Origin of the sequence: Burkholderia sp. 22088, from assembly GCF_052045915.1 — a bacterium.
Classification (GTDB): Bacteria; Pseudomonadota; Gammaproteobacteria; order Burkholderiales; family Burkholderiaceae; genus Burkholderia; species Burkholderia cepacia.
Genome location: NZ_JBQEPY010000002.1, coordinates 283199 through 339527 on the forward strand (window position 1 = coordinate 283199; position 56329 = coordinate 339527).

General features: G+C 67.2%; 54 protein-coding genes and 1 pseudogene (2 of these 55 cut by a window edge). 24 read left to right on the forward strand and 31 right to left on the reverse strand.

What is annotated here, in order from left to right; genetic code table 11:
- From ACTJLD_RS04395 to ACTJLD_RS04410, 4 genes are all read right to left on the reverse strand, one after another.
- Nucleotides 1-127, reverse strand: partial view of a GNAT family N-acetyltransferase gene (locus tag ACTJLD_RS04395; RefSeq protein WP_027789881.1) — the beginning only. It extends 308 nt beyond the left edge of the window; 127 of the gene's 435 nt are visible here — the first part of the coding sequence; the start codon lies at nt 125-127; its stop codon lies beyond the left edge, outside the window.
- 368 nt (nt 128-495) lie between these two features.
- Complete coding sequence (locus ACTJLD_RS04400) at nt 496-1335, reverse strand: ABC transporter permease subunit (RefSeq protein WP_440658118.1); 840 nt, start codon at nt 1333-1335, stop codon at nt 496-498.
- Nucleotides 1332-2318 carry an ABC transporter permease subunit gene (locus ACTJLD_RS04405; RefSeq protein ID WP_069253847.1) on the reverse strand — a complete coding sequence of 329 codons (987 nt, stop codon included), beginning with the start codon at nt 2316-2318 and terminating at the stop codon, nt 1332-1334. The genes ACTJLD_RS04400 and ACTJLD_RS04405 overlap by 4 nt, the downstream gene beginning before the upstream one ends.
- 10 nt (nt 2319-2328) lie before the next feature.
- Nucleotides 2329-3450 (reverse strand): ABC transporter ATP-binding protein, encoded by a 1122-nt coding sequence (locus ACTJLD_RS04410; protein ID WP_240440053.1) that lies wholly within the window; start codon nt 3448-3450, stop codon nt 2329-2331.
- On the opposite strand from ACTJLD_RS04410, the gene ACTJLD_RS04415 reads away from it, so the two are divergent.
- Nucleotides 3398-3787, forward strand: coding sequence for a hypothetical protein (locus tag ACTJLD_RS04415; RefSeq protein ID WP_160313244.1), 390 nt, complete (start codon nt 3398-3400; stop codon nt 3785-3787). The two genes, ACTJLD_RS04410 and ACTJLD_RS04415, sit on opposite strands and share 53 nt — an antisense overlap.
- A gap of 174 nt (nt 3788-3961) precedes the next feature.
- On the opposite strand, the gene ACTJLD_RS04420 is transcribed toward ACTJLD_RS04415, so the two are convergent.
- From ACTJLD_RS04420 to ACTJLD_RS04430, 3 genes are all read right to left on the reverse strand, one after another.
- On the reverse strand, nt 3962-4429 hold the full coding sequence (locus tag ACTJLD_RS04420; RefSeq protein WP_119338695.1) for a nucleoside deaminase: 468 nt from the start codon (nt 4427-4429) through the stop codon (nt 3962-3964).
- Between the two features lie 112 nt (nt 4430-4541).
- Nucleotides 4542-5012, reverse strand: coding sequence for a cyanase (cynS, locus tag ACTJLD_RS04425; protein ID WP_021160503.1), 471 nt, complete (start codon nt 5010-5012; stop codon nt 4542-4544).
- A 30-nt stretch (nt 5013-5042) separates the two neighbouring features.
- Complete coding sequence (locus ACTJLD_RS04430) at nt 5043-5702, reverse strand: carbonic anhydrase (RefSeq protein WP_027789886.1); 660 nt, start codon at nt 5700-5702, stop codon at nt 5043-5045.
- 113 nt (nt 5703-5815) lie between these two features.
- Between ACTJLD_RS04430 and cynR the strand changes: the two genes are divergently transcribed.
- Together cynR and ACTJLD_RS04440 are read left to right on the forward strand one after the other, a co-directional pair.
- Nucleotides 5816-6712 carry a transcriptional regulator CynR gene (gene cynR / locus ACTJLD_RS04435; RefSeq protein ID WP_440658122.1) on the forward strand — a complete coding sequence of 299 codons (897 nt, stop codon included), beginning with the start codon at nt 5816-5818 and terminating at the stop codon, nt 6710-6712.
- An 84-nt stretch (nt 6713-6796) separates the two neighbouring features.
- Complete coding sequence (locus tag ACTJLD_RS04440) at nt 6797-7252, forward strand: DUF3304 domain-containing protein (protein WP_060086111.1); 456 nt, start codon at nt 6797-6799, stop codon at nt 7250-7252.
- Between the two features lie 39 nt (nt 7253-7291).
- On the opposite strand, the gene ACTJLD_RS04445 is transcribed toward ACTJLD_RS04440, so the two are convergent.
- Both ACTJLD_RS04445 and ACTJLD_RS04450 read right to left on the reverse strand, forming a co-directional pair.
- Nucleotides 7292-7495, reverse strand: coding sequence for a hypothetical protein (locus ACTJLD_RS04445; protein ID WP_060373268.1), 204 nt, complete (start codon nt 7493-7495; stop codon nt 7292-7294).
- Nucleotides 7496-7529: 34 nt separating this feature from the next.
- Nucleotides 7530-8849 carry a DUF3422 family protein gene (locus ACTJLD_RS04450; protein WP_060373269.1) on the reverse strand — a complete coding sequence of 440 codons (1320 nt, stop codon included), beginning with the start codon at nt 8847-8849 and terminating at the stop codon, nt 7530-7532.
- Between the two features lie 161 nt (nt 8850-9010).
- On the opposite strand from ACTJLD_RS04450, the gene ACTJLD_RS04455 reads away from it, so the two are divergent.
- The gene (locus ACTJLD_RS04455; protein ID WP_021160509.1) at nt 9011-9886 is read left to right on the forward strand and encodes a LysR family transcriptional regulator; all 876 of its coding nucleotides are present in this window, start codon (nt 9011-9013) and stop codon (nt 9884-9886) included.
- Here the strand turns inward: ACTJLD_RS04455 and ACTJLD_RS04460 are convergent, their stop codons facing one another.
- From ACTJLD_RS04460 to ACTJLD_RS04470, 3 genes are all read right to left on the reverse strand, one after another.
- A complete protein-coding gene (locus ACTJLD_RS04460) occupies nt 9887-10447 on the reverse strand; it encodes a hypothetical protein (RefSeq protein WP_440658124.1) in 561 nt (186 codons plus the stop codon).
- A 155-nt stretch (nt 10448-10602) separates the two neighbouring features.
- Nucleotides 10603-10953, reverse strand: a complete 351-nt coding sequence (locus ACTJLD_RS04465) for a hypothetical protein (protein WP_322036713.1) — start codon at nt 10951-10953, stop codon at nt 10603-10605.
- Between the two features lie 226 nt (nt 10954-11179).
- Nucleotides 11180-12097: a LysR family transcriptional regulator gene (locus ACTJLD_RS04470; RefSeq protein ID WP_027789893.1), complete on the reverse strand. Its 918-nt coding sequence runs from the start codon at nt 12095-12097 to the stop codon at nt 11180-11182.
- 326 nt (nt 12098-12423) lie between these two features.
- Between ACTJLD_RS04470 and fae the strand changes: the two genes are divergently transcribed.
- The 4 genes from fae (at nt 12424) to ACTJLD_RS04490 (ending at nt 16979) form a co-directional block, all read left to right on the forward strand.
- Nucleotides 12424-12948: a formaldehyde-activating enzyme gene (gene fae / locus ACTJLD_RS04475; RefSeq protein WP_027789894.1), complete on the forward strand. Its 525-nt coding sequence runs from the start codon at nt 12424-12426 to the stop codon at nt 12946-12948.
- Nucleotides 12949-12989: 41 nt separating this feature from the next.
- Nucleotides 12990-14012, forward strand: a complete 1023-nt coding sequence (locus ACTJLD_RS04480) for an aldo/keto reductase (RefSeq protein ID WP_060316157.1) — start codon at nt 12990-12992, stop codon at nt 14010-14012.
- Between the two features lie 22 nt (nt 14013-14034).
- Nucleotides 14035-15486, forward strand: coding sequence for an NAD-dependent succinate-semialdehyde dehydrogenase (locus ACTJLD_RS04485; protein WP_440658126.1), 1452 nt, complete (start codon nt 14035-14037; stop codon nt 15484-15486).
- Nucleotides 15487-15644: 158 nt separating this feature from the next.
- Nucleotides 15645-16979: an MFS transporter gene (locus tag ACTJLD_RS04490; protein WP_440658270.1), complete on the forward strand. Its 1335-nt coding sequence runs from the start codon at nt 15645-15647 to the stop codon at nt 16977-16979.
- Between the two features lie 157 nt (nt 16980-17136).
- On the opposite strand, the gene ACTJLD_RS04495 is transcribed toward ACTJLD_RS04490, so the two are convergent.
- Nucleotides 17137-17436: a type II toxin-antitoxin system RelE/ParE family toxin gene (locus ACTJLD_RS04495; RefSeq protein ID WP_440658271.1), complete on the reverse strand. Its 300-nt coding sequence runs from the start codon at nt 17434-17436 to the stop codon at nt 17137-17139.
- Nucleotides 17433-17690: a type II toxin-antitoxin system ParD family antitoxin gene (locus ACTJLD_RS04500; RefSeq protein WP_048021519.1), complete on the reverse strand. Its 258-nt coding sequence runs from the start codon at nt 17688-17690 to the stop codon at nt 17433-17435. The genes ACTJLD_RS04495 and ACTJLD_RS04500 overlap by 4 nt, the downstream gene beginning before the upstream one ends.
- A 210-nt stretch (nt 17691-17900) precedes the next feature.
- On the opposite strand from ACTJLD_RS04500, the gene ACTJLD_RS04505 reads away from it, so the two are divergent.
- The 3 genes from ACTJLD_RS04505 to ACTJLD_RS04515 all read left to right on the forward strand — a co-directional run bounded on the left by ACTJLD_RS04505 (nt 17901) and on the right by ACTJLD_RS04515 (nt 19829).
- Complete coding sequence (locus ACTJLD_RS04505) at nt 17901-18635, forward strand: hypothetical protein (protein ID WP_440658128.1); 735 nt, start codon at nt 17901-17903, stop codon at nt 18633-18635.
- Between the two features lie 106 nt (nt 18636-18741).
- Nucleotides 18742-19467 carry a hypothetical protein gene (locus tag ACTJLD_RS04510; RefSeq protein ID WP_124819117.1) on the forward strand — a complete coding sequence of 242 codons (726 nt, stop codon included), beginning with the start codon at nt 18742-18744 and terminating at the stop codon, nt 19465-19467.
- A 98-nt stretch (nt 19468-19565) separates the two neighbouring features.
- A complete protein-coding gene (locus tag ACTJLD_RS04515; RefSeq protein ID WP_060194302.1) occupies nt 19566-19829 on the forward strand; it encodes a hypothetical protein in 264 nt (87 codons plus the stop codon).
- Between the two features lie 67 nt (nt 19830-19896).
- On the opposite strand, the gene ACTJLD_RS04520 is transcribed toward ACTJLD_RS04515, so the two are convergent.
- Entirely contained in the window at nt 19897-20772 is an 876-nt protein-coding gene (locus ACTJLD_RS04520; protein ID WP_059696072.1) for a LysR substrate-binding domain-containing protein, read from the reverse strand.
- A gap of 249 nt (nt 20773-21021) precedes the next feature.
- Here ACTJLD_RS04520 and ACTJLD_RS04525 point away from each other — a divergent pair, with 249 nt between their 5' ends.
- From ACTJLD_RS04525 to ACTJLD_RS04545, 5 genes are all read left to right on the forward strand, one after another.
- Entirely contained in the window at nt 21022-21960 is a 939-nt protein-coding gene (locus ACTJLD_RS04525) for a LysR substrate-binding domain-containing protein (RefSeq protein WP_011356424.1), read from the forward strand.
- 333 nt (nt 21961-22293) lie between these two features.
- Entirely contained in the window at nt 22294-23718 is a 1425-nt protein-coding gene (aldA, locus tag ACTJLD_RS04530) for an aldehyde dehydrogenase (RefSeq protein WP_440658131.1), read from the forward strand.
- Nucleotides 23719-23847: 129 nt separating this feature from the next.
- Nucleotides 23848-25194, forward strand: coding sequence for an MFS transporter (locus tag ACTJLD_RS04535; protein WP_440658132.1), 1347 nt, complete (start codon nt 23848-23850; stop codon nt 25192-25194).
- Entirely contained in the window at nt 25191-26408 is a 1218-nt protein-coding gene (locus tag ACTJLD_RS04540) for a mandelate racemase/muconate lactonizing enzyme family protein (protein WP_021160525.1), read from the forward strand. Before ACTJLD_RS04535 ends, ACTJLD_RS04540 begins: the two co-directional genes overlap by 4 nt.
- A gap of 15 nt (nt 26409-26423) precedes the next feature.
- Complete coding sequence (locus tag ACTJLD_RS04545; protein ID WP_440658135.1) at nt 26424-28091, forward strand: GMC family oxidoreductase; 1668 nt, start codon at nt 26424-26426, stop codon at nt 28089-28091.
- A 255-nt stretch (nt 28092-28346) separates the two neighbouring features.
- Here ACTJLD_RS04545 and ACTJLD_RS04550 read toward each other — a convergent pair whose 3' ends face one another.
- Nucleotides 28347-29240, reverse strand: a complete 894-nt coding sequence (locus ACTJLD_RS04550) for a LysR family transcriptional regulator (RefSeq protein ID WP_124533826.1) — start codon at nt 29238-29240, stop codon at nt 28347-28349.
- A gap of 121 nt (nt 29241-29361) precedes the next feature.
- Between ACTJLD_RS04550 and ACTJLD_RS04555 the strand changes: the two genes are divergently transcribed.
- A complete protein-coding gene (locus tag ACTJLD_RS04555) occupies nt 29362-30393 on the forward strand; it encodes an NAD(P)H-quinone oxidoreductase (RefSeq protein WP_060180718.1) in 1032 nt (343 codons plus the stop codon).
- 14 nt (nt 30394-30407) lie between these two features.
- Here the strand turns inward: ACTJLD_RS04555 and ACTJLD_RS04560 are convergent, their stop codons facing one another.
- The 3 genes from ACTJLD_RS04560 to ACTJLD_RS04570 form a co-directional block, all read right to left on the reverse strand.
- On the reverse strand, nt 30408-31229 hold the full coding sequence (locus ACTJLD_RS04560) for a quaternary amine ABC transporter ATP-binding protein (protein WP_051363309.1): 822 nt from the start codon (nt 31227-31229) through the stop codon (nt 30408-30410).
- Nucleotides 31230-31243: 14 nt separating this feature from the next.
- Entirely contained in the window at nt 31244-32209 is a 966-nt protein-coding gene (locus tag ACTJLD_RS04565; RefSeq protein WP_321881371.1) for an ABC transporter permease, read from the reverse strand.
- 70 nt (nt 32210-32279) lie between these two features.
- Entirely contained in the window at nt 32280-33317 is a 1038-nt protein-coding gene (locus ACTJLD_RS04570; RefSeq protein ID WP_027789912.1) for an ABC transporter substrate-binding protein, read from the reverse strand.
- A gap of 575 nt (nt 33318-33892) precedes the next feature.
- Here ACTJLD_RS04570 and ACTJLD_RS04575 point away from each other — a divergent pair.
- The 5 genes from ACTJLD_RS04575 (at nt 33893) to ACTJLD_RS04595 (ending at nt 39078) form a co-directional block, all read left to right on the forward strand.
- Nucleotides 33893-35044 carry a porin gene (locus ACTJLD_RS04575; protein WP_027789913.1) on the forward strand — a complete coding sequence of 384 codons (1152 nt, stop codon included), beginning with the start codon at nt 33893-33895 and terminating at the stop codon, nt 35042-35044.
- Between the two features lie 503 nt (nt 35045-35547).
- The gene (locus ACTJLD_RS04580) at nt 35548-36537 is read left to right on the forward strand and encodes an RDD family protein (RefSeq protein ID WP_124533819.1); all 990 of its coding nucleotides are present in this window, start codon (nt 35548-35550) and stop codon (nt 36535-36537) included.
- Between the two features lie 222 nt (nt 36538-36759).
- Entirely contained in the window at nt 36760-36972 is a 213-nt protein-coding gene (locus ACTJLD_RS04585; RefSeq protein ID WP_440658137.1) for a hypothetical protein, read from the forward strand.
- A gap of 160 nt (nt 36973-37132) precedes the next feature.
- Nucleotides 37133-37942 carry an OXA-1043 family class D beta-lactamase gene (gene blaOXA / locus ACTJLD_RS04590; protein WP_440658138.1) on the forward strand — a complete coding sequence of 270 codons (810 nt, stop codon included), beginning with the start codon at nt 37133-37135 and terminating at the stop codon, nt 37940-37942.
- The gene (locus ACTJLD_RS04595; RefSeq protein WP_060194295.1) at nt 37939-39078 is read left to right on the forward strand and encodes an acyltransferase family protein; all 1140 of its coding nucleotides are present in this window, start codon (nt 37939-37941) and stop codon (nt 39076-39078) included. The genes blaOXA and ACTJLD_RS04595 overlap by 4 nt, the downstream gene beginning before the upstream one ends.
- Before the next feature lie 180 nt (nt 39079-39258).
- Here the strand turns inward: ACTJLD_RS04595 and ACTJLD_RS04600 are convergent, their stop codons facing one another.
- From ACTJLD_RS04600 to ACTJLD_RS04625, 6 genes are all read right to left on the reverse strand, one after another.
- The gene (locus ACTJLD_RS04600; RefSeq protein ID WP_321844753.1) at nt 39259-40002 is read right to left on the reverse strand and encodes a hypothetical protein; all 744 of its coding nucleotides are present in this window, start codon (nt 40000-40002) and stop codon (nt 39259-39261) included.
- Between the two features lie 33 nt (nt 40003-40035).
- On the reverse strand, nt 40036-41427 hold the full coding sequence (locus tag ACTJLD_RS04605; RefSeq protein WP_334035042.1) for an alkaline phosphatase: 1392 nt from the start codon (nt 41425-41427) through the stop codon (nt 40036-40038).
- A 32-nt stretch (nt 41428-41459) separates the two neighbouring features.
- The gene (locus tag ACTJLD_RS04610) at nt 41460-42899 is read right to left on the reverse strand and encodes an alkaline phosphatase (RefSeq protein WP_124919101.1); all 1440 of its coding nucleotides are present in this window, start codon (nt 42897-42899) and stop codon (nt 41460-41462) included.
- Between the two features lie 154 nt (nt 42900-43053).
- Entirely contained in the window at nt 43054-43644 is a 591-nt protein-coding gene (locus ACTJLD_RS04615) for a class I SAM-dependent methyltransferase (RefSeq protein ID WP_440658140.1), read from the reverse strand.
- A 243-nt stretch (nt 43645-43887) separates the two neighbouring features.
- Nucleotides 43888-45609, reverse strand: coding sequence for a ubiquinone-dependent pyruvate dehydrogenase (poxB, locus tag ACTJLD_RS04620; protein WP_059488708.1), 1722 nt, complete (start codon nt 45607-45609; stop codon nt 43888-43890).
- A gap of 250 nt (nt 45610-45859) precedes the next feature.
- Nucleotides 45860-46387, reverse strand: coding sequence for an Lrp/AsnC family transcriptional regulator (locus ACTJLD_RS04625; protein WP_027789923.1), 528 nt, complete (start codon nt 46385-46387; stop codon nt 45860-45862).
- Nucleotides 46388-46550: 163 nt separating this feature from the next.
- On the opposite strand from ACTJLD_RS04625, the gene mdeB reads away from it, so the two are divergent.
- Entirely contained in the window at nt 46551-49277 is a 2727-nt protein-coding gene (mdeB, locus tag ACTJLD_RS04630) for an alpha-ketoglutarate dehydrogenase (RefSeq protein WP_440658142.1), read from the forward strand.
- A gap of 59 nt (nt 49278-49336) precedes the next feature.
- Here mdeB and ACTJLD_RS04635 read toward each other — a convergent pair.
- Both ACTJLD_RS04635 and ACTJLD_RS04640 read right to left on the reverse strand, forming a co-directional pair.
- Nucleotides 49337-49450: pseudogene (locus ACTJLD_RS04635) on the reverse strand (RES family NAD+ phosphorylase); the annotation flags it as partial.
- A 126-nt stretch (nt 49451-49576) separates the two neighbouring features.
- Nucleotides 49577-50077: an Lrp/AsnC family transcriptional regulator gene (locus ACTJLD_RS04640; protein WP_027789925.1), complete on the reverse strand. Its 501-nt coding sequence runs from the start codon at nt 50075-50077 to the stop codon at nt 49577-49579.
- A gap of 191 nt (nt 50078-50268) precedes the next feature.
- Between ACTJLD_RS04640 and ACTJLD_RS04645 the strand changes: the two genes are divergently transcribed.
- Nucleotides 50269-51285, forward strand: coding sequence for a 1-aminocyclopropane-1-carboxylate deaminase (locus tag ACTJLD_RS04645; RefSeq protein ID WP_060373294.1), 1017 nt, complete (start codon nt 50269-50271; stop codon nt 51283-51285).
- A 368-nt stretch (nt 51286-51653) separates the two neighbouring features.
- Here the strand turns inward: ACTJLD_RS04645 and ACTJLD_RS04650 are convergent, their stop codons facing one another.
- From ACTJLD_RS04650 to ACTJLD_RS04665, 4 genes are all read right to left on the reverse strand, one after another.
- The gene (locus tag ACTJLD_RS04650) at nt 51654-54659 is read right to left on the reverse strand and encodes an ATP-binding protein (RefSeq protein ID WP_440658145.1); all 3006 of its coding nucleotides are present in this window, start codon (nt 54657-54659) and stop codon (nt 51654-51656) included.
- An 80-nt stretch (nt 54660-54739) separates the two neighbouring features.
- Nucleotides 54740-55399 carry a response regulator gene (locus ACTJLD_RS04655; RefSeq protein WP_059696104.1) on the reverse strand — a complete coding sequence of 220 codons (660 nt, stop codon included), beginning with the start codon at nt 55397-55399 and terminating at the stop codon, nt 54740-54742.
- Between the two features lie 338 nt (nt 55400-55737).
- Entirely contained in the window at nt 55738-55926 is a 189-nt protein-coding gene (locus ACTJLD_RS04660; RefSeq protein ID WP_081066157.1) for a hypothetical protein, read from the reverse strand.
- Between the two features lie 119 nt (nt 55927-56045).
- Nucleotides 56046-56329 carry the 3' end of an ATP-binding protein gene (locus ACTJLD_RS04665; RefSeq protein WP_440658147.1) on the reverse strand. It continues 2794 nt past the right edge of the window, so the window shows 284 of its 3078 coding nt (coding positions 2795-3078); its start codon lies off the right edge, out of view — the gene reads right to left on this strand; it ends in the stop codon at nt 56046-56048.

Consider the following 56329-nt stretch of genomic DNA (forward strand, 5'->3'; position numbering starts at 1 on the left):
GCGTGGCCGCGTCGGCGCGCCCCGTCATCGCGTGATTGAATTCGCCGAGCTTGCGGCTGATGAAATCGTGTGCGGCCGGCTGCTCGATGTCGGTCAGTCGCAGGGTAACGTCGGGAAGGGCTGTCATCGGGAGAGCGCGTCAGTGAAAGGGCCGCCGGGTGTATCGCACCGTCAGCGGGCGTCGCACGACTATAGCGCGTCGCCCGCCGCGTGGCGACCGCGCTACTCGCGTGCGATGTGGCATTCCCACGCGTCGTTCGGCCACATCGGGAACCCGAAACCCGGCGCCGAAGGCACCGTTGCGAAACACGACGGCTGCGCCGCTTTGCACGTGGCATCGCCACAGTCACCGTAGCCGACCCGCTCGGTCATGAGCGAGCGCACCGCACACGATCGCCCCGTTTCCCTCCCCCGAGCAAGCGACCACCGTAAACGACGGGCCCGTCATGCGCCCGCCGTCGCTTTCGTCATGCCGTCACACCATCATGCCCGCGCTCACGCCACCGCGAACGCCGCCTTCATGTCGGCCACGCGGCGCCGCTCGCGCGCGATCATCATCCGGTTCACGACGATCACGCCGATCGTCACCGCCGTGATGAACAGCGTCGCCAGCGCGTTCATCTCCGGGTTCAGCCCCAGCCGCACGCGCGAGAACACCACCAGCGGCAGCGTCGTCGACCCCGGCCCCGACAGGAACGCCGACAGCACCAGGTCGTCGATCGACAGCGTGAACGACAGCAGCCAACCCGACAGCAGCGCCTGCGAGATCAGCGGCAGCGTCACCACGAAGAACACCTTCAGCGGCGTCGCGCCCAGATCGAGCGCCGCCTCCTCCAGCGACTTGTTCATCTCCTTCACGCGCGACTGCACGATGATCGCCACGTACGACACGCACAGCATCACGTGGCCGATCCAGATCGTCACCATCCCGCGCCCCTTCGGCCAGCCGAACATCTGCTCCAGCGCAACGAACAGCAACAACAGCGAGATGCCCTGGATCACCTCCGGAATCACCAGCGGCGCGTTGATCATCCCCGTGTACAGCGTGAAGCCCTTGAAGCGGCCGAAGCGCGCGAGCACGAAACCCGCCCACGTGCCGATCACGACCGACGCGGTGGCCGTCAACAGGCCGATCTTCAGCGACAGCCACGCGGCGGTCAGCAGCTCGTCGTCGTCCAGCAGCGCGCTGTACCACCTCAGCGAGAAGCCCGACCACACCGTCACCAGCTTCGACTCGTTGAACGAGTACACCACCAGGCTGATGATCGGGATGTACAGGAACAGGAAGCCGAAGGCGAGGACGCCCGTCGACAGCGGTTTGCTCGGCTTGATCATTTCGCGTCCTCCAGTTCCTTGACCTGGTAGTACTGGAACAGCGCCATCGGCACCAGCAGCAGCATCACCATCGCGACCGTCACCGCGGACGCCATCGGCCAGTCCATGTTGTTGAAGAATTCATCCCACATCACGCGCCCGATCATCAGCGTGTCGGCGCCGCCCAGCAGTTCCGGAATCACGTACTCGCCCACCGCCGGGATGAACACCAGCAGGCTGCCGGCGATGATCCCGTTCTTCGACAGCGGCAGCGTGATGCGCGTGAACGCGACCCACGGCTTCGCGCCGAGGTCGTACGCGGCCTCGAGCAGCGTGAGGTCCATCTTCACGAGGTGCGCGTACAGCGGCATCACCATGAACGGCAGGTACGAATAGACCATCCCGATGTAGACGCCCGCGTCGCTGTGATAGAGGCGCAGCGGCGTGTGGATGATGCCCAGCGCGATCAGCGTGTGATTCAGGAGGCCGTCGTCCTTCAGGATCCCGATCCATGCATACACGCGGATCAGGAACGAGGTCCAGAACGGCAGCATCACGGCCATCATCAGCACGTTGCGGCGGTTCGGTTCCGAGCGCGCGATGTAGTACGCCATCGGATAGCCGATCAGCAGGCACAGCACGGTCGACACGGCGGCCATCTTCAGCGAGCTGAGGTAGGTCGCGATGTACAGGTCGTCCTGCAGCAGGAACGCGTAGTGCGACAGCTGCAGCGCGAAGTGCACGACGCCGTCCTTGATCTCGACGAGCGACGTGTACGGCGGGATGCCCATCACCTGGTCGGCGAAGCTGATCTTCAGCACCAGCACGAACGGCAGCGCGAAGAAGATCGCGAGCCATACGAACGGCACGCCGATCGCGACGCTGCGGCCCGACGGCAGGAAGCGCGACAGCATGGAGAAACGGCCCGGGCGCGCGCGGCCGGCGCCGGTGCTCGCGGCGCCGGCAGACACCGGCGCGGACGGAGTGGAAGCGGAGGTTCTCATCGTGGCGTCCTCACTGCGTCAGCACGACGCCGCTGGCCGGCGACCACGACACGAACACGTCGTCGTTCCACGCCGGCGCGTTGTCGTTCATCAGGTGCGAGCTCGACAGGTTCGACACCACCGTCTTGCCGCTCGGCAGGCGCACGTGGTACAGCGAGTAGCTGCCCATGTACGCGATGTCGGTCACGACGCCGCGCGCCCAGTTGTGTTTCGAGCCCGGTTTCTCGCGCGACACGTGCACGCGCTCCGGGCGCACCGAGATGCCGACCGGCATGCCGAGCGGGCCCGTCACGCCGTGACTCACGTACATGCGTGCCTCGAGGTCGTCGCTTTCGACGAAGATGTGGTCGGGTTCGTCCTCGACCACGCGCCCTTCGAACAGGTTGGTCGAGCCGATGAATTCGGCCGAGAAACGGCTGTTCGGGTATTCGTAGACTTCGCCGGGCGAGCCGATCTGCACGATCTTGCCTTCGCTCATCACCGCGAGGCGGCTCGCCATCGTCATCGCTTCTTCCTGGTCGTGCGTGACCATCACGCAGGTCACGTCGACCTTCTCGATGATGTTCACGAGTTCGAGCTGGGTCTTCTGGCGGATCTTCTTGTCGAGTGCGGACATCGGCTCGTCGAGCAGCAGCAGCTTCGGGCGCTTGACCAGCGAACGGGCCAGCGCGACGCGCTGCTGCTGGCCGCCGGAGAGCTGATGCGGCTTGCGCTTCGCGTACTTGCTCATCTGCACGAGCGCGAGCGCGTCGGCCACGCGTTCCCGGATCTCGTTCTTCGGCGTGCCTTCCTGCTTCAGGCCGAACGCGACGTTCGATTCGACCGTCATGTGCGGGAACAGCGCGTACGACTGGAACATCATGTTGACCGGGCGGCGGTATGGCGGCAGCGAAGCGAGGTCCTCGCCGTCGACGAAGATCTTGCCGGAGGTGGCCGTTTCCAGCCCTGCAAGCATGCGCAGCAGCGTCGACTTGCCGCAGCCCGAGCTGCCGAGCAGCGCGAACAGCTCGTTCTTCGCGATCGTCAGGTTCACGTTGTCGACGGCCGTGCTGTCGCCGAATTTCTTCACGACGTTTTCGATGCGCACGAACGTTTCGTTCGGCTTGAGCATGTTCGTCGTCGGTCGATGCATCGCATCAGGTGTACTGAATGAATCCCGTTTCATGATGGTCCGTTTCAAGCAGGTAAGCGAATCTCAGGCGTCACGCGCGACCGGCGGCAGTCGGGCGGTGCTGGCGGAGAGGGATCGAGCGATTCCTCGTCCGGAACGAATGGCGCAACGAAACAGGCAGGGAAAACGCACGGCGATCGATGGCGATCAGTCGCGAACGACCGCGGCCACCGCGCTGGCTGTCATGAAGATTTCATCGGTTTTCATCGGGCTTTCCGCACGTTTTCGTCGTCTCCAGTGCGAATTTTTAAACCCGTCAAAAACCTTTTGGATCGCGGATTTCCGTTCCGGACATTGATCGGGATCGATGTTTGGGAAGGTGGGAAAACGGGGGCACGACCCGCCTCGCGCGGCGGCGCGGGCGCCCCGGCGGCACGGGCGCCGCCGGATGACACGGAAGACGAAACGGAGGGTGGGGAAAACGAGCAGCCGGGCGGCTGCAACGCGCGGCCTGGGCGCCGTGCGGGTCACGTCACTTCGCGTTCAGTTCCTTCCAGCGCCGGTACACGTCGATCGCGCCGCCGTGCTTCTGCTGCACCATCGGCAGCCGGCGCGCCTCGACCGGCTTCGCATATTCGGCATAGAACGTGTCGAGCTCGAAATACTTGCGGTCGTCGCGATAGAACGGCGCGTAGTCCTCGCGCGTCGTGATGTAGACCACGCGTTTCGGGCTGCAGTAGTACAGCGCGCCGAGGCACATCGGGCACGGGCTCGCGAGAATGTAGATCTCGCAGTCGGTCAGGTGCTCGGTGCCGAGCTTGCGGCACGCGTCGCGCACCGCGAGGATCTCGGCGTGCGCGGTCGGGTCGCTGGTTTGCGCGACGAGGTTCGGGCTCTCCGCGACGATCTCGCCGTCGCGGACGATCACCGTCGCGAACGGACGGCCGCCCTCTTCCACGTTCTTCATCGCAAGATCGATCGTCCGTTTCACAAAATCCATGGCTGTGTCCTCGTTGAAACGGCATGGCGGAAACGTGCGCCGGCCGGCGGCCGATGCACGTCGGGCGAGAGCCTGCACGGCACGGCTGCCGCGGCGCGGCGGCGCGCCTGCGTCAGAACGGCTTGGTCGGCAGGTACTTGCCGTCGAGCGTGATCACCGCACGCGAACCGCCTTCCGGATCGTCGACCTTCTTCACGTCGAGCCGGAAATTGATCGCGCTGATGATGCCGTCGCCGAACTTCTCGTGTACGAGTGCCTTCAGCGTCGTGCCGTACACCTGCAGCATTTCGTAGAAGCGGTAAATCGTCGGGTCGGTCGGCACGCGATCGTCGATGCTGCCGCGCAGCGGGATCGTCTGCAGCAGCAGCACCGCGTCGTCGTCGAGGCCGAGCTTGTCGGCGACATTGCGCGCCGCATCGGCCGGCAGCGCATGCTGGCCGAGCAGCGCGGCCGTCACGAACGCTTCGCTCAGGCCCGTGCCTTCGGTGAGCTGCGCGAACGACAGGTTCTTGCGCGCCTTCGCGAGAACGACGGTCTCCGCGAGCGCGTGGCGGGCGGTCTGGCTGTGCTGGGACTGGATCATGGCAATTCCTCGTGGGTAGGTTGGAGCGATTCACGCCGCGACGGGAAGCGTCGCGGGCGTGGCGCGGACCTCGGGATGGTCCGCCAGGGAGACGAACCGGCCGGTCGCGCCGTCATGGGCGTCGATGCAGCCCGATTCGATGTCGTAGACCCAGCCGTGTAGCGCGAGCCGCCCTTCTTCGAGCGCGAGCCGCACGGCGGGGTGCGTCTTCAGGTTCGCCAGTTGCGCGACGACGTTCTCGCGCACCATCGAGTCGATCCGCTCGCGTTCGCTGCGATGCGTGCGCGCCTCGTTCACGACGCGCGCCGAATCGGCATAACGCAGCCAGTGACCGACGGCCGGCATGTGGTCCATGCACTGGCAGGTGGCAATCGCGGTCATCGCGCCGCAATCGGAATGGCCGCAGATCACGACGTCGGTCACGCGCAGCGCGGCCACCGCGTATTCGACGGACGCCGACACGCCGCCCGGCTCGGGGCCGTACGACGGCACGATGTTGCCGGCATTGCGGATCACGAACAGGTCGCCCGGTTCGCGCTGCGTGACGAGTTCGGGCACGAGCCGGCTGTCCGAGCACGAGATGAACAGCGCGCGCGGATGCTGGCTGCGCGCGAGATCGCGGAACAGCGTGGCGCGCGCCGGATACGCGTCGCGCTGGAACTTCAGGAAGCCTTCGATGATGTCCTTCATCGCGTGTTCTCCGGTGCGGGTGGAATCGATGAAGAGCAGGTTACGCCGGACTTCCAATAACGTAAAAGACTGATTTATGATCTACCGGATAAGCAGGACTTATAGGAACCGCCATGCTGCTGCGCCATATCCATTACTTCCTCGCCGTCGCCGAACATCGCAGCTTCACGCGCGCGGCCGCCGCGCTGCATGTGTCGCAGCCCGCGCTGTCCCAGCAGATCCGCCAGCTCGAGGAGACGCTCGGCGCGCAGCTGTTCGACCGCACCGGGCGCGTGACGCGGCTGACCGACGCCGGCGACGTGTATTTCCGCTATGCGCGGCAGGCGCTGCACGATCTCGCGGAAGGCCGGCGTGCCATTCACGACGTGCAGGATCTCAGCCGCGGCTCACTGCGGATCGCGGTCACGCCGACCTTCACGAGCTATCTCGTCGGGCCGCTGGTCGAGGCGTTTCACGGCCGCTATCCGGATGTGTCGCTGTCGGTGCGCGAGATGTCGCAGGAACGCATCGAGGCGCTGCTCGTCGACGACGAGCTCGATGTCGGCATCGCGTTCGACGAGGTGCAAACGGCCGATATCGCAGCGGAACCGCTTCTGGTCGAAACGCTCGCGCTCGTCGTGAGCCGCCGGCATGCGCTCGCCGGAAAACGCAAGGCCGGCCTGCGCGCGCTGCACGACGCGTCGCTCGTGCTGCTCACGGCCGAATTCGCGACACGCGTGCAGATCGACCGCTATTTCCGCGAGCACGACGTGCGGCCGCGCGTGTCGATGGAAGCGAATTCGCTGGGGGCCGTGATCGAGATCGTGCGCCGCACGAACCTCGCGACGCTGCTGCCCGCGACGATCGCGAGCGGCCACGACGATCTCGCCGCCGTCGCGCTCGATCCGGCCGTCCTGCGGCGTACGGCCGTGCTGCTGCAACGCAAGGGGGCGTACCGGAGCGCGGCCGCGCGCGCGTTCGTCGAACTGGCGCTGGCGCATGGGGCGGGGCCTGTCAGGCGCGCGCGATGACCTCGGGCGCCGGGGTGCACGGCACGCGCCCTGGCGCTACCGGCAACGGATCGTGCCGCCGAACCGACTCACAGGAACACCGACATGCCGAACCTGCTACGCCGCCTGATACTCAACCCCGTCGCCATCGCGGCATTGCTGGCGGGCGCGGCCTGGTGGATCCACGCACAGACGCGCGCCGACGGCCCGTATCGCGTCGTGGGGTTCAACTACACCGATCGTGGTGTCTACAGTTTCGTGGTGGATGGCTTCGGCGCGGGCAGCGTGCACGCGCGCCAGTTCGGCGGCGGGGGCGGCACGATGTGCTGCATGAGCGTGCCGCGCGGCAAGAAGACCTGGCACGTCAGGATCACGTACGATCTGACGCCTGAAGAAGACGCCCGGAACCAGGCGCCCGACATCGTCGAAACCGACGTCGCCGTGCCGGCTTTGCCGAACCGGCGCGACGGTTATATCGAGTTTCATTTTCTACCCGGCCGCAAGATCGACGCCCGATGGGTGGCGTACCCGACGATGCCGCGCATGCGTGCCGCCGGGTGACCGGGAAGGGACTGCGCAGCCCACCCGCCCGGCGCTGCGTCAGTTGTAACCGAGAATCGCCACCGCCGCGACGTCCGGCCGATCGATCGTATTCCCGACGAGCGACGTCATCGGCTCCTGCAGCACGGCCTGATACGACGTCACGCGCGCGGCCTCCGGCACGCCCGCGTCATCCGGTGCCGGTTCGTCGAACGCGGCATCGAAGCCGCTGTAAAACCCCGGTTGCGTCTGCGAAAAAGTCATCTCCACTCCTTTACCTGATCATGTTTTCGATGTTCTAACCGACCTGCTTCAACGTCGCCGCGTGCACCGCCGCGCCGTCATGTGCGGCTTCCGATCGCGCCAGCTGCGCGCGCGTGCGCCGCGTGATGTGAATCACCGCGAACACGACCGGCGCGATCAGCAGGCCTTCCGCCAGTTCGGGATCGACCGGCAGGTTCATCACGTGCAGCGCCTTGAACGCCGCCGTCGCGAGCGACAGCACGTAGTACGAAATGGCTGCCACCGACAGCCCCTCGACCGCGTGCTGCAGATGCAGCTGGTTGCGCGCGGTGCGCTCCATGCCCGCCAGCAGGCGCGTCACGTCCTTTTCCTGCGCGAGGTTCACGCGCGTGCGCAACAGGTCGACCGCTCGCGCGATCCGCGCGGCGATCTGCTCGTGGCGCGCCCATACGCTGCGACAGGTTTCCATCGCCGGCGCGAAACGCCGCTCCATGAATTCGGCGATCGTCGGCATCCCTTCGATGCGTTCCTCGCGCAGCTCGTGGATGCGCGCCAGCACGAGCTTCTCGTACGCCCGCGACGCGCTGAAGCGCGCGCCCGATCCCGACAGCGACTCGACCCGTACCGCCAGATGCGTGAGCTTGACGAGCAGCGCGGTGTCGTCGCCGTCGGCGCCGCTCGCGTCCATCCGCTGCATCAGTGCATGGAGCGCCGCGTGGATCTCGTCGAGTTCGCGGCTCATCCGGCGCGCGACGGGCAGCGCCAGCAAGGCCATCATCCGGTACGTCTCGATTTCATGCAGGCGCTGCAGCAGGCGGCCGCCCTGCTCCTCGCGGAAATCCTCGTCGACGACGAGAAAGCGCATGAAACCGTCGTCGCGCACATGCCAGTCGCAGAACACCTTGCCGCCGCCGAGCACGTTGCTGCCGACGAGCGCGGGCCCGTCGATCCAGCGGCGCAGATCGCCGCAGACGAGCCGCGCGGCGTCGCCCGTGAGCAGCTCCATGCGCACCGCGACGAAGCGGATGCCGGCAAGCCGCGCGAACCACGCGGCCGGAATGCCCTCGATCGCGAGATCGTCGAAATAACCGGTGTCGCGACGCGGCGCGACGAACGTGAAGGTCGAGAATTCGGTGTGGCGCTCCCACTTCAAGTGCCAGCCGCTCGGCGACTGCACCGCGTAATGCGTCGCGCCTTCGTGCGGCGCGGCGATGCCGGTATCGCGGCACAGCGCGTGCAGCAGCGTTTCGTGGATGTCGGGCTGGCCGTCCGCGTAGATCGCGTAATGCGTGAGCGACACGGCTTCGGCGAGCCGCAGGAACGGCCGGGCATGCAATTCCGCGGCCAGCGCCGCGCGCAACGGATGGTCCATCATCGATACACCACGCTTCCCTGTTCAGTCCCGCACACCGGATCGTCCGGCCCGAACGCCGCGCAGCCCTCGGGCGAAACGTCAGCGTGATCGCACTATGGCAGACACACAGCAACAATAAAAACGCATAATGCTGATCGTTACGTTCAGTTTTCCTGATACCCATGAAGATGCTCGATCACGACGTGCTGGCCACCGTCGTCGCCGTCGCGGAGACCGGCAACATGACCCGCGCGGCCGAGGCCGTGAACCGTTCGCAGTCGGCCGTGAGCATGCAGATCAAGAGCCTGGAAGACGCGATCGGGCGGCCGCTGTTCGTGCGCAAACCGCGCAGCATCGTGCTGACGCGCGAAGGCGAGGTGCTGCTGGGATTCGCCAGACGAATGCTGGCGCTGCGCGACGAGGCCTGGGCGGCCGTGGTGCGGCCGGAAGTGACCGGCAAGGTCGTGATCGGCGTGCCGGACGACTATGCGTCGTCGCTGCTGCCGTCGGTGCTGAAGAAATTCTCGGCGACCTACCCGAAGGTCGAGATCCAGGTGATGGGGCTGCCGAGCAGCGCGCTCGCGCCGCTGATCAAGGAAGGCACCGTCGATCTCGTCTGCGGCACGCGCATCAAGGGGCTGTCCGGCGACTTCATCCGCCACGAGCCGATGGCGTGGGCCGCGATGACGAACGGGCCGCGCGTGTGGGAAGAGCGGCCGCTGCCGATCGCGGTGTTCATGCCGGGCAGCGTCGCGCGCGAGAACGCGATCCGCAGCCTCGAACGCGCGAAGGTGCCGTACCGCACCTCGTATGAAAGCCCGAGCCTGCTCGGGCTGCTCAGCATGGTCGAGGCCGGCCTCGCGGTCGCGCCGCTCGCGCGCTGCGCGATTCCCGCGCAACTGTCGATGCTCGGCCGCGCGCACGGGCTGCCCGACCTGCCGCCGCTCGAACTGATTCTCGCGCGCAGCACGAAATCGAAGCGGCCGCCGTGCGACTTTCTCGCGGAACAATTGATGGAAGACCTGCAACGTCAGACCGGGCAGACCGGCGACGCGTGATCAGCGCATCGCGCCGAACCCGGCCGCGTCCAGTGCCGCGTTGACGTTCGCGGCCACCTGATCGACAAGCGCTTCCAGCGTATCGCCGCATACCTGCGTGTGTTCCGGTGCGACGTGCTCCGCGCGTTGCCAGCCCCACTGCGCGCCCGACGCGACCGACAGCGTCGCGCCGAAGCGGTTGCCGTGGCGGCGGCCGAAGGTGCTCACGCGCCGCCCGGCCATGTAGTCCTGTTCGGGCAGGCAAAGCCGGATCTCGACCGCGACCTGGTCGCGATCGTTGACGCGCGCGGCCGGGCTGACCGTCGCGGCGAACACCTTGCCGATCCGCCAGGTCACGTCGCGCTCCCACGCCGCGAGCGGCCCGCCGGCCGCGTCGACCCGCTCGGTGTCCACCGACCACTGATGCCGGTCGGGCACGACGATCGCCTGATGCAACAGCATTTCGGCCACGCGCACCGTCGTCATGAGCTGACGCGCGAGTTGCTGGCCCGACGGCAGCGACGCCGCCCGTACCCGGCCGTTTGCCGGTTGCACGACAGGTACTGCTTCCAATAGATCCATGACTCCTCCGCATGCATGATCGGCGCCGCGCACGCAGCATCGCGCGCCTGTCCGCCGCCTGAGGGCGGACAGCACGGCGACCGGCGATCGGACGGCGGATCGGACAAGCCATCAAGGAACGAACCACAACCCACGAGCAACAGCCGTTCCCGGCTTCACCGTGCCTTCGGCCCGACCCGCAACCGGCGCGCGACCGGCCCGATCACCGCATCGGCCTGCTGCGCGATCAGCATGTGCAGCGTGAAATCCAGGTCTTCCGGCGCGATGTCGAAGTGCACGTGGACCACGTCGCGCACGGCACGCGCGCTGACGACGTACACGCCGAGCGGGGAATGCAGCAGCGCCGCGAGCCGCGCATGCGCGTGTTCTCCAGAGTCGGCCGTCAGCGTGACGGGCAACTGCAGGCGCGGGCGCGGCGGCGGGAACGGAATGACGTTGTCGGGTTCGCCGGCGCGCAACTGGCGGCCGGCGACATCGAAGGCGGGAACGGGATGAATGAAGGTCATGGAGCGGACGGAAGCCGTCTCGGCTGTTCGACACGTCCCCAGCTTAGAAGAGACCGCATAAACGTCGTGCAAAAAAACGGGCCGCCCGTGCAAAAAACGGCACCGGGGACACAACACGTCAACGGCCAGCGGCATGGCGGCCTGCCGTGCGGTCGCGATGCGCGCGACGCGACCGCCCACCACGCGCCACGGTTCGCGCCAATCAAACCGTGCGTCGGCCGCCGCGCTACGCGAACGCTTCGAGCGACGCGCGCCGCCGCTCGTCGACCATCGATTCGATCAGCGACACCAGATCGTCGGTCAGCGGATCGCAGATGCCCGGCGAGCGATGCAGTTCGAGATCGGCCGCCGGCAGCAGCGGCAGCCCGTCCGTCTCGTCGAGCACGCGCCAGTTCTCGGGCAGCGTGCAGCGGTCGATCATCGTCACGGCCGCGCCGTGGTTCACCGCGATCTTGATGCCGGTCGGGCTCTGGCTCGTATAGACGACGTGATACGGCCGCCCGGCCGTCGCGAGCGCCTGCAGCCCGCGCTGCCGGTAGCAGCACGTCTCCGGAAACAGCGCGAGCGGCACCGACGCCTGCGGGCCGAGCACGAAATCGCGGTGCGCGGCCCATACGACATCGTGCCGGCCGAGCAGCCGCCCGCCCGCGTTCGGCCCGTGCCGCACGACGAGCGCGACGTCGAGCTCGCCGGCCTGCAGCCGTTCGAGCAGTTCGAGCGACGTGCGGCAATGCACGTGAAAACGCGCGCCCGGCCGCATCGCATAGAACGACTTCAGCAGGTCGGGCAGCCACAGCTCCGCGTAGTCCTCCGGCAGCCCGAAGCGCACGACGCCGCGATCGCTGCTCGCCTGCTTCAGCGCGAGGATCGCGTCGTTCTGCACCTGGATGATGCGGCGCGCATGGATCAGGAAATTCTCGCCGTCGCGTGACAGTTCGAGCCGTCGGCTGTTGCGCATGAACAGGTGCGTATCGAGCCGCTCCTCGAGCGTGCGGATGCGCAGGCTGATCGTCGACTGCGTGCGATGCAGTTGCCGGGCCGCCGCGGTGAAGCCGCCGCTCTCGACCACGGCGACGAATGCCCGGATCAGTTCCGGATCGAGCGAACTGAGCTTCGACCAATCGGGCCTTTGAATGGCAGCCATCGGAATTACTCGCTTTCGAAAAAAGAAGGGAAGACGAAAGATAGGGCTCGGAGTACGCCGATTGTTGTCCGGATGCGCCCGGCGCTCCAACCCCTGCCCGGGTATGACAAACCCGGAGCCGGTTCACGAATGACCACCCGCCAGTTCCGCCCCGCCCGCCGTCACGACACCGGCCGAGGCCCGCCCGGCGGGCGTCCGCGTGGCGGGCCAAGGGCTTTCCCGGAGACGACGAAAACTCATAGCCCGATCAGAAAACATCGATTCACCGGCCGCGCCGCGGCCCACCACAATCGCCTCACACCCAACCTCATCGACGAGACATCGCAATGACCGCATCCCAACCCAGGCAGCTTTACATCGGCGAAGGCTTCGAAGGCCCCGGCGTCAACCTCGCGCACATCAACGTGCTGGTCGGCCCGCGCAACGGCCCCGCGGGCCAGGCGTTCGCCACGGCCCTCGCGACGCCGTCGGCCGGCCATGCGCCGTTCGTCGTGATCGCGCAGCCGGGCGTGCCGACCAAGCCGCTCACGCTGTACGTCAACAAGGCGCAGATCGCCGGCGATTTCCACGGCAACGCCACGTGGGGCGCGTCGCAGGCCGGCATCGCGAAGGCCGTCGCCGAAGCGCTCGAGAACGGCACGCTGCCGCCCGAAGCGGAGAACGACTGGGTCGTCGTGTCGGCGAACTGGGTGAACCCGCAGACCGACGATCTCGATGCCGTGTTCGAGAACAACTATCGCGCGTGCCGCACCGCGATCGTCGCCGCGATGGAAGGGCTGCCGCATCGCGACGCGGTATTCGCCGCCGCGCGCGACGTGTCGAACCCGTTCTACACCCCGAAGAAAAACTGAAGACGACAAGCGGCCGACACAAGGCCGCACCTGGAGGAAGCATGGAATACGTCCGCCTCGGCCAGTCCGGCCTGAAGGTGTCCCGCCTGTGTCTCGGCACGATGAACATGGGCACCCCCGACTGGAAACCCTGGATCTTCGACGAAGCGCAGAGCGAGCCGATCGTGCGCCGCGCGCTCGACGCCGGCGTGAACTTCATCGATCTCGCCGATTTCTATTCGACGGGCGTCGGCGAGGAAGTGGTCGGCCGCATCCTGAAGCGCAACGCGCGCCGCGAGGAGCTCGTCGTGACGACCAAGGTCGGCTACGACATGGGCAGCTACCCGAACGCGGGCGGCCATTCGCGCAAGCACGTGCTCGACGGCATCGACGCTTCGCTGACGCGGCTCGGGATGGATTACGTCGACATCTTCATGCTGCACTTCTTCGACGTGAACACGCCCGTCGAGGAAACGATGAGCGCGCTGCACGACATCGTGCGCGCGGGCAAGGCGCGTTATATCGGCGTATCGACGATGTACACGTGGCAGTTCGCGAAAATCATGCAGGCCTGCGAACGAAACGGCTGGGACAAGCCGATCAACATGCAGCTGCAGCTGAACCTCGCGTATCGCGAGGAGGAGCGCGAAATGGTGCCGTACTGCATCGACCAGGGCGTCGGCGTGTCGGTGTTCAGCCCGCTCGCGCGCGGCCTGCTGACCTGCGAGCCGCAATCGACGCGCAACCAGACCGACTTCTTCACCGCGCAGATGTACGGCGATGCCTCATCGCTCGCGATCGCGGAATCGGTCGCGAAGGTCGCGAAGCGCCGCGGCGTGCCGCCCGCGCAGATCGCGCAGGCGTGGGTGCTGAGCCGCCCCGGCGTCGCGAGCATGCTGGTCGGCGCGGATTCCGTCGCGCAGTTCGACAGTGCGCTCGGCGCGCTCGAGACACAGCTCACCGAAGAGGAATTGCACGAACTGGAGCGCAACTACACGCCGTGCGACCTGATCAACGACTACACGGCCGGCAAGCGCATCGCGCGCGCGTCGCGTCCGGCGCAGGGCAGTTTCGCGACGGACTGAGGCACTGAAGGAACGACACACGATGAACGAATTTCTGAGGACCGGCCACTACATCGGCGGTGAATGGCACGAGCCGCACGGCGCGAGCGATGCAACTTATCCGGTGCTGAACCCCGCGACCGGCGAAACGATCGCGAAAGTCGCGAAAGGCGGCGCCGACGACACGCAGCGCGCCATCGACGCAGCCGCGCACGCGTTCCCCGCGTGGCGCGCACTGACCGCGAAGGAGCGCGGCGCACGCGTGAAGCGCTGGGGCGAGCTGATGCTCGAACATCGCGACGCGCTCGCCGGGCTGCTGACGCGCGAGCAAGGCAAGCCGCTCGCGGAAGCGCGCGGCGAAGTCGCTTACGCGGCGAGCTTTCTCGAATGGTTCGCGGAAGAAGCGAAGCGCATGTACGGCGACGTGATCCCGAGCCCGAAGCCGGATGCGCAGATCGTCGTCACGCGCGAGCCGGTCGGCGTCGTCGCGGCGATCACGCCGTGGAATTTCCCGCTCGCGATGATCACGCGCAAGGCCGGCCCTGCGCTCGCCGCCGGCTGCACGATGGTGCTGAAGCCGTCGGAGGAAACGCCGCTGTCGGCGTTCGCGCTCGCGGTGCTCGCCGAGCGCGCGGGCGTGCCGGCCGGCGTGTTCAACGTCGTGTCGGGCGACGCGGTCGCGATCGGCGAGACGCTGACGAGTTCGCCCGTCGTGCGCAAGCTGTCGTTCACGGGCTCGACGCGGGTCGGCAAGCTGCTCGCGAAGCAGTCGGCCGACACGCTGAAGAAGCTGTCGCTCGAACTCGGCGGCAACGCGCCGTTCATCGTGTTCGACGATGCCGATCTCGATGCGGCGGTCGCGGGCGCGATCGCGTCGAAGTTCCGCAACACGGGCCAGACCTGCGTGTGCGTGAACCGCTTTCTCGTGCAGGACGGCGTGTACGACGCATTCACGCGCAAGCTCGCGGACGCCGTGCGCATGCTGCGCGTCGGCAACGCGCTCGCGGGTGAGGTCGACCAGGGGCCGCTGATCAACGAGGCGGCGCTCGGCAAGGTCGAGCGGCACGTGGCCGATGCGGTCGCGAAGGGCGCGCACACGCTCACCGGCGGCAAGCGTCATGGGCTCGGCGGCACGTTCTACGAGCCGACCGTGCTGACCGGCATGACGGCCGACATGCTGATCGCCGAAGAGGAAACCTTCGGCCCCGTCGCCGGCTGCTTCCGCTTCGCGACCGAGGAAGAGGCCGTCGCCGCGGCCAACGATACGCCGTTCGGGCTGTCCGCGTACTTCTATACGCGCGATCTCGGCCGCGCGTGGCGCGTGTCGGGTGCGCTGGAAAGCGGAATGGTCGGCGTCAACGACGGGATCATCTCGACCGAAGTCGCGCCGTTCGGCGGCGTCAAGCAATCGGGGCTCGGCCGCGAGGGCTCGAAGTACGGCCTCGACGAATACGTGGAACTCAAGTACACGCTGATGGCCGGCCTCGGCCGCTGACCGCTCCCCGCGGTCGACCCGCGCCGCGCGCCGCCCGGCCGCGCGGCGCCTTGCACGGCGCTCGCGGCGCAGCGCCGCCTGCGCACGCCGCCGCGCCAGATAACGATCCAGGAGGCAGCTTGACCCAAGCCAACGTTCAATCCGGCACCGCGCGCGCGTTGCCGCTGTCGCGTGGCGCCGATGCGCCGCACCGCCCCGTCGCGCTCGACGACGTGCCGCTCAACCGTTTCCACGTGAAGATCGCCGGCCTGACGTTCGGCGCACATTTCACCGAAGGCTACACGCTCGGCACGATCGGCTACGCGCTCGCCGCGCTCGGCAGGCAGATGCCGATCGACGCGTTCTGGATGGGGATGATCGGCAGCTCGGCGCTGATCGGCATCTTCCTCGGCAGCCTCGTGTTCGGCTGGCTGTCCGACCGGATGGGCCGCCAGAAGATTTTCCTGACGAGCTTCGTGATCATCACGGCGGCCGCGTTCGCGCAGTTCTTCGTCACGTCGCCGCTCGAACTGTGCGTACTGCGCGTGCTGATCGGCTTCGGGATGGGCGGCGATTTCACCGTCGGCCACGCGATCCTCGCCGAATTCTCGCCGCGCAAGCATCGCGGCACGCTGCTCGGCTCGTTCAGCGTGATCTGGACGATCGGCTATGTCGCCGCGAACGTGCTCGGCCTCGCATACGGCGACGCCACGCCCGATGCATGGCGCTGGCTGCTCGCATCGGCTGCTTTGCCGGCGCTGATCGTGCTGGTCCTGCGGATCGGTACACCCGAATCGCCGCGCTGGCTGCTCGGCAAGGGCCGCGTGCAGGAAGCACGCGCGATCGTCGCGAAACATTTCGGGCCGCACGTGATGCTCGACGGGTCGACCGAACCGCATGCGAATGCCGGCTTCGCGCGGCTGTTCCAGCGTGACCTGATCCGCCGCACGATTTTCAACTGTGCGTTCTTCGTGTGCCTCGTGATTCCGTATTTCGCGATCTACACGTTCCTGCCGACGATCCTGAAGACGATCGGCCTCGCCGAAGGCTTCGGTGCGGACCTGCTGCTGAACGCGTTCCTCGTGCTGGGCGCGCTGATCGGCATAGGGCTGACGATCCGGCTGTCGCGACGCGGTTTCCTGATCGGCTCGTTCGCGGTGACGTGCGCGTCGCTCGTCGCGCTCGCGGTGCTGCCGTCGGCGGCGGCCGTCGCGATGATCGTCGCGTTCGCGATCTTCACGCTGACGATGTCGGCATTCAGCAACCTCGTCGGCGTGTTCCCGCCCGAGTGCTTCCCGACCGAAGTCCGCGCGAGCGGCGTGGGCCTCGCGATCGCGTGCAGCCGGCTCGGTTCGGCGATCGGCACGTTCCTGCTGCCGGCCGGCATCGCGACGCTCGGCTTTCACGCGACGATGTTCGCGCTCGCGGGCGTGCTGCTGGTGGGGATGATCGTGTCGATCGCGTGGGCGCCGGAGACGAAGCATCTGACGCTGGAGGAGGCGTCGGGGCATTGACGACGGAGGCGGGTGGCGTGCCCGCCTGCTTCGTCACGCTCGGTGCTTTCGCTTCGACTCGCCGCCGATGCGTACCGGCGGTGCCGATCGCGATTCGAACGAACCCGGCCGCGGCCGGGTTCGCGCATTCCGGGCGCGATGCAGTGCGCGCGTTCGTTCAGAACAGAATCGACGCGTAGTCCCGCGCGCCGTGCAGGATGTGAAGAATGTCGATCCGCGTCGGCGGATCACCGACGACCCGATAGAAGATCTGGTAGTTGCCGTACACGCGGTGCCGCACGCCGTGACGCTCGAAGCGCGGCACCAGCGGAAACGCCAGCGGCATCGCGACCAGACTCGTGCACTTGTCGCGAATCTCCCGCACGAACGTCACGGCGCGTTGCGGGTTGTCGCGTGCAATGTCATCGGCGACCGCTTCGAGTTCGTCAATCGCAAAATCGGCCAGGCGCACGATCAGGCCTGCCGATCCGCCTGCGCCCGATACTTCGCCTCGAGACGGTCGAAGACTTCCGCCGCCTCGGCGCCGCGTCCTGCTTCCGCATCGGCCAGGCTGCGCGCGATCACCGCGTCCAGCGCATTCAGTTGCGCCTCGCGATCCTGGATCAGGCGCACGCCTTCGCGCAGCACTTCGCTCTTGGATCCGTAGCGCCCCGATTCGACCAGCTTCGCGACGTAAGCCTCCAGTTGCTGGCCCAGTTCCGCACTGATCATGTCGACCTCCCGACCGGATTGAATTCGATCCGCCGAGCGTACCTTGGTTATCAACTATTATCAAGAAGACACGCTCCGGACGGAACGGCGCGAACACTTTCACGGCCGATCGGGTGAATGGACGGAACGGGATTCAGGCAGGCTGCTGCTGCGGTGCCGGCATTCATCCGGGTTTCGCCTTCACTCGTGTAGCCTTGCCGAACGCCCACCATGCGAACACCGATCATGATTGAAGACATCGTCACGCCACAACCCGGCCTGAAGGTCTACCCGTCGGACACCGACGTCTTTGCCGAGGCCGATGCCGCACTCGCGCGCCATCTGCATCCGCTCGTGTCGATCGACCTGTCGACGGTCGATCCGTCGTGGCAGGGCTGGGTCCACCTGCTCAGCCCGGTCGAACCTTATGACGGGCTCGTCGGGCAGGACACGGCCGCGTACCACAACGACTATCTTCGCGCGAACTGGATCGGGTTCCGGCTCGACGACGACAACCGCTACACGCTGCTCGGCGACCGGCGCTACTTCTATCTGGAAAACCCGCCCGACCCGCGGGACGCAGGCTATCGCAAAGAACTGGAGGCGCATTACGCCGAACAACAGGCCAGCATCGAAGCCGCGCGCAAGCGGTTCGCCGAATACGGCGTGCTCTACTCGTCGAACCAGTACGCGCCGGACGAGCGCGATTTCAGCCAGGAAAAGCCGTGCAATCTCGTCGACCAGCTTGGCGGATCGGTCGGCTGGGGCAACTGGTCGGGCACCTCGGATTTCCCGGTCGACGACAGCGATCCGGACGACATCCGGCCGATCGGCCCCGATGGGGCGCGCTTTCGCTTCGTTGCCGGCGTGACCGGATGGGAATATCGCGCGGCGGGCGCCGACTGGATTCTCCTGTTTTACGAACCGGTCAGCCGCGTGGCGCTGCTGACGTTCGACTGGTCGTAAGGCGGGCGGGACGGCAGGCGTTCCGCCTCGTGGTTGGCCGTTCGGCGGACTCGGCGCGGCGGATTCGCGGCGATAGGCTGGGGTTTTCCGCTTTTCGACCGCAACCATGCCCGCCCGCCTTGTCGACCTCAGTCATGTCCTACCGTACGAGACGACGTACTTCGACGACCGGCTCGCGGTCGAACGAAACGGCCTCGATATTTCCGCGTTGCTGGGTGTGGACGGTCACGTTCCCGACGCGTTGCTGGTTTCGTTATGCGGCGCGCCGTCCGGCTCCGACGTTCAGGCCTATCTCGACAGCGCCGACAAGTTGACGTTCGCCGTCACCCATCCGACGCTGATTCGATCGGAAAACCGGATATCGGTATTCCGAACCGTTGACACGCGAGTGCTTGAACTCCGTGCAATCGATCTGGCCGACGGCGCGGTCGCCGGACTCGGCGCGGCAATGCTCTGGAGAATCGTTCGAGCGTGTGATACGTTGGACATCGCCCGGATCAGCGCCTTGGCGATGGGGGGCCGCAAATCGCCGCCGGAACCCGGCGGGCCCCGGCTCCATGGATACTACGCATGGCCGAGGTTCGGGTTCGATGCGCCCATTCCGGGCGCGCATGCGGATGAAGCAGCCCTGTTCCAGTATTTCCAGGGATATCCGGTCGGGTTGGCCGACGGGTCGCTTCGATCCCTGCGCACGCTTTATGCGACCCGGATCGGGCGAGACTTCTGGCGAGTCGCCGGATCACATCGGTGGATGACATTCGACGTTACGCCGCATGGTGCATCCGTGCTGACACTGCAGGATTACTTGATCGAGAAGGGGATTTACGGATGACGGGAAAGCACAGCCGAATCGCCGGATTCCAGATTGCGCAGCCTTCGGCGGCACGCAGTCGCACAACGAACGGGAATCGTGTCGTCCGGCGCGCGGAAATGAGACGACTCCTTGAAGAATTCCTCGCGCGCGAACTCCGTCGCAGTCTCGCGCATACGTCCGCCGCCGTACTGGCCGCACCGCCGGCCGGTGCGTCGGCGCCGCCGCCGAGAGCCGTCTTCAACGTGGGGCGCATCGATCCGTCGAAGTCCACGTTGCCCATCATCTCGGAGGCCGAAGCCAAAGCTATCGGGGGCCGGGAAACGTTCATGCACTTCGGTCTGGATCCCGATCTGTACACCGCAACGTGTGACACTCTCTGACAGATCGGAATGAGAGGATCGGTGCGTGAACGATCGACGCGCATCGCAATCTCCCCGTCCGCACCCCCTACCCCTTCCGCCCCACCTGTTCCCTCACCCACGCGGCAAACGCAAGCACGTGCTCGACCGCGACACTCTCCGGCTCGACATCGAGCCAATAGCCGAACGGCCCGATCGGCTGCACCGGCGACAGCCGCACGAGGCTGCCTTCGGCGATCTCCTCCTCGATCATGTTCAGGTCGACCACCGCGAGCCCCGCCCCCTTGCGCGCTGCGCGGATCGCCTGTTCGAGCGTGGAAAACTCGATGCCGTCGCCGATCCGCGCCACCGGCACGCCCGCCTGCTCGCACCAGTCGGCCCACAGCGTCAGGCGCTTGCCTTCGTGCAGCACATGCAGCGACGGCAGCCGGCCGAGCAGCACGTCGAGCGCATCGCCGCGATAACGCGGCGCACCGACGAGCGCATGCCGCTCCATCATCAGCAGCTCCGACTGCATCCCCGTGCGCGCCGCGCGCCCGAAGCGGATGTGGCAATGGCAATCGTCGGCCGGCTCGGTGCGGATCGACAGCTCGACGTCGGGCAGCGTCTCCGCGAGCGTGCCGAGCCGCGGCGAAAACCACTGCGTCGCGAACGTCGGCGGCAGCGACACCGTCAGGCGCCGCTTCGCACCCGGCCGCGTGGCGGCGACTTCGTCGACGCCGCGCTCGATCGTGTCGAACGCCTGCCCGATGAACGGCAGCAAGCGCTCGCCGGCCTCGGTCAGGCGCACACCCTTGTGATCGCGCTCGAACAGCCGCGCGCCGAGCGCTTCCTCGAGCAGCCGGATCTGCCGGCTCACCGCCCCCTGGGTCACGCACAGCGAAACCGCCGCACGGTTGAAGCTCAGGTGACGCGCGGTCTCCTCGAAAAATCGCAGCGCGATCAACGATGGCAGGCGTCGCATGATGTGTGTCCCCTTCGTTCGTATCGTTCGTATCGTTCGTATCTTTAGTGTCGTTCGTGCCGTTGCCGGCCGTCACCGCCGTCCATCCCGCGGGCCGCCTGATCGCGACCCTGCGCGCCAGCCGCCGCGCCGCAAAAAACCCCGAGGGCCCGCACCCTCGTTCGCCTCCATTCATCGTCCCCGCGCCCGCGCCGCCCGCCTACAATGAGCATCCCGCACCAAACACAACACCGCCCCGTGAGACGCAAGATGCCGGCGCTGAACGCGCTGAAAGCCTTCGAGATGGCCGGCCGCACCGGCAGCTTCACGCGCGCGGCCGAACTGCTCAACGTAACGCAGAGCGCGGTGAGCCGCCAGGTTCGCCAGCTCGAAGGCCAGCTCGGCGAAACCCTGCTCGAGCGGCGCCATCACCAGCTCGAACTGACGGCGGCCGGCCGCGTGCTGCTGCGCGCGCTGCAGCAATCGTTCGACAAGATCGAGCTGACCGTACGCAGCCTGCAGGAAAAAACCCACCTGAACCGCCTGCGCGCGAACGTGCCGCCCACCTTCGCCGCACGCTGGCTGATGCCGCGGCTCGGCCGGCTGCGCGACGCGCATCCCGAATTCGAGCTGAGCCTCACGACCCGCATTCACGACAGTCTCGGCGAATCGCGCGTACTCGACTGCGCGATCCGGTTCGGCGACGGCGAATGGGACGGCTTCGACAACGCACTGCTGATGCAGGAGCAGCATATCGCCGTCTGCGCACCGGCGCTGTATGCGCGGCTGCGACAGGACGGCGCGCCGATCGACCTGAACCGCTTCACGCTGCTGCACGTGCTCGCCACCGACGACCAGCGCTACCTGACCTGGCAGCACTGGCTGAAGGCCGCCGGCATCGCCGACGTCGACACGCGCGGCGGCTACGAATTCGACCTGCTCGACCACGCGATCCGCGCGGCGATCGACGGCCTCGGGATCACGATCGCCGATCGCCACATGGTCGCGCGCGAATTGGCGACCGGGCAACTGATGCAGGTGCTCAACGTGCACGTCGACGGCCATCAGTCGTACTGGTTCGTCACGCGGCCCGAACAGACGAACCTGCCGCACATCGTCCAGTTCCGCGACTGGCTGCAGCAGGAAGTGTGGCTCGCGAAGCGCCACCTCGAACCGTCGTCGCCGCTTCCGCAAGTGCCGCTGGCCTAGCAGCCCCCCCGCCCCGACCGACCGCGAGCGCCGTCGACCGGCACGCGCGGGCGACACCTTACCGGCTTCCTCGCCCGTCCGCATTCGGCGCCGTCTGAAAATGCGGCCCGGCCACCGACCGCCCCGCGCCCGTTCCCCCCGGCCCGCGCCACGGCAGCCTTGCCGGACGGGCGATTCCGGCCGACAGCCCGAGTAACGTGCGTTTTTCTCATGCCCGGCACGAAAATAAGTCGTTTGTCGTGCGCTAAACGCATGAACAGAATGGCCTCTGTCCCGTGCCGCGCGTGTCGCCACCCGAAGCGATCCGCCTGCATTCATCGGAGGAGTCACTTCATGCGCACCGAACGCAATTACGTGAACGGCCGTTTCGTCGCACCGGAAAGCGACGCGTTCATCGTCGTCCACAATCCCGCCACCGAAGCGCCGTTCGCGCGCGTGCCGGCCGCGACGCCGGCCGACGCACTCGCCGCCGTCGACGCCGCGGCCGCCGCGCAGAAGGCGTGGCGCAAGCTGCCGAGCGCCGAGCGCGCCGCGTACCTGCACCGCTTCGCCGACGCGCTGACCGCGCGTGCGCCCGAGATCAGCGCGGCGCTCGCGCAGGAATCCGGCAAGAGCGTCGAGGACGCGTCGAACGAAGCCGTCTACGCGGGCCAGATCACGCGCTATCACGCCGAGTGGGCACGCCGGATCGAGGGCGAGATCATCCCGAGCGACACGCCCGACGAGAACCTGTTCCTGCAGCGCGAGCCGATCGGCGTCGTCGCGTGCCTGATCCCGTTCAACTATCCCGTCTACACGCTGCTGCGCAAGGTCGCGCCCGCGCTGATCGCCGGCAACACCGTGGTCGTGCGGCCGAGCAACCACACGCCGGTATCCGCGTTCGAGATCGCGAAGGCGGCCGACGATGCGGGCTTCCCGCCGGGCGTCGTCAACCTCCTGACGATGGATCACGCGACGGCCGAAGCGCTGTGCACGCACCCGGCAGTCGGGATGATCACGCTGACCGGCAGCGTGAACGCGGGCCGCAAGGTGCTCGATTACTGCAAGGCGAACATCGCGAAGCCGTCGCTCGAACTCGGCGGCAAGACGCCCGCGATCATCGAGCCCGACGCCGATCTCGAACGCGCGGCCGCCGCGCTCGTCGCGTCGAAGACGACCCATTGCGGCCAGCTCTGCACGGCGATCGAGCGCGTGTATGTACACGACAGCGTGCACGACCGTTTCGTCGCACTGCTGAAGGAGAAGATGGCGGCCGTGCGCATCGGCGACCGGGCGAAAGACGCCACGCGGATGGGCCCGCTCGTCAGCGCATCGGCACGCGCGCACATCCACGGGATGGTCGAACGCGCGATCGCGGCAGGCGCGACGCTCGAAACCGGCGGCGCGATCCCCGACGGCCCCGGCTTCTTCTACCCGGCCACGCTGCTCACCGGCGTGCGGCAGGACATGGAGATCGTGCGGGAGGAGACCTTCGGCCCGATCATGCCGGTGCTGCGCTACGCGACGATCAACGAAGCGATCGAGCAGGCGAACGACCACCAGTTCGGCCTGTCGTCGGTGCTCTACACCGAGCACTACCGCACCGCGATGACCGTCGCGAACGCGATCGAAGCCGGCGAACTGTACGTGAACCGCACGCCGGCCGATCCGTACCAGGGCTTCCACGCCGGCTGGAAACGTTCGGGCCTCGGCGGCGACGACGGCAAGCACGGGATGCTCGAATTCACGCAGACGCGCCTCGTCGTCATGAAGTACTGACACCGCGATACCCACGCACCGTTTCCGGCGCGCGCACCAACGCACCACGCCGCGCGCCGGCCCTGCCCCGACCAGACCAAAAAAAACTGCAGGCGTCCGCCTCACGGACGCCTGATGGAGGAAGACATCATGCCGACCCAACCGTCGACGCCCGCCGCGTCGCTCGCGTTGCACGACGACGCTCACGCGTCGCAGCATTCCCGCGCGCAACGTTACCTGCAACTGCTGCTGCTCGTGATTGCCGCGGGCGCGATCTATCCGATGCTGTATCTGCGGCAGGTGTACCAGCCGACGATGCTGCAGTTCTTCCATATCGACGACGTGCAGCTCGGCTACCTGTATTCGTCGCTCGGCACGATCTTCCTCGTCAGCTACCTGCCGAGCGGCTGGCTCGCCGACCGCCTGTCGCCGCGCTGGCTGATCTGCTTCTCGCTGCTCGCGACGGGCGCGCTCGGGCTCGCCTACGCGACCGGGCCGTCGTTCGACACGCTCGTGCTGATCTTCGGCGGCTGGGGGCTGACCACCGGCCTCACGTTCTGGGCCGCCGTAATCAAGCGCGTGAACATGATCGCGGGCCCCGACGAACAGGGCCGTTTCTTCGGGCTGCTCGACGGCGGCCGCGGGCTCGTCGAGGCGCTGCTCGCGACGATCGCGATCACGCTGTTCGCCTACGTCACGCAGGCGCACGGCGGCACCGATGCGGCCGGCTTCAGGCTCGTCGTGCACCTGTACGCGTTCTTCTGCATCGCGCTCGGCGTGCTGCTCGCGCTGGTGAAGGATCCGGCGGGCACGAGCGACCGTGCGGCCGCCGCGAAGCGCCGCACCGGCAGCGACCGCCGGGGCAACGTGCTGACCGACCTGAAGACGCTCGCGGCGATCCCCGAGCTGTGGCTCGTCGCCGCGATCGTGTTCTGCGGCTACCAGGTGTTCTGGGCGACCTACAGCTTCTCGGCCTATCTGCACGAAGGCAATTTCGGGCTCAGCGCGACGGCGGCCGGCTTCATCACGACGCTCAAGCTGTGGATGCGCCCGATCGGCGGCATCGGCGGCGGCTTCCTCGGCGACCGCGTATCGAAGGTGTCGGTGCTGTTCTGGGCGCAGCTGCTCGCCGCGCTGTCGCTCGTCGGCCTGATCGCCGCGCCCGCGCACAGCCCGCAGGTGATGCTCGTCGTGCTCGTGCTGTTCATCGGCATCCTCACCTATGCGATCCGCGGCCTGTACTGGTCGCTGCTCGACGACTGCAAGGTGCCGACGCATTGCGCCGGCCTCGCGATCGGCCTGATCTCGGTGCTCGGCTATTCGCCCGACGTATTCGTGCCGCTGATCAACGGCTACGTGACGCAGACCTTCCCGGGCGCGCACGGCTACCAGCTCTATTTCGGCTATATCGCGGCCATCGCGCTCTGCGGCGCGGGCGCGGCCGCCTTCCTCAAATACCGTCTCACCCGCATTCACCGAATCCAGGAGTCCGCATGAAGATCGTTTCGCTCGAAACCCATATCGTCGCCGTGCCGCCGCCGCATGTCGGCGGGATGTACTGGATCTTCGTGAAGCTGAAGACCGACGACGGCATCGAAGGCGTCGGCGAGATCTATTCGGCGACGTTCGGCCCGAAGGCGATGGCCCCGATCATCGACGACGTGTTCGAACGCCACCTGCTGAACCGCGATCCGCATCACGTCGAACGGCTGTTCCGCCAGGCCTATTCGAGCGGCTTCACGCAGCGACCGGATCTCACGATGATGGGCGTCGTCAGCGGCCTCGAAATGGCGTGCTGGGACATCATCGGCAAGGCCGCCGGCAAGCCCGTGTACGAACTGCTCGGCGGGAAGATCCACGAGCGGCTGCGCTCGTACACGTACCTGTACCCGAAGAACGCGAAAGGCGAATACGACTACGACGATCCCGATCTCGCGGCCGAATGCGCGGCCGAGAACGTGAAGCTCGGCTTCACCGCCGTGAAGTTCGACCCGGCCGGCCCGTACACGGCCTACTCGGGCCACCAGCTGTCGCTGGACGTGCTCGACCGCTGCGAGACGTTCTGCCGCAAGGTGCGCGAAGCGGTCGGCAGCAAGGCCGACCTGCTGTTCGGCACGCACGGGCAGATGGTGCCGTCGTCGGCGATCCGGCTCGCGAAGCGGCTCGAGAAGTACGACCCGCTGTGGTTCGAGGAGCCGGTTCCCCCCGGCCAGGAAGAAGCGATCGCGCAGGTCGCGAAGCACACGTCGATCCCGATCGCGACCGGCGAGCGCCTGACCACCAAGTACGAGTTCCACAAGCTGCTGCAGGCGGGCGGCGCGTCGATCCTGCAGCTGAACGTCGCGCGCGTGGGCGGCCTGCTCGAAGCGAAGAAGATCGCGACGCTCGCCGAAGTGCACTACGCGCAGATCGCACCGCACCTGTACAACGGGCCGGTGGGCGCCGCCGCGAGCATCCAGCTCGCGACCTGCACGCCGAACTTCCTGATCCAGGAAAGCATCATGACGTGGGGCGGTTTCCATGCCGAAGTCGTGAAGACGCCGATCCGCTGGGAGGACGGCTACATCATCCCGTCCAACGAGCCGGGCCTCGGCATCGAGCTCGACATGGACGTCGTGCGGCGCCACACGCCGTACACGGGCGAACGGCTGCACCTGCAGATGGGCGAGCACCCCGTCGACGTGAAGGATCTCGCCCCCGCGAAGGGCTGAGCGCAAAGGACAGACATGAGCTACGACTACATCATCGTCGGCGCGGGCTCGGCCGGCTGCATCCTCGCGAACCGCCTGAGCGAATCGGGCCGGCACTCGGTGCTGCTGCTCGAGGCGGGCGAACGCGACGCGTCGTTCTGGTTCAAGGTGCCGGTCGGCTTCACGAAGACCTACTACAACCGCCGCTACAACTGGATGTACTACAGCGAGCCCGAGGCGCAACTCGCCGATCGCAAGCTGTACTGCCCGCGCGGCAAGGTGGTCGGCGGGTCGGGCTCGATCAACGCGATGGTCTACGTGCGCGGCCAGCGCAGCGACTACGACGACTGGGCGGCCGCCGGCAATCCGGGCTGGGCGTACGACGACGTGCTGCCGTACTTCCGCAAGCTCGAAACCCACGCGGCCGGCACGACCGATCCGCAGCATCACGGCGCGACGGGGCCGATTCACATCACGTCGATGAAGGCCGACGTGCATCCGATCGTCCACGAGTTCCTGAAGGGCTGCGGCGAACTGAACCTGCCGCGCACCGACGACTTCAACGGCGCGCAGTTCGAAGGCGCGGGCATCTACGACCTGAACACGAAGAACGGCGAACGCTGCTCCAGCAGCTTCGCGTACCTGCGTCCGGCGCTGGGCCGCGCGAACCTCACGCTGCGCGCTGGCGTGCTCGTGCGGCGCGTGACGTTCGACGGCACGCGCGCCACCGGCGTGGTCGTCGCGGGCGAGCGCGGCGACGAAACGCTCGTCGCCGCGCGCGAGGTGATCCTCGCGGCCGGCGCGGTCGATACGCCGAAGCTGCTGCAGCTGTCGGGCGTCGGCGATCCGGCGCTGCTCGCGCGCCGGCGCGTGCCGCTCGTGCATGCGCTGCCGGCCGTCGGCCGCAACCTGCAGGACCACCTGTGCGTGAGCTTCTACTTCAAGGCGAACCGGCCGACGCTGAACGACGAGATGGGCACGCTGCTCGGCAAGATGAAGATCGGGCTGCGCTACCTGCTGACGAAGCGCGGGCCGCTCGCGATGAGCGTGAACCAGGCCGGCGGCTTCTTCCGCGGCACGGACGACGCGCAGGAACCGAACCTCCAGCTCTACTTCAACCCGCTGTCGTACCGGATTCCGAAGAGCGACCGCGCGAACATCAAGCCCGAGCCTTATTCGGGCTTCCTGATCGCGTTCAACCCGTGCCGGCCGACGAGCCGCGGCACGATCAAGATCGCGTCGAACCGCGCGGAAGATGCCGCGAAGATCCACGTCAACGCGCTCACCACGCGGAAGGATCTCGACGAAGCCGTGCAGGGCAGCAAGGTGATCCGTGCGCTGATGCGGGCACCGGCGCTGAAGTCGATGACCGTCGAGGAAATCTCGCCGGGGCCGCAGGTCGATTCCGACGAAGCGATGCTGCGGTATTTCCGCGAGCAGTCGGGTTCGATCTACCACCTGTGCGGCTCGTGCGCGATGGGGCCGGACGCGGCGACGTCGGTGGTCGATGCGTCGCTGCGCGTGCACGGGCTGCAGGCGCTGCGGATCGTCGATGCGTCGGTGTTCCCGAACATCACGTCGGGCAACATCAACGCGCCGACGATGATGGTCGCGGAAAAGGGCGCGGATCTGATCCTGGCGGACGCGGGGCACGGCGAAGCGTCTGCCGTGAGCGCAAGCGAACGGGAAACGGTCACGCATTGAGGCGGCTGCGCTTTCGCCGATTGCCGTTCCGGCAATCGGCTTCACGACGCAACTCGATGCAACGTCAACGCCGCGACTATGCGCAATAGGACAACACGATCAACGGATCCCCCCCTTCCTTCGTTGCTCGCCAATTGATGAACGCGCTGCACTCAAGGCCGGCTCGCCAGCATCGAACAGGTCACACCCGCCCGGGCCGATCCCGCAGATCGCCGACACGTCGCAGCGTGCCGCATCCCGTCCTTCGATTCACATTCAATCCCCCGCATCGCGCGACATCGCCACCTCGTCGAACACCCGCACGATGTGATCGATCATCGCGCTCATCCGCGCGGTATGCCGCAGATCCTTGTGCGTGACCATCCAGACTTCATAGGGCCGCGCCGACGTGCGCGCCGGCCACACGCGCACCAGCCCGTCGCGCTCCGCGATCGGCACCGGGAGTTCGGCGAGCCCGAGCCCGGCACGTGCGGCCGCGCGCAGCATGAGATTCGAATTCAGCCCCGACACGATCCGCCCCGCGCGCACCGGCTCGCCGACCACCGTCAGCGGGCTGCGCGCATTCAGGTGCGGCAGGAAGCACACGAGGTCGTGCCCTTCGAAGCCGGTGCCGGGCGCCGGCTCGCCATGCCGCGCGAGATAGTCCTCTGACGCGTACAACCCGGTCGGCCATGCCGCGAGCCGGCGCATGAGCAGATCGGGATTGTCGGGCTTGATCGTGCGGATCGCGATGTCCGCCTCGCGCTTGGCCAGGTTCTCCACCTGCGTCGACGTGTTGAGCAGCACGCGCACGTCCGGATGCTCGTCGTGCAGGTTGCGCATCGCGCGCATCACGAATTCGAGCCCGATCGTATCGGTCGTCGTCACGCGCACGTCGCCCGCGAGGCGCCGGTCGACGCCCTGGGTCTGCCGCACCAGATCGATCGCCGACTGTTCCATCTTCTCCACGTTGCGCAGCGCCACCTCGCCCACCGCGGTCGGCACGTACCCGGCCGACGTGCGCAGGAACAGCGTCGCCCCGAGCGCGCGCTCGAGCGCGGCGAGCCGCCTGCCGACCGTCGCCTGGTCGAGCCCGACCGCCCGCGCGGCGCCGCGCAGGCTGCGTTCACGGTGGATCGCGAGAAAAATCCGTGCGTCGTCCCAGTTCAAGCGCCTTCTCCCGGTGTGATGCAAATTTGCATCTGTGGTCGTGAAAATCGCTGCGCGAATTCATCAATGCCCAAGCCTATACTTTTTTCACCGATCACTCACCTGTCTTTCCGAGGCAAACATGTCCGAAACGCTCTCCCCCGTTCCCGCCGACATGGCGGCAGTCGAAATCACCCGCCCCGGCGGCCCCGAAGTCCTCGCGACCGCACGTCGCCCCGTGCCGCGGCCGAAAGCCGACGAAGTGCTGATCCGCGTTCACGCCGCCGGCGTGAACGGCCCGGACGTGCTGCAACGCAAGGGGCTCTACAACCCGCCGCCCGGCGCATCCGACATCCCGGGCCTGGAAATCGCGGGCGAAGTCGTCGCGACCGGCGAAGCCGTGCGCGACTTCGCGCCGGGCGACCGGGTCAGCGCGCTGGTGACGGGCGGCGGTTATGCGGAATACGCGGTCGCCCATCACCTCACGACGATGAAGCTGCCGCCCGGCCTCGACATGATCGAAGCCGCGGCGATGCCGGAAACGTTCCTGACGGTCTGGCTGAACCTGGTCCAGCGCGGGCGGCTGCAGGCGGGCGAATCCGTGCTGATCCACGGCGGCGCGTCGGGCATCGGCACCACCGCGACGATGATCGCGAAGGCGATGGGCGCGTCGACCGTCATCACGACGGTGGGCTCGGAAGCGCATCGCGCCGCGAGCCTGCGGCTCGGCGCGGATCACGCGGTGCACTACCAGGAAGAAGATTTCGTGGCCGAAGTCGACAGGATCACCGCCGGGAAGGGCGTGGACGTGATCCTCGACATCATCGCGGGCGACTACGTCGCGCGCAATTACCGGGCCGCGGCGATGAACGGGCGGATCCTGCAGGTCAGCGCGCTCGCCGGGCCGGCGAAGGAACTCGACGTGTGGCCGATGATGACCAAGCGCCTCACGCACATCGGCTCGACGCTGCGCTCGCGCACGCCGGAGGAGAAAGGCGCACTCATCGCCGAACTCGAACGGCAACTGTGGCCGCACGTCGCGGCGGGCACGGTCAAGCCGCAGGTGTTCCGCACCTTCGCGCTCGACGACGCGCGCGGCGCGCACGTGCTGATCGACTCGGGCGAGCACGTCGGCAAGATCGTGCTGACGACGGCCGCGCACCGCGCGGCCTGACCGGGCACGACGCGTCAGTTCACGCTCGTGCGCTTCTCGACGAACCGCTTCACGTAATCGTCCGCCGGACGCGACAGGATGTCGTCCGGCGTGCCGACCTGCACGAGCGCGCCGTCACGCAGGATCGCGATCCGGTCGCCGATGCGCAGCGCCTCGTCGAGATCGTGCGTGATGAACACGATCGTCTTCGCAAGCGTCGCCTGCAGTTCGAGCAGCTGATCCTGCATCTCGGTGCGGATCAGCGGATCGAGCGCGGAAAACGCCTCGTCCATCAGCAGCACGTCGGTATCGGCCGCCAGCGCGCGCGCCAGCCCGACACGCTGTCGCATCCCGCCCGACAGCTCGTCCGGGTAATGATCGCCGTAACCGTCGAGCCCGACCTTCGTCAGCCAGTTGCGCGCGGCGTCAGCCGCGTCGTGCCGCTTCTCGCCGCGCGTGCGCAGCGCATACGCGGCGTTGTCGAGCACGGTCTGGTGCGGCAGCAGCCCGAAGTTCTGGAACACCATGCTGACCTTGTAGCGGCGCAGCTCGCGCAGCCCGTGCGCGTCGAGCTTGATCACGTCGCTGCCGTCGATCACGATCTCGCCGGCCGTCGGCTCGATCAGCCGGTTGAAGTGCCGCACGAGCGTCGATTTCCCGGAACCCGACAGCCCCATGATCACGAAGATCTCGCCCGACTCGATGCCGAGGCTCACGTCGTTGAGCCCGACGTTGCAGCCCGTTTCGGCCAGCACGTCGGCCTTGCGCCTGCCCGAACGCAGCAGGTCGAGCACGCGCGCATGCGCGGCCTGCGGCCCGAACAGCTTGTACACGTGTTTGACGTCGATGGTCGCCATGTCTGCCTCCGTTCCTATGCGCGCGACGATTGCGTCGCCTGATTCGAATCGACGCCCGCCGGCTGCGCCTTGCGCGGCAGCCGGTACGGCACGCGCGACGCGCCTTTCTGCCGGCGCTGCTGCGCGAGCCGGCGGCGCGCGCGCCGCTCCTGGCCGAAGCCCTGGCTGATCCGGTCGATCACGATCGCGAGGATCACGATCGCGAGGCCGGCCTGCGTGCCCTTGCCGACGTCGAGCGTCTGGATGCCCGCGAGCACGTCCTCGCCGAGCCCGCGCGAGCCGATCATCGACGCAATCACGACCATCGACAGCGCCATCATCGTCGTCTGGTTGATGCCGGCCATGATGCTCGGCCGCGCGAGCGGCAGCTGCACGTTGACGAGCAGCTGCCAGCGCGTCGTGCCGAACGCACGCGCGGCCTCCGTCACGTCCGGATCGACCTGGCGGATGCCGAGATCGGTCAGGCGGATCAGCGGCGGCAGCGCATAGATGATCGTCGCGAGAATCGCGGGCACCTTGCCGAGCCCGAACAGCATCAGCACCGGGATCAGGTACACGAAGCTCGGCAGCGTCTGCATCACGTCGAGCACGGGCAGCAGCATCCGCCGCAGCCACGCGCTGCGCGATGCGAGGATGCCGGCCGGCACGCCGATCGCGACCGACAGCACCGTCGCGACGAGCATCAGCGCGAGTGTCTGCATCAGCTTGTCCCACAGGCCGAAGCAGCCGATCGCGTAGAGCAGCAGCACGAAAAGCGCGCCGAGGCCGATGCGGCGCGTCGCATTCCACGCGATCGCGCCGACGACCAGCAGCACGAGCCACGGCGGCGCCACGCGCAACGCGCCTTCGAGCGGCACGAGCAGGTAGCGCAGCACGAGCACGCTGAAGTGATGGAAGCTGTCGCCGTATTGCGCGACGAAAGTCTCGAGCGCGCCGTTCACCCAGTCGGCGATCGACAGGTGCAGAAAGAAGCCGTTCATGTTGATTCTCCGTCGCGCCGCGAAGGCGCGTGACGGCGGCGGCGGGCGCGGGCCTGCCGCCGCGCGCAGGTTACGCGCCCTTCAGGCTGCCGGCGATCTTCTGCGCGACGTCGGCCGGCACCCATTGCTTCCACATGTCCTGGCGGGTCTTCAGGAACTGCGTGGCCATCGCCGCGCCGTCGATCTTCTTCGTGGTCATCTCGAGGATCGTCTGGTTCAGGAAGTCCATCGGGAAACGCACCTTGCCGAATACGCCGACGAGATCGGGATTCGCGTCGGCGAACGGCTTCGACACGCCGACCGTCAGCCGCGACACCATGTACGACGACGCGCACTGGTGCGTGCTGCTCTCGTCGCGCAGCGTCTTCCAGCATGCCTCGTTATAGGCCGGCATCTTCAGCGCGGTGAATTTGTACTTCGCCATCAGTGCGGCCGGGCCCCAGTAATAGAACACGATCGGCGCGCCGCGCTGGTACGCGGACGCGATCGCCGCGTCGAGCGCCGCGCCGGTGCCCGGATGGAAGTTCGTGTACGACTGGTCGAGCTTCAGCACCTTCAGCAGACGCGTGTTCACACGCTCGCAGTCCCAGCCCGTCGGGCAGTTCAGGAAGCGGCCCTTGTCCGGTTCCTCCTCGTCGGCGAACACCTGCCTGAACTTCGGCAGATCGTCGACCGACACGAGCCCGGGCGCGACCGGCTTGATGTTGCGCGCCGGATCGCCCTTCACCACGTAGTCGGGCACGAACCAGCCTTCGGTCGTGCCGCCCGGCAGCGTGTCGCCGATCAGCTTCACGGCGCCCGACGAGACAGCCTTCGCGGTGATCTCGCTGCGGCCCGTCCACTGCTCGGCCCAGATCTGCAGGTCGTTGCGCGCGAGCGCCGTTTCGGTGGCGGCCGTGCTGCCCGGCACGACGTCCGTCTTGCAGCCGTAGCCCTTCTCCATGATCTGCCGCAGCACTTCGGTCGCGAACGACCCGCTCTCCCACGTGATGCCCGCGAAATGGACCGTCTTGCCGTCGGCGCACGCGCCACCGGCCGCGTGGGCCGCGGGCGCGGACAGGATCGCCGCGGCGGCGAGAAGGACCGTTTTCAGTCGTCGAATCTGCATGGTGGGTCGTCTCCAAATCGAATCTGTTGTTTGTGCGTCGCGGCATGCGCGGCGACCGGCGAATCGTGCATCCGGCCACGTCCGGTCAGCCTGCATGTTTCAGCCGCCAATATGTTTAGGGAAACGAGTAATTCCGATCATGGCTATCGGCAGCGCCAATCGATCTCCTGGCGCCCCGCCAGGCCCGCCCGGCGGGCCTCCCGGCCGATCTCCCGCGCCTGCGCACGGCCCCGGCCAGGCTGCGTCGCGCCCCGTCCGGCGAGGGCGCGACCGGCGTTGGCGCGCGCCGCCGCGCACACGGTTTCGACTGTCGAAACGGCCGGTCGCGACCCCATCGGCGAACCCGATCCCATCCATCGAAATTACTCGCTTCCGGTTCCTCTTCGGCTTGGGAAGAATGCGCGGTGTCATCGGAGGAGACACGACCCGGCACAGCCGGTCGCCGCGCCGCCGCGCATCGCGCGTTTCCGGCGCCGCGCGCGCTGCGCCGGAAACGCCCCGGATGACGGGGCGCGCCTCGCCGGTCGCGCCCACGACAACCGATACAAGAAGCTGGATATCCCGGAGATCTCTCAATGAAAAAGACCCTGACGGCGCTCGCCGTAACGGCAACCTTCGCCGCCCCCGTGTTCGCGCAAAGCAGCGTCACGCTGTACGGCGTGATCGACGAAGGCCTGAACTACACGAACAACGTCGGCACCGGCCACGTCTACGAGATGGCAAGCGGCTACGCGCAGGGCAGCCGCTGGGGCCTGAAGGGCAGCGAGGACCTGGGCGGCGGCATGAAGGCGATCTTCCAGCTCGAAAACGGCTTCGACGTGAACTCCGGCCGGCTCAACCAGGGCGGCCGCATGTTCGGCCGCCAGGCGTATGTCGGCCTGAGCCAGACGCAGTACGGCACGCTGACGTTCGGCCGCCAGTACGACTCCGTCGTCGACTATCTCGCACCGACCACGGCCAACGGCAACTGGGGCGGCTATCTGCTCGCGCACCCGTTCGACAACGACAACACCGACAACTCGTTCCGCCTCGACAACACGGTGAAGTACGCGAGCCCGAACTTCGGCGGCTTCCAGTTCGGCGGCGCATACAGCTTCAGCAACAGCACGAACTTCTCGGACAACCGCGCGTACAGCTTCGGCGCGCAATACCAGAACAACGGCCTGCTGATCGGCGCCGCCTACCTGCAGGCGAACCACCCGGGCAACGGCTCGGCCGGCGCGATCACCGCGAACGACGCGAGCTACATCGCGGAGCGCATGCGCGTGTTCGGCGCCGGCATCAACTACACGTTCGGGCCCGCGACGCTCGGCTTCGCGTACACGAACTCGAACTACAAGAACCCGACCGGCAACGGCTACCTCGGCACGCCGGGCGCGATCATCGCACCGGGCGCGACGGTCAGCGCGATCAAGTACCAGAACTTCGAGGTCAACGGTTCGTACCAGATCACGCCGGCGTTCATGGTCGGCGCGCAGTACGTGCTGTCGCTCGAGAAGTACGACGCGTCGACCGGCGACGCGAAACCGAAGATCCACTCGGTCGGGCTGATGGCCGACTACAACCTGTCGAAGCGCACCGACGTGTACGTGCAGGCCGCGTACCAGCACATCGCCGGCGACAAGACGAACTCGATCCTCGACAACGCGTTCATCCCCGGCACCGACGCGCCGTCGTCGACATCGAACCAGGTGGCCGTGCGTCTCGCGCTGCGCCACAAGTTCTGACGCAACCCGGTTCTCCGTTCTTCACGCGACACCCGCGCCGGTCGGCCCGAGGTGTCTTCGCCCGCCCGCACGCGCCAGCCTGCCGGCGGGTTTTTTCATTGTTCCTCGCCGATTTGCGGCGCGCGTGCGACAGCGGCCATCGCGTCGGACCGGACCCGCGCGTTCGACGGCCTCACGAAAATCCACGAAAATCGCTTCCGGCCTTTCATGTCCGCTGGTGCCCGTCTCGGTCCTGCGCACGCGCCGATACGTTCGCAGGGGTCGAGGTATCCGTCCGGCAGCGCACGTTTCGCCACGTTCGGGTCGATCACCGATAAGCCCCGCGCGGGATGAAGGGCGTTCGCGGTGGCGCATTGCTCACAATAGTTTGCAATTCCGCGTCAAGCCGGTCGATATGATCTGCCTGTCACCGTCGGGGCAGCATCGGCATCAACCATCCCGCGGCCGCGAGCCGCAACGAGCCCGAACGGCTCGACGACCACAACGCATCGGGGGCGACGACAATGGAGCGCAATGAAAACCAACAATCGCACGGCGCCGCAGGCTTCTGGCGACGAACCGCCGCCTTTTCGATCGATTCATTCATTCTCGGACTGATCGGGCTGGCAATCGCGATCCTGTTCTTCGATGCCCTTTCGACGATCGGCGATTGGGGAAGGCTGATCGGCTTCCTGATCGGTTCCATTTACTTTGGCCTGCTCGAAGGCGGAAATCGGCACCAGTCGTTCGGCAAGCGGCTAATGAAGATCCGTGTTGCCGATAGCGCCGCGCCTGGCGCATCCGGTCCCGGGTACTGTCGCGCCTGGGCACGGTACGCGCTGATCGCCGTTCCGCTGATACTCGGCGGCATCGGCTTTATCGACCTGCCCGCGCTTCACGATCCGGGCATGCAATGGCTCGCCACCGCAAACAGCGCAATCATGTTCTTCTGGGGCATGGCATTGCTGTATCTGCTCGTTTTCAACAGGCCGAGCCGCCAATCCATACAAGATCTGCTCACCGCCAGCAGGGTCGTGCGTGTCGCGGTGCCCGTCGAGGATACCGCTCCGGTTGGCCGGAGGCACTGGGCAATCCTGGCCGGCGTTGCCGTGCTTCTGTTCGTCGGCAGTCGTTTTGCGGTAACGCGGCTGATCGATGACGATCGCATGGACGACGTCCGTCAGATCCAGCGTGCGACATCCACAGTTCCGGGCGTGATCCAGAGCGGCGTCTGGATCGGCAACATGCGTGCGGTCGGCCCGGCTGGCCAGACGTCGAAAGCGGTCGCCACCATCACCGTGCTCTCGAGCACGCCGACGCTGCTGAACAAGGCCGGGGCGACCGCGGTTGCACACGCAGCGCTTTCCGCATCGACCTGGCTGCGGCAGCAGGATCTCGTCAACGTGGTGAGCGTCCGCGCGGTCAATCTTGGCATAGCGACGTGGCGAAACCAGTTTTTCATGGGTCGCTCGCCGGCCGACTGGGCCGCAACCGCCAGCAACGGGGTGACGTGATGAAGCCGGCGTTACCGCATCCAGCTCGATTGCGCCATGCCCGTCCGCAGGACGAAAGCAGGCGGGCGCGAAGCGGGAGCGACGGTGCCAACGCCAGCGCACGCGGCCAGTGATTGCGGCGATCGCAGCCCATGCGGGGCAATCGTCGGGAGCCGACAAGCCGTATCATGGCGCCAGTTGAACATGATTGAACGCACATCCACACACAACGGAACATCCTGAATGAGTGACATCGGCATCGACCTGCCGATCTGGGTCATCCCGGTCCTTTACGGCGCCATCTACTGGCCGGCGACGCTCTTTTTCGGATCCCTCTGCCTGTATGTCGGCGCGACTCGCCTGCGCGGCATCGATCGTATTGCCTTCATCGTCATCGCGCTCCCGCTCATCGCCGTTGCGTGCCTCGGGATCTATTACGCCCTTGCCGGATATTGAGCAACGGCGCATTGCCCCACGACTGCTCGATATCCGCGGATATCCGGGTTCGATCGTGTCATCCCGTGTCATGAAGCGCCTGCCGCCCGTCAATCGTGACAGGTCGACAGCCGGCGATCCGTCGATACACTGTGTGCCGCCCCATCCGAAGGAGTGTCACTTGAAGCACTGGCGCCGCGCGCTGTTCACCCTCGTCGCCGGCCTTCTGGCCAGCGCGACTTCCCATGCCCACCCGGTCTGCACCGTCGTCGCCGACGCCGCCACCGGCCAGGTGCTCGTGCAGCAAGGCGACTGCGCGACCCGCGTCACGCCCGCGTCGACGTTCAAGATCGCCATCAGCCTGATGGGCTTCGATGCGGGCGTCCTGAAGGACGCGCACACACCGACGCTCGATTTCCACACCGGCTACCCCGACTGGGGCGGCGCGCCGTGGCGCGAGCCGACCGATCCGGCGCGCTGGATGAAGCTGTCGGTGTTCTGGTACTCGCAGCAGGTCACCCAGGCGCTCGGGCAGGCGCGCTTCCAGCAGTACACGACCGCGTTCGGCTACGGCAACGCGGACGCCACCAGTCAGGTGGGTGAACTGAACGGCGTGATGGGCGCATGGGTCAACGCGTCGCTGCGCATCTCGCCGCTCGAACAGGTCGGCTTCATGCGCAAGATCGCGAACCGGACGCTGCCCGTCAGCGCGCACGCGTACGACATGACCGAGCGCATCACGCTGATCGACACGCAGCCCGGCGGCTGGATCGTGCACGGCAAGACGGGCACCGGGTCGCCGGGGCGCAAGTACGACGCGTCGCATGCGTACGGCTGGTTCGTCGGCTGGGCGGCCAAAGGGCCGCGCACGCTCGCGTTCGCGTACCTGATACAGGACGACGAGCGGCAGACGCCGAACGCCGGCCTGCGCGCACGCGACACGTTCCTGGCGACGCTGCCCGCCCTCGCCGAACCGGGCAGGCCCCAATGAGCGCCGGCCCGCGCAACGCGCGGATCGACCTGCTGCGCGGCGTGTCGATCGTGCTCGTCCTGCTGCATCACTTCAACATCCCCTACTCGCTGCGCGAGACATCGCTCGCGCGCGTATTCGGCTGGGAAACGGTGCATGCGGTGGTGCGCAACGGCAACTACGGCGTGACGATGTTCTTCGCGATCTCGGGCTACCTGATCACGTCGAATGCGCGGCACCGCTGGGGCAACCTCGGCGCGGTCGACGTGCGCGCGTTCTACGTGTCGCGCGTCGCGCGCATCGTCCCGTGCCTGCTCCTGCTGCTCGCGCTCGTCAACGGACTCGCGGCGGCCGGCGTGCCGATCTTCCGGAACCACGCGCCGGAGGGCGTCGCCGTGTCGTTCTGGCTCGTGAATCTCGCGTCGCTGACGTTCTGGATGAACGTGCTGATCGGCGCATACGGGTGGGTCAACTACGCGCTCGGCGTGCTGTGGTCGCTGTCGGTCGAAGAGGTGTTCTACCTGTCGTTTCCGCTGCTGTGCATCGCGCTGCGCCGCGATGCGCGGCTGGTCGCGTTCTGGGTGGCCGTCGCCGCGATCGGGCCCGTGTACCGCTTCACGCACGCCGGCGACGAAGGCGGGTTCCTCTATGCGTACTTCGCGTCGTTCGACGGGATCGCGATCGGCTGCTGCACCGCGTTGCTGGCCGAGCGCAAAAGCTGGCAGCGGCTCGCCGCGCCGCTCGTGCAGGGGCTCGTCGCGGCGGCGATGGCCGCGCTGTATCTGGCCTGGCCGATCGCGGAAAGCCACGTCGCCGGCGTCACCGCGATGGCGCTCGGCACGGCCGTGCTGCTGATCGGCGCGCACGTCAACGGCACGCGCGCGCAGGGCCGCCTGCTCGCGCCGTTGCGCCGGGCCGGCACGCTGAGCTACGAGCTGTACCTGTTTCACCTGATCGTGCTCGGCGGGCTGCGCACGTTCTGGCCGCCGTCGGCCACGCATGGCGACACCCGGCTGCTGTTGCTGATCGCGTATCTGGCGTTGTCGGCGGTGCTGAGCGCGGCGATCGCGCGCGGCTATGCGACACCGCTCGACCGCTTCATCAAGCGGGTCGCGTCGCGGCCGTCAACGCGCGTGCCGGACGGCGCGCGGTTCTAGCGGATCGTCGGCCGCCCCTGCCGGGCGACACGACTTCGGAAAGAGAAGAAAGCGGCCAGCGCCCGGCCGTATCGCGATGGCGATACCGGCCGGCCTGACCGCAAACCCCGCGTACGCATCGTACGATCGACCGGGCGACGGAAGCCGTCGGGTAATCGGTAGCGTGTCGCCGCCCGCCGGTCAATCCAGATAGTCGGCGTATTCCTTGCGCGCGTAGCGGGCGAGCGTCGTCCACGGCGGCGGCTCGCGCCGCGCGGCCGGCGCCGGTGTCAACGTCAGCTTGCGCACGACGCGGCCGTCGGCACTCCGGTATTCGACCGACAGCGGCGCCTGCAGCGTCTCGCTCCACAGGATCCGGTTCACGCCGCGCGCGCCGGGCGTATCGACCGCCTGCTCGTACCAGAGGGTGCCGGGCGCGTCACCGCGCTTCGCGACCGCGAGCCGCTTCAGCTGCGACGGCGGCGTGACGTAGTACGCGTTGTCCCATGAGCCGTCGAAGCCCGTGGTTTCGTACTCGGCCGGCGGCACGCTGACGACCGTCCGGTTCGCCGCATCGACGTACTCGATGCGCGCCGTCTTGCCGTCGTAAGTCACATGCCGTGCAGCCGCCTGGAAGTTGAAATGCTTGTGGCCCGCGTGGGCAGCCGCCGGCTGCACGCCGGCGCGGCGGCCCGGGCCTGCATCGTGGTCATGATCGTGATCGTCGCCCTGACCGCCGCCGGCCGCCGCGGCGGGCAGCACGCGTTCGACCCACACGTGCCCGTCGCGCCGCACCATCCGTTCGCGATACAGCGTCGTGCGCGTCACGCCGTCGGCCGTCACCGTGCGGCTCTCGTGCAGCAGCACGGCGTCGAGATCGGCCGCTGCACACGCCGGCAGTGCAATCATCCCGCAGGCGAGCGCACATAGGATCCGGCGTTTCATCGTGCGTTCCTGTTCATCGTGCCATCACCCGCCTCAGAACCCGAACGCCGAGCGCACGAGACCGAACACCTTCGTGTTGTCGATCGTGCCCTTGAACGCCTTCGCATCGGCGCCGTCGGCGAACAGCATCACGTCGCCGCCGCCGTGCGTTTCCGAACCCGCGCTGCCCATCCGCACGCCGACTTCCTGCAGATACGCATCGTTCGTCGCGGTGGCCGAATCGACCGACGCGCGCACGTTCGGCCGGTTCGCGCCGTTGCCGAACACCAGCGTCGTGTAGGTATTGCCGTCGGCGTCCTTGCTCGGCTGGCCGTCGCGATAGTTGCGGCTGATGTCGAGAATCGGGTTGCCGCGCTTCGAATAGCCGTTGATCGTCATCGTGTGGTCGTGGTCGGCCGTCACGACGATCAGCGTGTTCGACAGGTCGACCTTCGACAGCGCGACGCGGATCGCTTCGTCGAATGCCGCCGTGTCCTCGAGCGCGCGCTTCGCGTTGGTGCCGTGCAGCGCGTGATCGATCCGGCCGCCTTCGACCATCAGGAAATAGCCGTTCGAATGCTTCGACAGCACGTCGATCGCCTTCGACGTCATCTCGGCAAGGCTCGGCTGCGACGGCCCTTCGCCCTTGCCCGCGACGCGGTCCAGTTCGTACTCGAGATGGCTCGTCGAACTGAACAAGCCGACCAGCTTGCCGTTGCCGGCCTGCGCGAGCTGATCCTTCGTCGCGACGACCGTGTAGCCCTTCGCCTTCATCTCGTCGAGCAGGTTGCGCCCGTCCGCGCGGCCGCGCCTGTTGGCCACCGGATCGAACGGCGTCCAGTGGTTGCGGCCGCCGCCCATCAGCACGTCGACGCCGTCGCCGAGCGCCGTGTTGTAGCCCGCGCCGCCCGGCGCCGCCTGCGCGGCGATATCGTATTGCGCGTCGCGATGGCAGATGTGCGAATAGGTCGCGGCAGGCGTCGCGTGCGTGAGCTCGGTCGTCGTGATCGCGCCGACCGCCTTGCCGCGCGCCTTCGCCAGCTCCAGCAGCGTCGCGACCGGCTGGCCGTTGCCCGGCGCGCAGTTGTTGACCGTCTTGTTGCCGTTCGCGTCGCTGCCCGGTGCAACCGCGCGCGTGTCGGACGACATCGACAGCACTTCGTTGTTCATCTTCACGCCGGTCATGTACGCGGCCATCGACGGCGCGCTGTCGGTCGTCTGCGCGTCGTTCGAGAAGGTCTTGATGCGCGCGGTGCGCGCCAGCTTCTCCATCGTCAGTTGTCCCGACTCACCGACCTTGTAGATCCGGCTCGCCGTCACGGTCGTCGGCCCCATGCCGTCGCCGAGAAAGAAAATCACGTTCTTCGCCTGGCCGGCGGCCTGCGCCGCGCCGCATGCGAAACCCGCGACGGCCAGCGCCGCCGCGATGCACTTGATGGTCGACATCCTGTATTCCCCTGTACCCGTGTTGTCGGCGCTCAAAGCTGCACCGCGTTGCGCACCAGCTCGAAAACCTTGTTGTTCTCGATCACGCCGTGGAACGCCTCCGCGCCGCGGCCGATCGCACCGAGGAACACATCGGTGCCGCCGTGCGTCTCGTTGCCCTTCTCCATTCGCACGACCGCCTCCTGGCGATAGTCGTCGGCGCCCGTCACCGCGTCGGTGAGCGCGGTGCCCGCGCGGCTGCCCTGCACGCGGTTCTCGCCGTTGCCGAAGCCGATGATCGTGTACGGCGCGCCGTCCGCGTCCTTCGCGACCGCGCCCGTCTGGTAGTTGCGCAGCACGCCCAGCACGCCGGCCTTGCCCGCCTCGGTCTTGCCGGTGCGCGCCGCATAACCGTTCAGCACCAGCGTGTGGTCGTGGTCGGCCGTGACGACGATCAGCGTGTTCTTCAGGTCGGGATCGGTCTTGCGCACCTTGTCGAGCGTGGCCTTGATCGCGTTGTCGAACGCGACCGTGTCCTGCAGTGCGCGCTTCGCATTGGTGTCGTGCAGCGCGTGGTCGATCCGGCCGCCTTCGACCATCAGGAAATAACCGTTCGGATTCTTCTGCAGCACGTCGAGCGCACGCGTCGCCATGTCGGTGAGGCTCGGCTCCTTCGTCGCGCCGCGATCGAGGTCGTAGCTCATGTGGCTCGACGAGAACAGGCCGACCAGCTTGCCGCTCTTCGTCGCATCGGCGGCCAGCAGGTCGTCGCGGTTCTGCGCGAACGCATAACCCTTCGCCTTCAGCTCGTTGACGAGGTTGCGGCCGTCGGTGCGCTTGCCGCCGCCGTCCTTCGGCACGAAGAATTGCGTGCCGCCGCCGAGCACGACGTCGACGCCGTCGCCCAGCGCGCCGTTGTAGCCCGCGCCGCCCGGCACGAGCTGCGCCGCGATGTCGTTCTCGGCGTCGCGATGGCACACGTGCGCATACGTCGCAGCGGGCGTGGCGTGCGTGACGCGCGTGGTCGTCACGACACCGGTGGCCATGCCCTTCGCCTTCGCGATCTCCAGCAGCGTCGTCGCCGATTTGCCGTTGTTCGCGCCGCAATTGCCGGTCAGGCTCGCGCTCGGCTCGATCGCCTTCGTGTCGGGCGACATCGAGATCACTTCGTTGTTGGTCTTCACGCCGGTCATGTACGCCGACATCGACGGCGCGCTGTCCGTCACCTGCGCATCGTTCGAATAGGTCTTCACGAACGCGGTTTCCGGCAGCGTATCGATCGTGAGCGCGCCGTCTTCACCGACACCGTAGATGCGTGCGGCCGTCAGCGTCGTCATCCCCATGCCGTCGCCGAGGAAGAAGATCACGTTGCGCGCGGCCGTCTGAACGGGCGGCTGGGTGGGCGACGTGCTGGTCGGGCCGTCGTCGCTGCCGCATCCGGCGAGCGCAAAGGCGCCCGCGCACAGCAGCGCCGCCGTTTTGATTCGATTCATGGTGCCGGTTCTCCCCGCCGTTGATGCTTTCGAAATGAAAGGCGATGGTAGGAACCGGATGTGACGTCAATGTGAATGGAAACTGGAAGACATCGAATGGATTATGAAAGGCGACGGCGAGGCGCCACGGCCGGGCGCCGCGCGCGCTGCGGCGTCATTCCGCGTGTTCGGCGGCGAGGTTGCGCACGGTCACGATGCGCGCAGGCGGAATGTTCGCCCAGACGATCCGGCTGCCGCAGGCGACAAATGCCGGATCGCCCAGCGGATGCCGCCCGGGCGGCCGCAGGTCGTACGTGAACTGGATCATCACGCCGTCGGCCGACAGCACGCGATGGCACTGGCCGACGATCGCCGTCACGTCCTGGCGCGGCAGCGTGCGCAGCGGCAGGCACGACACGATCGCGTCGACGCGCGCGTCGGGCGGCAGCAGGCGTTCGAGCTGCCGCGCGTCGCCCGACACGATCGAGATGCCCGGAAAACGTCGCCGCAGATGCTGGACGAACGCCGGCGAACGCTCGACCACGACGAGCCGCCGTGGCGCGACGCCGCGTTCGAGCAAGGCCGCGGTGATCGCGCCGGTGCCGCCGCCGAGCTCGACGACCAGCCCGTCACCGTCCGGCACCGCGTCGGCCATCTCGCGCGCCAGCTGCCGCGAACTCGGGCACAACGCGCCCACCGCGGCCGGACGGCCGACCCACTCGCGCACGAACAGTGCCGAGACACGCCACACGTTCGGCCAGATCATCGGCAGCCCTTGAGCGATTGCGCCGTCGGCAACGACGCGCCGAAGACTTCATGGAACAGGGCTACGGCGACACGGGGCTTCGGCATGCGCATCCTCCTGGACGAATCGGTCCGTCGCGGGAAGCGCGACGATCAAATCGATTCTAGGAAACGCAAACTTAAGGCGACGTGAAGATTGACCCTGATTCCCCTGATCAATTCGTACCGGATCAACGGCCGACGCCCGCCCCGTGCGCGGCGCGTCTCACCGCAGGTTGGTTCTCGCCAGCTCGACGATCTCGTCGCCGCGCCCGCTGAGGATCGCGCGCAGCATGAACAGGCTGAAGCCCTTCGCATGCGCGAGTTCGATCTTCGGCGGCATCGCGAGCTCGTACTTCGACGTGACGACGTCGACGACGGCCGGCCCGTCATGCGCGAACGCCGTGCGCAGCGCTTCCTCGACGTTCTCCGAGTGCTCGACCCGCACGCTGAAGATGCCCGCGCCCTTCGCGATCGCCGCGAAATCGGTCGGGCTCAGGTCGACGTTCGTGTCCAGATAGCCGGCCGCCTTCAGCTCCATCGACACGAAGCCGAGCAGGCTGTTGTTGTACACGACGATCTTGACCGGCAGCTTGAGCTGGCGAGCGGTGAGCAGGTCGCCGAGCAGCATCGACAGCCCGCCGTCGCCGGACAGCGACACCACCTGCCGCCCCGGATGCGCGCCCTGCGCACCGAGCGCCTGCGGCATCGCATTCGCCATCGAGCCGTGATTGAACGAACCGTGCAGTTGCCGCTTGCCGTTCATCGTCAGGTAGCGCGCGGCCCACAGCGTCGGCGTGCCGACGTCGGCCGTGAAGATCGCGTCCTCCGCTGCGACTTCGTCGACGATCTTCGTCAGGTATTGCGGATGAATCGCGCGGCCCGGCGGCTCGGCCACCGCGAGATCGTCGAGCCCCTTGCGCGCGGCCGCGTAGTGCTTCAGCGCATTCTCGAGGAAACGCCGCTGCGTCTTGCGCGTCAGGCGCGGCAGCAGCGCCGCGATCGTTTCCTTCACGGTGCCGACGAGACCCAGCGCGAGCGGTGCGCGATGGCCGAGCTGCGAGCCTTTCCAGTCGATCTGCGCGATCTTCGCGTTCGACGGATAGAACGGCCGGTACGGGAAATCCGTGCCGAGCATCAGCAGCGTGTCGCACGATTCCATCGCGTGATAGCCCGAACTGAAGCCGATCAGCCCCGTCATCCCGACGTCGAACGGGTTGTCCCATTCGACGAACTGCTTGCCGCGCAGCGCATGCACGACCGGCGCGCCGAGCGTGTCGGCCAGCGCGACCACCTCGTCGTGCGCGCCCTGCGTGCCGCTGCCGCACAGCAGCGTGACCGCGTCGGACGCGTTGAGCAGCGCCGCGAGCCGGTCGAGATCGGCGTCGGCCGGCAGGATCGACGGCGGCGCCGATTCGCTCCAGGCCGGCGCTTCGTCCGGGCCGTCGCCCAGCGCGATGTCGCCCGGCAGCACGATCACCGCGACGCCGCGCTCGTCGATCGCGGTGCGCATCGCGCGCGCGAGCACGCGCGGGAACTGCGATGCGTTCGTCACGAGTTCCGCGAAGTGGCTGCACTCGCGGAACAGCTCCTGCGGATGCGTTTCCTGGAAGTAGCCGAGGCCGATCTCGGTCGACGGGATGTGCGCGGCGATCGCGAGCACCGGCTGATGATTGCGGTGGCAGTCGTAGAGGCCGTTGATCAGGTGCAGGTTGCCGGGGCCGCAACTGCCCGCGCACACCGCGAGCCGCCCGGTCGACGCGGCATCCGCGCCGGCCGCGAACGCGGCGCTTTCCTCGTGCCGCGTATGCATCCAGCGGATCGAGCCGATCTGGCTCAAGCTGAACGACAGGCCGTTCAGGCTGTCGCCCGTCACGCCCCAGATACGCTCGACGCCCGCTGCCGCCAGCGTCTTCGCCAGGTATTCCGCCATCGTCTGTCTAGCCATCATGCCCTCGCTCGTTGATCGGTCGTCACACGATTGATCCGGCAACGGCAGCCGCCGTTGCCGCTGACGGGACGAGCATACGCGATCGTGCCGCGCGGCGTCGTGACGATGCAAGCGCCCTGCACGCCGCTGCGGCAGCGATCCGTCGCGCCGCACGCCGCGCCTTTCGACGGCGTCGGGCAATCGTCGGCGCTTTGTCATGGTTCCGATTGCAGTCGGAAACCGAGCAGGGTCGCCTGCGGCTCCCCGCTCAGCTCCAGTCGGATGCCGCCTCGTCCGGATCGACGAGCGTCAGTCCGGACGCCGGCAACGGCAGCGCGGTCTTGTAGCGCACCTGCTTCAGCGCGAAGCTCGACCGGATGTTCGATACGCCGGGGATCGTCGTCAGTCGCTCGATGATGAAACGCTCGAGCGTGCGCATGTCGGGCATCACGACGCGCAGCAGGTAGTCGGCGTCGCCCGACATCAGGTAGCACTCCATCACCTCGGGCCGCTGCGAGATCGCTTCCTCGAAGCGCTGCAGCGCGTCCTCGACCTGCTTCTCGAGGCTGACCTGGATGAACACGTTGATCCGCAGCCCGAGCGGCTCGGGGTCGAGCAGCGTGACCTGCTGCCGGAACAGCCCGAGCTTCTCCAGCGCGCGCACGCGGTTGAAGCACGGCGTGGCCGACAGGTTCACCGCACGCGCGAGTTCCGCGTTCGTGATCCGCGCGTTCTGCTGCAGCTGGTTCAGGATGCCGATGTCGATGCGGTCGAGCCGCCGCGGGTTTGAACTCATGGTCGAAATATTCCGGAAGAGTGGCCACAACCGGAATATTTACACTATCGGCGCGCGAAATCCCAATGAAATCAGACGCATATTTTGCAGATCGGCGGGTAGCATGATCCGACCGATTGCCACTGATGCGCGCCGCTTCGAACCGGCGCGCGGGAGACCTGCGATGACGGACCTGTCGAACGGTATCGATGCCACGCGGCGCGCGGGCGCCGCTCACGCCGACGCCGACCCTGAAGAAACCGCCGAATGGCTGGAGGCGCTCGACGCCGTCGTCGCGCACGTCGGCAAGGAGCGCGCCCAGTATCTGCTCGGCCGGCTCGCCGCGCATGCGCACACCCGCGGGCTCGCGGCGCCGCGCGGCCCGGTCACGCCGTACGTGAACACGATCGCCGCGCACGAGCAGCCGCCCTATCCGGGCGACGCCGATCTCGAGGAACGGCTGTCCGCGGCACTGCGCTGGAACGCGCTCGCGATGGTCGTGCGCGCGAACCGGGCGTACGGCGAGCTCGGCGGCCACATCGCGAGCTACGCGTCGGCATCCGACCTGTTCGAAGTCGGCTTCAACCACTTCTTCCGCGCGGCACCGGCCGGCGCGGGCCATGAAAGCGGCCCCGGCGGCGATCTCGTGTACTTCCAGCCGCATTCGTCGCCGGGCGTCTACGCACGTGCGTATCTCGAAGGCTTTCTCGGCGAGGACCACCTCACGCACTATCGCCGTGAAATCGCCGGGCCCGGGCTGTGTTCGTATCCGCACCCGTGGCTGATGCCCGACTTCTGGCAATTCCCGACCGGCTCGATGGGCATCGGCCCGATCAACGCGATCTACCAGGCGCGCTTCATGCGCTACCTGCAGCATCGCGGGCTCACGAACACCGCCGGCCGCACCGTGTGGGGCTTCTTCGGCGACGGCGAGATGGACGAGCCCGAATCGCTCGGCGCGCTGTCGCTCGCCGCGCGCGAGGGGCTCGACAACCTCGTGTTCGTGATCAACTGCAACCTGCAGCGGCTCGACGGACCGGTGCGCGGCAACGGCCGCGTGATCGACGAACTCGAGGCGCTGTTCGCCGGCGCCGGCTGGAACACGATCAAGGTGCTGTGGGGTTCCGACTGGGATCCGCTGTTCGCACGCGATCACGCGGGCGCACTCGCGCGCGCGTTCGCCGATACCGTCGACGGCCAGTTCCAGACCTTCTCCGCGAACGACGGCGCGTACAACCGTGCGCGCTTCTTCAGCCGCGACCCGGCGCTCGAAGCGCTTGCCGCGCAGCTCACCGACGCCGAAATCGACCGCCTGCGCCGCGGCGGCCACGACGCACGCAAGCTGCACGCCGCATACGCTCGCGCACTCGCTCATCGCGGCCAGCCGACCGTGATCCTCGCGAAGACGATGAAGGGTTACGGGATGGGTTCGGCCGGCCAGGGCCGGATGACGACCCACCAGCAGAAGAAACTCGACGTCGACGACCTGAAGGCGTTCCGCGACCGCTTCCGGTTGCCGCTGTCGGACGGCGACGTCGAGCAGCTGAAGTTTTACAAGCCAGCGGAAGATAGCCCGGAAATGCGTTACCTGCATGCCCGCCGGGCTGCCCTGGGAGGCTATCTGCCCAGAAGGCGGATGGCGGCATCGAAGGGGCTGACCGTCCCTTCGATGCCGGCCTGGGGTGCGTTCGCGCTGGATGCGGCCGGCCGCGAGATGTCGACGACGATGGCACTCGTGCGCATGCTTGCCGCGTTGATCAAGGATCGCGAGCTCGGCCCGCGCATCGTGCCGATCGTGGCCGACGAAGCACGCACGTTCGGCATGGCGAGCCTGTTCCGGCAGGTCGGCATCTACTCGCCGCTCGGCCAGCGCTACGAACCCGAGGATCTCGGCTCGATGCTCTACTACCGCGAGGACACGCGCGGCCAGATTCTCGAGGAAGGGATTTCGGAAGCCGGCGCGGTGTCGTCGTGGATCGCCGCGGCGACGTCGTACAGCGTGCACGACCTGCCGATGCTGCCGTTCTACATCTACTACTCGATGTTCGGTTTCCAGCGCATCGGCGACCTGATCTGGGCGGCTGCCGACCAGCGCTCGCGCGGCTTCCTCGTCGGCGCGACGTCGGGCCGCACGACGCTCGGCGGCGAGGGCCTGCAGCACCAGGACGGCAGCAGCCATCTCGCGGCGTCGACGATTCCGAACTGCCGCGCGTACGACCCCGCGTTCGCGTACGAAGTCGCCACGATCGTCGATGCCGGCATGCGCGAGATGGTCGAACAGCAGCGCGACGTGTTCTATTACGTGACCGTCATGAACGAGAACTACGCGCAGCCGTCGATGCCCGGCGACGATCCGGCCGCGCGTCGCGAAGGCATCCTGAAGGGCATGCACCGGCTGCCGGCCGAGTCGAACGCGACCGCGCGCGTGCAGTTGCTCGGCGCGGGCGCGATTCTCGGCGAAGTGCTCGCCGCGCAGCGGATGCTGAAGGACGACTGGGGGATCGATGCGACCGTCTGGAGCGTCACGAGCTTCAGCGAATTGCAGCGCGACGGGATGGAGGCCGAACGGCTGTCACGGCTCGGCGACGGCCCGGCATCGTCGTATGTCACGCGGATGCTCGAAGGCACGCACGGCCCGGTGGTCGCCGCGACCGACTACGTGCGCGCGGTGCCCGAGCTGATCCGCGCCTACATGCCGCGCCGCTACGTGACGCTCGGCACCGACGGGTTCGGGCGCAGCGATACGCGCGATGCGCTGCGCGCGTTCTTCGAGGTCGACCGCGCGAGCATCGTGCTCGCCGCGCTGAAGGCGCTGGCCGATGACGGGGAACTCGATGCGGCGGTCGTGCGAGACGCACGCGAGCGTCTCGGCAAGACCTCGCCTCCAGGCGTCGCGCCGTGGCAGCGCTGACCGAGTGACGCGACCGGGCAGCAGCCGACGACGATTCGTCAACCAAAGCAATTCTTTGATCAACCAAACAGGCGGGGATCCGGCACGAACGCTTCTTTGCCGATCACTTTCACACTTGAAGCAAAATCCGCGTGCAGCGGGTTCAGCAGCAAGTTGAAATCGGTCGGGCAGACGTGTGGTTGCTGCCATGGCGACTCCCAAATGGGTTGATTCAAATTCCCATTTGATACTCCCAATCGGGAGTTTTCAATCGACCAAACGGCATATCCGTCACCAACGGGAATCGACGGCGCTCCGCGCTACACCGGCAACGCGTGCGTCGACAGAATCTCCTTGAGCACCATGAACGAGCGCACCTGCCGCACGCCGGGCAGGTACAGCAACTGTTCGGCATGCAACCGGTTGAAGCTCTCGTTGTCGCGCGTGCGGACCAGCATGAAGTAGTCGAATTCGCCCGTCACGACGTGGCACTCGACACACCCCGACACTTTCTGTGCGGCCTTCTCGAATTCGGCGAACGCCTCCGGCGTCGAGCGATCCAGCACGAAGCCGATCACGACCAGCATCCCGGCACCCAGCGGCTTCGGGTCGAGCAACGCGACGATGCCGCGAATCAATCCCATCTCCTTCAACCGCTCGACGCGCCGCAGACACGCCGGCGCGCTCAGCTTCACCTTCGCGGCGAGACTCACGTTCGAAATCGACGCATCCTGCTGCAACTGCCGCAGGATCGCCCGGTCGATGCGATCGAGCGCCGGCGCGGCGTCGGCCGGGGATGTGCTACCGCGATCTAATTTCATTGCGCCTCCTATCCATTTTGCGAATCAAAATTATCTCGACTATCCATATCTCATCGATAACGTAGGTCCTCACCATTTATTTCGCAAGCTCATTTCGCGCCGTCCTGCCTATCATTTTTCCATCGGGACACGGCGTGCGAGCAGCACCCGACCGATCCGGTTTCCTGCCCACCTTCCCTCGGAGCTTGTCGATGAACCTGCAACGTTTCCCCCGTTATCCGCTTACGTTCGGCCCGACCCCGATCCAGCCGCTCAAGCGCCTGAGTGCGCATCTCGGCGGCAAGGTCGAGCTGTATGCGAAGCGCGAGGACTGCAACAGCGGCCTCGCATTCGGCGGCAACAAGACGCGCAAGCTCGAATACCTCGTGCCCGACGCGCTCTCGCAAGGTGCCGACACGCTCGTGTCGATCGGCGGCGTGCAGTCGAACCAGACGCGCCAGGTCGCGGCCGTCGCCGCGCATCTCGGGATGAAGTGCGTGCTCGTGCAGGAGCACTGGGTCAACTATGAAGACCCTGTGTACGACCGCGTCGGCAACATCCAGCTGTCGCGGATGATGGGTGCCGACGTGCGGCTCGTCGCCGACGGTTTCGATATCGGCATTCGCCGCAGCTGGGAAGAAGCGATGGAAAGCGTGCGGCAGTCGGGCGGCAAGCCGTATCCGATACCAGCCGGGTGTTCCGAGCATCCGCTCGGCGGGCTCGGGTTCGTGGGCTTCGCGGAAGAAGTGCGGGAACAGGAAGCGCAGCTCGGCTTCAAGTTCGATTACATCGTGGTCTGCTCGGTCACGGGCAGCACGCAGGCGGGGATGGTCGTCGGCTTCGCGGCCGACGGACGCGCGGATCGCGTGATCGGCATCGACGCGTCGGCGACGCCCGAGCGCACGCACGAGCAGATCACGCGGATCGCACGGCACACGGCCGAGCTGGTCGGGCTGGGGCGCGATATCGAAACGAAGGACGTGGTGCTCGACACGCGCTATGCCGGGCCGGAATACGGACTCCCGAACGATGGCACGCTGGAGGCGATTCGTCTGTGTGCGCGGCTGGAAGGCATGCTGACCGATCCCGTCTATGAAGGGAAATCGATGCACGGGATGATCGACAAGGTGCGGCGCGGGGAATTCGAGCCGGGGTCGAAGGTGCTGTATGCGCACCTTGGCGGGGTGCCGGCGTTGAGTGCTTACGCGGAGATCTTCCGCAACGGCTGATGGGTATCCGAAGTCGATCCGGCGCGCGATGGGCCAATTCCACGCAATGATGCAGCCGCCTCCGGCATCCGCCGGAGGCGCAGTCATGCCGGATAACCGGTTGTCGAGCGCCGTGCCGTTCTGCGCGGCGGCGTGCGGTGCCCGCGTGTCGCCTCGCTTGCGGCACGGCGGTGTGTCGGCGCGGCGGCCTGTCGGACCATCGCCGCGCCCATCATGGCGTTCGCGCGTCAGTCCATGAATACGATCGACCGGCGAGCGCGTACCTCTCGACGATCCAGTGCGCACGACTGCGCAGCGTCCGCGGTCGTCGGCCGTCCACGTCGCAAGCCTCTCCCGCCGTCGCGCCGGCAAACACGGCGCCGTTCCGTTCAGTCGCCGGGCAATCTCGACAGCGCAGCCTCCACCTCCACGCGCATCGCCGGCCATTCCGGCTTGAGCGCATCGACACCGCCCGCGGCCAGCGCACGCTCGCCTCTCGCGCACGCATCGCTCGCGTCTGCGTCGCCGGCCAGCGCGAAGCCGCCTCGCATCGAATGCAGCTCGCCCTTGAGGCAATCGTCGTCGCCGCGCAGCAATGCGGCGTCGATCGCCGCCAGCGAGCGCAGCGTCGCGGCACGCAATTGTTCGCGCATCTCTTCCGTCATCAGTGGCACCTGCCGGTCGTCGCGATCGACCGCGTGCAACGCCGTCGCGCCGCGCCCCCCATGGCGCCGCAACACCGCATCGAGTGCATCGATCGACAGCGGCTTGAGCACGACCTCCGCGACGCCAACCTGCGCGCACCGCCGACGATCCTCTTCGGTCGCGTGCGCGGTCATCGCGATCACGGGTACCGTCGCCCCCTGCTCGCGCAGGAAGTTCGCCAGCGCGAAGCCGTCGAGTTCGGGCATGCCGAGATCGGTCAGCACGACATCGAACGACTGCGAAAAGTACGCACGCATCGCCTCGACGCCGTTCGTGACGATCGTCGCATCGTAGCTCAGCGCATCGAGCTGATCCCGCAACAGCACGCGGCTCGCCGGGTGATCTTCCGCGACGAGCACGCGCAGCGGCACGCCGCCGTCCGGGCGCGTCGGCCACGCTGGCGCCGCGGCGGGTTCGTCGTCGAACGCAACGCGCCATCCGGACGGCGCCCTCGCCAGCGGCAGCGATGCGGTGAAGGTCGTCCCCGCACCCGGTTGGCTGTCGACCGTCAGCGCACCGCTCATCAGGCGCGCGAGACGTCCGCAAAGCGGCAGCCCCAGCCCCGTGCCGCCGAAGCGCCGGTAAATCGACGGATCGGTCTGCACGTACACATCGAACAGCGCCGGTAGCGCTTCCGCAGGAATGCCGATGCCCGTGTCGCGCACCGAGATTTCGACGCCGTGCTGCCTGCCGGAAGCGACGGCAGGCAGCGCGTCGATCGTCACGCTGCCATGCTCGGTGAACTTGATCGCATTACTGACAAGGTTCGACACGATCTGGCGCAGGCGGGTCGGATCGCCGACGTAACCGTCGGCCAGCCCCGGCGCGACACGGCATTCGAGTACGAGCCGTTTCGCTTCGGCGAGCGGACGAAAGATCGCCGCGACGTCGAGCAGCACGGCTCGCAGGTCGAACGGCACGGCTTCCAGCACCATCTGGTTGGATTCGGCCTTCGACAGGTCGAGCACGTCGTTGATCACGCGCAGCAGTGCGTCGGACGACGACATGACCGTCTGCAGCCGACGCTGTTCGGTCGATGGCAATGCCGCACGCGCCATCAATTCGAGATTGCCGACGATCGCGTTCAGCGGCGTGCGAATCTCGTGGCTCATCGTCGCCAGGAAGGTCGACTTCGCCTTGTTCGCGTCGTCCGCGGCTTCGCGTGCCTCGCGCAGCTTGTCCTCGGCCTGCTTGCGCGCGGTGATGTCGGTCAGCGTACAGAGCAGTACATCGACGCCGCGATAGCGGGTACGGACGATATGCGCGGCAAGGTAGGCCGCCCCGCCATCGGCGCGGTCGACCGACAACTCGTGCGTGACGACGCGCGGTTTCCGACCGCCCGCGATACTGTCGCGGTATGCCTGCCAGATGCGCTTGCCGAGCGACGGCGCCATGCCGGTGCCGCCATAAGCCTGTGCGGCCTCGTTGCGCGCCATCGCGTCGCCGTTGGCCAGCGCCAGCAGCATGATGCCGGCCGGCGCCGTGCGAATCAGCGTGCGGTTCAGCGCCTCGCTTTCGATCAGCCGGATCGCGCGGCGGTTGGCAGGGCGCAGCGCGCGCCGGTCGAACATGACGATCGCGAACCACACCGTCCCGATCGCGAGCAACGCGAGACCGGTTGCGATACCCAGGCGGACGGCCACGTCGTCGAACAGGCCGCGCCACGAATACGTTGCGGTCAGCACCTCGCGGAACCCCGGCATGCGGTCGCCGATGACGATACTCGTGCCGACACGGTGTGCGGCGGCCCGCTCGCCACCGGCCGCGCGCGCATAATCGAGCGCGCGGGCGGTCAGCGCGGGGGCCGCCTGCCGGCCGGTCAGGACATTCGTGTGCGAATCGACCAGTGCATAGTCATGGCCGGAGGACGAGGCGCGCAGGATGTCGTCGATCTCCGGCCGCGCGACGACGACAAACCATGCGACCGGCTTGCCCTGGCTGTCCCGCACCGCCTGCGCGAACCGCAGCACGGACCGCCCGAGCAGCGGATCCTGCCGCCGGTCCAGAAAAATCTGCCGATTGCCGGGCGCGGCAGCCGCCGATACAAACTCGGCCGGCGGCTGCAACTGCCGGATCAACGCCTTCACGTCGAAACCGGCCGGCAGCGCGAGCGTCGCCTTCACCAGCGGATACCCGGCCACGATGACGAAGTCGCCGTCCGGATCGATCAGATATCCGCCCATGCCCGGGTCGCCGGGCTGCCTCGGCGGCATGACACCCGTCTTCTCGACCGGCTCGAGAAACGCCGCGAGAAACGGCGCGTAGGCCCCCCCTGGCCGGGGCGACGGATCGGCCGCGAACGCGGCCACCGCCACGCGTCCCGTGTGTCCGAGAACGGCCAGCCTGCCGCGATCGTCGGCAAACCGCTTGAGTGCATCGGACGGCGCGGTCGGCAATTGCCGGGCCATCAACTCGAGGTTTTCGACATAGCGATTCTGGAGCGCCCTGACCACCTCCATCTCCGCGAGCAGGTCAGCCTTGCGTAGCAGGAACTCGGAACGGTCACGCGCAACCGACTCCTGCAGGTCGAGCTGCGCGACCAGTGCCGCGCAGACCAGCACGAACACCGTGATCACCACACCGCTTCCGTACAGCAACCATTGCTGCTGGCGTCGCACGCGCCCCGGCTCGAACGGCTTGCGGCCCGCGGCCGCGGCATGCGCGATCAGCGTTTTCAGTTTGGTGGGCATAGGTGTCGTCGAAGTCGTCTCGGCACCGGCACCGCGTCATGCGTTGTCCGGGTCACTCGGTACTGTCCGCCGGGCGCCGTTCATGCACCGGCCTCGGGCAAGTCGGGCAGATGGCCCTCGCTCGCGTAGCGAATCAGATCGGCATCGCGAACGATACCGAGCTTCTTCATCGCGCTCGATTTCTGCGAACTGATCGTCTGCTTGCTGCGATGAAGCTGGACGGCGATCTCGCCGACCGTCAGGCCGGCCCCGTAAAGCCGCACGACTTCGATCTCGCGGGCGGTCAGCGTGCGGACACCCGCCGACGGCTGGCAATCCTCCAGCAGCTTCTTGACGAACGGAGACAGATAATTGGCACCGACGAAAGCCGCATGCACCGCGCCGACCAGATGCGAAATCGCATCGGACTTGCTCAGGATGCACCCGACACCCTGCTTCTGGATCGCGAGCAGCACGCTCGGGTTGTCGATCATCGTGATCGTCACGAGGCGAAGTGCCGGGTAGCGACGCTGGAGGAAGGACAGCAGTGAAAGACCGTCGCCATACTTGCCGCCGGGCATGACGTAGTCGACGACGAGCACGTCACTTTGCTGCTCGTCGAGCATCGCCACGAGATCGGTCGAATTCGAGACAGTGCCGAGCAGCTTGATCGTGCTGCTGCCCGCGAGCGCCTGCGACATTCCGAGTGCGGACGAAGGATGATCGTCCGCCACCATCACTCGCACAAAAAATTCATCCATTTATCTTCTTCTCCCGATACACGCGGCCTGACGTGCCATGTTGTGCGACGCGCCGGGACTTGAATCGGTCCCGCAACACGGTCGCGTCGCGGCGTTCGGCGAACCCGGCGGTGCGCAGCGTAATTTTAAGATAATAGACGGGTTCCGCGGCGGCTCTGCGATCCGGCGTGCCGGCCTGTACCCGCCATGATCCGACGCACAAGCCATCACGCACGCAGACGCGCCCGGCGTGACGTTACGGGCCGAACCGTCGAGAGTCCGCCGCCCATGCACGTCCGATCGGCGGCGCCCCCACGCCGTCGATCCATCCCGTCCCGCAAGGCGGCCGAAGCCGCGCCCTAATGCTTGACCGCGGTTTTGTCCTGCTCACCAGACCTGTCATCCGCGGCGTGCTGCCACTCGGTGATGGCCCGCCGCTTCTGCGACGGCGACATCATCATGAATTCGTTCAGCTTCGTCAGGAAATCCCGTCGGGATTTCTCCGGCAACGTCGCGAATCCAAGCAGCAGCCCGAACACCTTTCCCATATAGCGCACTGCCTTACCCTTCCTTCTTCAGTCGAATTCACGCGGCATCGAAGCAATGCGGCGTGTCTGCCTTCCCTGTTCTGACGCAGGCGATCTACGTCGCCGATGCGCCACCATTTCTATCGTCCTGGCCAGTGTGCCGCCGCAGCGGCCATTACGCCCGAAGCAGGCCGCCCGTCCGCCGTGCCCGCGGGCAACACGATCCCGCGCCGCCGCGCGATGCGTACGAGGCCGCGGCGCAGGTCGGCCAGCGTCACCGGCTTGGTCAACACGCACGCGACGTTCGATGCCGCGTAGCGCCGGGCATCGTCGGGCGCCAGATGCGATGCCACGACGATCATGTCGCACGGCAAGGCGCGCGCATGAACGGCTTCCGCCAGTTCCCGGGCCGACATGTCGGGCA

Bases quoted from the DNA above. Each gene is read 5' to 3' on its own strand.
- fae (WP_027789894.1), top strand. From the start codon at position 12,424: ATGACCGCATCCCAACCCAGGCAGCTTTACATCGGCGAAGGCTTCGAA.
- ACTJLD_RS04575 (WP_027789913.1), top strand. From the start codon at position 33,893: ATGAAAAAGACCCTGACGGCGCTCGCCGTAACGGCAACCTTCGCCGCC.
- mdeB (WP_440658142.1), top strand. From the start codon at position 46,551: ATGACGGACCTGTCGAACGGTATCGATGCCACGCGGCGCGCGGGCGCC.
- aldA (WP_440658131.1), top strand. From the start codon at position 22,294: ATGCGCACCGAACGCAATTACGTGAACGGCCGTTTCGTCGCACCGGAA.
- ACTJLD_RS04605 (WP_334035042.1), bottom strand. From the start codon at position 41,427: ATGTCGACCATCAAGTGCATCGCGGCGGCGCTGGCCGTCGCGGGTTTC.
- ACTJLD_RS04460 (WP_440658124.1), bottom strand. From the start codon at position 10,447: ATGGATCTATTGGAAGCAGTACCTGTCGTGCAACCGGCAAACGGCCGG.
- cynR (WP_440658122.1), top strand. From the start codon at position 5,816: ATGCTGCTGCGCCATATCCATTACTTCCTCGCCGTCGCCGAACATCGC.
- ACTJLD_RS04450 (WP_060373269.1), bottom strand. From the start codon at position 8,849: ATGATGGACCATCCGTTGCGCGCGGCGCTGGCCGCGGAATTGCATGCC.
- ACTJLD_RS04415 (WP_160313244.1), top strand. From the start codon at position 3,398: ATGCGCACGAACGTTTCGTTCGGCTTGAGCATGTTCGTCGTCGGTCGA.
- ACTJLD_RS04500 (WP_048021519.1), bottom strand. From the start codon at position 17,690: ATGATCAGTGCGGAACTGGGCCAGCAACTGGAGGCTTACGTCGCGAAG.
- cynS (WP_021160503.1), bottom strand. From the start codon at position 5,012: ATGATCCAGTCCCAGCACAGCCAGACCGCCCGCCACGCGCTCGCGGAG.
- ACTJLD_RS04565 (WP_321881371.1), bottom strand. From the start codon at position 32,209: ATGAACGGCTTCTTTCTGCACCTGTCGATCGCCGACTGGGTGAACGGC.
- ACTJLD_RS04545 (WP_440658135.1), top strand. From the start codon at position 26,424: ATGAGCTACGACTACATCATCGTCGGCGCGGGCTCGGCCGGCTGCATC.
- ACTJLD_RS04615 (WP_440658140.1), bottom strand. From the start codon at position 43,644: ATGATCTGGCCGAACGTGTGGCGTGTCTCGGCACTGTTCGTGCGCGAG.
- ACTJLD_RS04400 (WP_440658118.1), bottom strand. From the start codon at position 1,335: ATGATCAAGCCGAGCAAACCGCTGTCGACGGGCGTCCTCGCCTTCGGC.
- ACTJLD_RS04655 (WP_059696104.1), bottom strand. From the start codon at position 55,399: ATGGATGAATTTTTTGTGCGAGTGATGGTGGCGGACGATCATCCTTCG.
- ACTJLD_RS04440 (WP_060086111.1), top strand. From the start codon at position 6,797: ATGCCGAACCTGCTACGCCGCCTGATACTCAACCCCGTCGCCATCGCG.
- ACTJLD_RS04525 (WP_011356424.1), top strand. From the start codon at position 21,022: ATGCCGGCGCTGAACGCGCTGAAAGCCTTCGAGATGGCCGGCCGCACC.
- ACTJLD_RS04650 (WP_440658145.1), bottom strand. From the start codon at position 54,659: ATGCCCACCAAACTGAAAACGCTGATCGCGCATGCCGCGGCCGCGGGC.
- ACTJLD_RS04445 (WP_060373268.1), bottom strand. From the start codon at position 7,495: ATGACTTTTTCGCAGACGCAACCGGGGTTTTACAGCGGCTTCGATGCC.
- ACTJLD_RS04535 (WP_440658132.1), top strand. From the start codon at position 23,848: ATGCCGACCCAACCGTCGACGCCCGCCGCGTCGCTCGCGTTGCACGAC.
- ACTJLD_RS04555 (WP_060180718.1), top strand. From the start codon at position 29,362: ATGTCCGAAACGCTCTCCCCCGTTCCCGCCGACATGGCGGCAGTCGAA.
- ACTJLD_RS04405 (WP_069253847.1), bottom strand. From the start codon at position 2,318: ATGAGAACCTCCGCTTCCACTCCGTCCGCGCCGGTGTCTGCCGGCGCC.
- ACTJLD_RS04485 (WP_440658126.1), top strand. From the start codon at position 14,035: ATGAACGAATTTCTGAGGACCGGCCACTACATCGGCGGTGAATGGCAC.
- ACTJLD_RS04645 (WP_060373294.1), top strand. From the start codon at position 50,269: ATGAACCTGCAACGTTTCCCCCGTTATCCGCTTACGTTCGGCCCGACC.
- poxB (WP_059488708.1), bottom strand. From the start codon at position 45,609: ATGGCTAGACAGACGATGGCGGAATACCTGGCGAAGACGCTGGCGGCA.
- ACTJLD_RS04600 (WP_321844753.1), bottom strand. From the start codon at position 40,002: ATGAAACGCCGGATCCTATGTGCGCTCGCCTGCGGGATGATTGCACTG.
- ACTJLD_RS04585 (WP_440658137.1), top strand. From the start codon at position 36,760: ATGAGTGACATCGGCATCGACCTGCCGATCTGGGTCATCCCGGTCCTT.
- ACTJLD_RS04470 (WP_027789893.1), bottom strand. From the start codon at position 12,097: ATGGCTGCCATTCAAAGGCCCGATTGGTCGAAGCTCAGTTCGCTCGAT.
- ACTJLD_RS04560 (WP_051363309.1), bottom strand. From the start codon at position 31,229: ATGGCGACCATCGACGTCAAACACGTGTACAAGCTGTTCGGGCCGCAG.
- ACTJLD_RS04515 (WP_060194302.1), top strand. From the start codon at position 19,566: ATGAGACGACTCCTTGAAGAATTCCTCGCGCGCGAACTCCGTCGCAGT.
- ACTJLD_RS04580 (WP_124533819.1), top strand. From the start codon at position 35,548: ATGGAGCGCAATGAAAACCAACAATCGCACGGCGCCGCAGGCTTCTGG.
- ACTJLD_RS04540 (WP_021160525.1), top strand. From the start codon at position 25,191: ATGAAGATCGTTTCGCTCGAAACCCATATCGTCGCCGTGCCGCCGCCG.
- ACTJLD_RS04455 (WP_021160509.1), top strand. From the start codon at position 9,011: ATGAAGATGCTCGATCACGACGTGCTGGCCACCGTCGTCGCCGTCGCG.
- ACTJLD_RS04610 (WP_124919101.1), bottom strand. From the start codon at position 42,899: ATGAATCGAATCAAAACGGCGGCGCTGCTGTGCGCGGGCGCCTTTGCG.
- ACTJLD_RS04640 (WP_027789925.1), bottom strand. From the start codon at position 50,077: ATGAAATTAGATCGCGGTAGCACATCCCCGGCCGACGCCGCGCCGGCG.
- ACTJLD_RS04420 (WP_119338695.1), bottom strand. From the start codon at position 4,429: ATGGATTTTGTGAAACGGACGATCGATCTTGCGATGAAGAACGTGGAA.
- ACTJLD_RS04505 (WP_440658128.1), top strand. From the start codon at position 17,901: ATGCGAACACCGATCATGATTGAAGACATCGTCACGCCACAACCCGGC.
- ACTJLD_RS04510 (WP_124819117.1), top strand. From the start codon at position 18,742: ATGCCCGCCCGCCTTGTCGACCTCAGTCATGTCCTACCGTACGAGACG.
- ACTJLD_RS04570 (WP_027789912.1), bottom strand. From the start codon at position 33,317: ATGCAGATTCGACGACTGAAAACGGTCCTTCTCGCCGCCGCGGCGATC.
- ACTJLD_RS04660 (WP_081066157.1), bottom strand. From the start codon at position 55,926: ATGGGAAAGGTGTTCGGGCTGCTGCTTGGATTCGCGACGTTGCCGGAG.
- ACTJLD_RS04520 (WP_059696072.1), bottom strand. From the start codon at position 20,772: ATGCGACGCCTGCCATCGTTGATCGCGCTGCGATTTTTCGAGGAGACC.
- ACTJLD_RS04595 (WP_060194295.1), top strand. From the start codon at position 37,939: ATGAGCGCCGGCCCGCGCAACGCGCGGATCGACCTGCTGCGCGGCGTG.
- ACTJLD_RS04410 (WP_240440053.1), bottom strand. From the start codon at position 3,450: ATGCATCGACCGACGACGAACATGCTCAAGCCGAACGAAACGTTCGTG.
- ACTJLD_RS04465 (WP_322036713.1), bottom strand. From the start codon at position 10,953: ATGACCTTCATTCATCCCGTTCCCGCCTTCGATGTCGCCGGCCGCCAG.
- ACTJLD_RS04480 (WP_060316157.1), top strand. From the start codon at position 12,990: ATGGAATACGTCCGCCTCGGCCAGTCCGGCCTGAAGGTGTCCCGCCTG.
- ACTJLD_RS04625 (WP_027789923.1), bottom strand. From the start codon at position 46,387: ATGAGTTCAAACCCGCGGCGGCTCGACCGCATCGACATCGGCATCCTG.
- ACTJLD_RS04430 (WP_027789886.1), bottom strand. From the start codon at position 5,702: ATGAAGGACATCATCGAAGGCTTCCTGAAGTTCCAGCGCGACGCGTAT.